At 57.3% G+C, this 55550-nt stretch carries 61 protein-coding genes and 1 tRNA gene (2 of these 62 cut by a window edge); 37 read left to right on the top strand and 25 right to left on the bottom strand.

Annotated elements, in window-relative coordinates; translation table 11 throughout:
- The 8 genes from mtnA to GOV38_RS05260 all read left to right on the top strand — a co-directional run.
- On the top strand, positions 1-27 hold the 3' end of the coding sequence (gene mtnA / locus GOV38_RS05295; RefSeq protein WP_171207871.1) for an S-methyl-5-thioribose-1-phosphate isomerase. Its footprint begins 1074 nt before the window's first position; 27 of the gene's 1101 nt are visible here — the last part of the coding sequence; its start codon lies off the left edge, out of view; its stop codon occupies positions 25-27.
- 155 nt (positions 28-182) lie between these two features.
- On the top strand, positions 183-695 hold the full coding sequence (napF, locus tag GOV38_RS05290) for a ferredoxin-type protein NapF (protein ID WP_171207870.1): 513 nt from the start codon (positions 183-185) through the stop codon (positions 693-695).
- Positions 692-952: a chaperone NapD gene (locus GOV38_RS05285; RefSeq protein WP_171102359.1), complete on the top strand. Its 261-nt coding sequence runs from the start codon at positions 692-694 to the stop codon at positions 950-952. Before napF ends, GOV38_RS05285 begins: the two co-directional genes overlap by 4 nt.
- A 28-nt stretch (positions 953-980) precedes the next feature.
- Positions 981-3473 (top strand): nitrate reductase catalytic subunit NapA, encoded by a 2493-nt coding sequence (gene napA, locus GOV38_RS05280; protein WP_171207869.1) that lies wholly within the window; start codon positions 981-983, stop codon positions 3471-3473.
- 46 nt (positions 3474-3519) lie between these two features.
- Entirely contained in the window at positions 3520-3948 is a 429-nt protein-coding gene (locus GOV38_RS05275; protein WP_171102357.1) for a nitrate reductase cytochrome c-type subunit, read from the top strand.
- A gap of 30 nt (positions 3949-3978) precedes the next feature.
- The gene (locus GOV38_RS05270) at positions 3979-4677 is read left to right on the top strand and encodes a NapC/NirT family cytochrome c (RefSeq protein WP_171207868.1); all 699 of its coding nucleotides are present in this window, start codon (positions 3979-3981) and stop codon (positions 4675-4677) included.
- Positions 4678-4689: 12 nt separating this feature from the next.
- The gene (locus GOV38_RS05265; protein ID WP_171102355.1) at positions 4690-4947 is read left to right on the top strand and encodes a hypothetical protein; all 258 of its coding nucleotides are present in this window, start codon (positions 4690-4692) and stop codon (positions 4945-4947) included.
- Between the two features lie 120 nt (positions 4948-5067).
- Positions 5068-5751, top strand: a complete 684-nt coding sequence (locus GOV38_RS05260) for a fumarylacetoacetate hydrolase family protein (RefSeq protein ID WP_171207867.1) — start codon at positions 5068-5070, stop codon at positions 5749-5751.
- A gap of 55 nt (positions 5752-5806) precedes the next feature.
- On the opposite strand, the gene GOV38_RS05255 is transcribed toward GOV38_RS05260, so the two are convergent.
- A complete protein-coding gene (locus GOV38_RS05255) occupies positions 5807-6076 on the bottom strand; it encodes a hypothetical protein (RefSeq protein WP_171102353.1) in 270 nt (89 codons plus the stop codon).
- Between GOV38_RS05255 and GOV38_RS05250 the strand changes: the two genes are divergently transcribed.
- The 11 genes from GOV38_RS05250 (at position 6075) to GOV38_RS05200 (ending at position 16511) form a co-directional block, all read left to right on the top strand.
- Positions 6075-6509 (top strand): hypothetical protein, encoded by a 435-nt coding sequence (locus GOV38_RS05250; RefSeq protein WP_171207866.1) that lies wholly within the window; start codon positions 6075-6077, stop codon positions 6507-6509. The genes GOV38_RS05255 and GOV38_RS05250 overlap by 2 nt on opposite strands.
- Positions 6506-7171, top strand: coding sequence for a MotA/TolQ/ExbB proton channel family protein (locus tag GOV38_RS05245; protein ID WP_171207865.1), 666 nt, complete (start codon positions 6506-6508; stop codon positions 7169-7171). The genes GOV38_RS05250 and GOV38_RS05245 overlap by 4 nt, the downstream gene beginning before the upstream one ends.
- Before the next feature lie 31 nt (positions 7172-7202).
- Complete coding sequence (locus GOV38_RS05240) at positions 7203-7529, top strand: biopolymer transporter ExbD (protein WP_171128615.1); 327 nt, start codon at positions 7203-7205, stop codon at positions 7527-7529.
- 4 nt (positions 7530-7533) lie between these two features.
- Complete coding sequence (locus GOV38_RS05235) at positions 7534-7911, top strand: biopolymer transporter ExbD (protein ID WP_171128617.1); 378 nt, start codon at positions 7534-7536, stop codon at positions 7909-7911.
- Complete coding sequence (locus GOV38_RS05230; protein ID WP_171207864.1) at positions 7908-9062, top strand: energy transducer TonB; 1155 nt, start codon at positions 7908-7910, stop codon at positions 9060-9062. The genes GOV38_RS05235 and GOV38_RS05230 overlap by 4 nt, the downstream gene beginning before the upstream one ends.
- Before the next feature lie 200 nt (positions 9063-9262).
- Positions 9263-10282 (top strand): radical SAM protein, encoded by a 1020-nt coding sequence (locus tag GOV38_RS05225; protein ID WP_171207863.1) that lies wholly within the window; start codon positions 9263-9265, stop codon positions 10280-10282.
- A 255-nt stretch (positions 10283-10537) separates the two neighbouring features.
- On the top strand, positions 10538-12544 hold the full coding sequence (locus GOV38_RS05220; RefSeq protein ID WP_171207862.1) for a hypothetical protein: 2007 nt from the start codon (positions 10538-10540) through the stop codon (positions 12542-12544).
- Between the two features lie 64 nt (positions 12545-12608).
- A complete protein-coding gene (locus tag GOV38_RS05215; RefSeq protein ID WP_171128625.1) occupies positions 12609-12932 on the top strand; it encodes a hypothetical protein in 324 nt (107 codons plus the stop codon).
- Positions 12933-12938: 6 nt separating this feature from the next.
- Positions 12939-14021, top strand: coding sequence for a glycosyltransferase (locus GOV38_RS05210; protein ID WP_171207861.1), 1083 nt, complete (start codon positions 12939-12941; stop codon positions 14019-14021).
- On the top strand, positions 14018-16084 hold the full coding sequence (locus GOV38_RS05205) for a glycosyltransferase (RefSeq protein WP_171207860.1): 2067 nt from the start codon (positions 14018-14020) through the stop codon (positions 16082-16084). The genes GOV38_RS05210 and GOV38_RS05205 overlap by 4 nt, the downstream gene beginning before the upstream one ends.
- Complete coding sequence (locus tag GOV38_RS05200; protein ID WP_171207859.1) at positions 16077-16511, top strand: hypothetical protein; 435 nt, start codon at positions 16077-16079, stop codon at positions 16509-16511. Before GOV38_RS05205 ends, GOV38_RS05200 begins: the two co-directional genes overlap by 8 nt.
- Before the next feature lie 31 nt (positions 16512-16542).
- Here the strand turns inward: GOV38_RS05200 and GOV38_RS05195 are convergent, their stop codons facing one another.
- Genes GOV38_RS05195 through GOV38_RS05160 form a run of 8 tightly spaced genes read right to left on the bottom strand, consistent with a single transcriptional unit; the run spans position 16543 to position 25091 of the window.
- Positions 16543-17895 (bottom strand): aminotransferase class III-fold pyridoxal phosphate-dependent enzyme, encoded by a 1353-nt coding sequence (locus GOV38_RS05195; RefSeq protein WP_171207858.1) that lies wholly within the window; start codon positions 17893-17895, stop codon positions 16543-16545.
- A complete protein-coding gene (locus GOV38_RS05190) occupies positions 17895-18707 on the bottom strand; it encodes an IclR family transcriptional regulator (protein ID WP_171207857.1) in 813 nt (270 codons plus the stop codon). Before GOV38_RS05190 ends, GOV38_RS05195 begins: the two co-directional genes overlap by 1 nt.
- Positions 18708-19436, bottom strand: a complete 729-nt coding sequence (locus GOV38_RS05185) for a type 1 glutamine amidotransferase (RefSeq protein WP_171207856.1) — start codon at positions 19434-19436, stop codon at positions 18708-18710.
- A complete protein-coding gene (locus tag GOV38_RS05180; protein WP_171207855.1) occupies positions 19420-20712 on the bottom strand; it encodes a glutamine synthetase family protein in 1293 nt (430 codons plus the stop codon). The genes GOV38_RS05185 and GOV38_RS05180 overlap by 17 nt, the downstream gene beginning before the upstream one ends.
- Before the next feature lie 7 nt (positions 20713-20719).
- On the bottom strand, positions 20720-21976 hold the full coding sequence (locus tag GOV38_RS05175) for a cytochrome P450 (protein WP_171207854.1): 1257 nt from the start codon (positions 21974-21976) through the stop codon (positions 20720-20722).
- Positions 21957-23561 (bottom strand): tripartite tricarboxylate transporter permease, encoded by a 1605-nt coding sequence (locus GOV38_RS05170; RefSeq protein ID WP_171102336.1) that lies wholly within the window; start codon positions 23559-23561, stop codon positions 21957-21959. The genes GOV38_RS05175 and GOV38_RS05170 overlap by 20 nt, the downstream gene beginning before the upstream one ends.
- A complete protein-coding gene (locus tag GOV38_RS05165) occupies positions 23561-24094 on the bottom strand; it encodes a tripartite tricarboxylate transporter TctB family protein (protein WP_171207853.1) in 534 nt (177 codons plus the stop codon). Before GOV38_RS05165 ends, GOV38_RS05170 begins: the two co-directional genes overlap by 1 nt.
- A 58-nt stretch (positions 24095-24152) precedes the next feature.
- Positions 24153-25091, bottom strand: a complete 939-nt coding sequence (locus GOV38_RS05160; protein ID WP_171207852.1) for a tripartite tricarboxylate transporter substrate-binding protein — start codon at positions 25089-25091, stop codon at positions 24153-24155.
- A gap of 176 nt (positions 25092-25267) precedes the next feature.
- Between GOV38_RS05160 and GOV38_RS05155 the strand changes: the two genes are divergently transcribed.
- Together GOV38_RS05155 and GOV38_RS05150 are read left to right on the top strand one after the other, a co-directional pair.
- Positions 25268-26752 carry an aldehyde dehydrogenase family protein gene (locus tag GOV38_RS05155; RefSeq protein ID WP_171207851.1) on the top strand — a complete coding sequence of 495 codons (1485 nt, stop codon included), beginning with the start codon at positions 25268-25270 and terminating at the stop codon, positions 26750-26752.
- Positions 26753-26764: 12 nt separating this feature from the next.
- Complete coding sequence (locus tag GOV38_RS05150; protein ID WP_171207850.1) at positions 26765-28000, top strand: Tm-1-like ATP-binding domain-containing protein; 1236 nt, start codon at positions 26765-26767, stop codon at positions 27998-28000.
- Here the strand turns inward: GOV38_RS05150 and GOV38_RS05145 are convergent.
- Positions 27997-28722 carry an aspartate/glutamate racemase family protein gene (locus tag GOV38_RS05145; RefSeq protein ID WP_171207849.1) on the bottom strand — a complete coding sequence of 242 codons (726 nt, stop codon included), beginning with the start codon at positions 28720-28722 and terminating at the stop codon, positions 27997-27999. The genes GOV38_RS05150 and GOV38_RS05145 overlap by 4 nt on opposite strands.
- 3 nt (positions 28723-28725) lie before the next feature.
- A complete protein-coding gene (locus GOV38_RS05140) occupies positions 28726-29424 on the bottom strand; it encodes a GntR family transcriptional regulator (protein WP_171207848.1) in 699 nt (232 codons plus the stop codon).
- A gap of 111 nt (positions 29425-29535) precedes the next feature.
- Here GOV38_RS05140 and GOV38_RS05135 point away from each other — a divergent pair, with 111 nt between their 5' ends.
- Entirely contained in the window at positions 29536-31230 is a 1695-nt protein-coding gene (locus GOV38_RS05135) for a thiamine pyrophosphate-binding protein (RefSeq protein WP_371808494.1), read from the top strand.
- Here GOV38_RS05135 and GOV38_RS05130 read toward each other — a convergent pair.
- Positions 31191-32111, bottom strand: a complete 921-nt coding sequence (locus GOV38_RS05130) for a LysR family transcriptional regulator (protein WP_171102329.1) — start codon at positions 32109-32111, stop codon at positions 31191-31193. The two genes, GOV38_RS05135 and GOV38_RS05130, sit on opposite strands and share 40 nt — an antisense overlap.
- Positions 32112-32209: 98 nt before the next feature.
- Between GOV38_RS05130 and GOV38_RS05125 the strand changes: the two genes are divergently transcribed.
- From GOV38_RS05125 to GOV38_RS05095, 7 genes are all read left to right on the top strand, one after another.
- On the top strand, positions 32210-33343 hold the full coding sequence (locus tag GOV38_RS05125; protein ID WP_171207847.1) for an enolase C-terminal domain-like protein: 1134 nt from the start codon (positions 32210-32212) through the stop codon (positions 33341-33343).
- Positions 33340-34590 carry an FAD-binding oxidoreductase gene (locus GOV38_RS05120; protein WP_171207846.1) on the top strand — a complete coding sequence of 417 codons (1251 nt, stop codon included), beginning with the start codon at positions 33340-33342 and terminating at the stop codon, positions 34588-34590. The genes GOV38_RS05125 and GOV38_RS05120 overlap by 4 nt, the downstream gene beginning before the upstream one ends.
- A 50-nt stretch (positions 34591-34640) precedes the next feature.
- Positions 34641-35618 (top strand): TRAP transporter substrate-binding protein, encoded by a 978-nt coding sequence (locus tag GOV38_RS05115; protein ID WP_171207845.1) that lies wholly within the window; start codon positions 34641-34643, stop codon positions 35616-35618.
- A 70-nt stretch (positions 35619-35688) separates the two neighbouring features.
- On the top strand, positions 35689-36222 hold the full coding sequence (locus tag GOV38_RS05110; RefSeq protein WP_171207844.1) for a TRAP transporter small permease: 534 nt from the start codon (positions 35689-35691) through the stop codon (positions 36220-36222).
- Between the two features lie 4 nt (positions 36223-36226).
- Complete coding sequence (locus GOV38_RS05105) at positions 36227-37540, top strand: TRAP transporter large permease (RefSeq protein WP_171102324.1); 1314 nt, start codon at positions 36227-36229, stop codon at positions 37538-37540.
- A gap of 6 nt (positions 37541-37546) precedes the next feature.
- Positions 37547-38473, top strand: coding sequence for a hypothetical protein (locus GOV38_RS05100; RefSeq protein WP_171207843.1), 927 nt, complete (start codon positions 37547-37549; stop codon positions 38471-38473).
- Positions 38474-38574: 101 nt separating this feature from the next.
- Positions 38575-38660: transfer RNA gene (locus GOV38_RS05095), tRNA-Leu, on the top strand.
- Positions 38661-38971: 311 nt separating this feature from the next.
- On the opposite strand, the gene GOV38_RS05090 is transcribed toward GOV38_RS05095, so the two are convergent.
- The 8 genes from GOV38_RS05090 to GOV38_RS05060 all read right to left on the bottom strand — a co-directional run bounded on the left by GOV38_RS05090 (position 38972) and on the right by GOV38_RS05060 (position 44469).
- Positions 38972-40054 carry a hypothetical protein gene (locus tag GOV38_RS05090; protein WP_171207842.1) on the bottom strand — a complete coding sequence of 361 codons (1083 nt, stop codon included), beginning with the start codon at positions 40052-40054 and terminating at the stop codon, positions 38972-38974.
- Between the two features lie 260 nt (positions 40055-40314).
- Positions 40315-40917 carry a hypothetical protein gene (locus tag GOV38_RS05085; RefSeq protein ID WP_171207841.1) on the bottom strand — a complete coding sequence of 201 codons (603 nt, stop codon included), beginning with the start codon at positions 40915-40917 and terminating at the stop codon, positions 40315-40317.
- A 237-nt stretch (positions 40918-41154) separates the two neighbouring features.
- Positions 41155-41643, bottom strand: coding sequence for a hypothetical protein (locus GOV38_RS05080; RefSeq protein ID WP_171207840.1), 489 nt, complete (start codon positions 41641-41643; stop codon positions 41155-41157).
- A complete protein-coding gene (locus GOV38_RS22455) occupies positions 41643-41771 on the bottom strand; it encodes a hypothetical protein (protein ID WP_256368633.1) in 129 nt (42 codons plus the stop codon). Before GOV38_RS22455 ends, GOV38_RS05080 begins: the two co-directional genes overlap by 1 nt.
- On the bottom strand, positions 41768-42076 hold the full coding sequence (locus GOV38_RS05075; protein ID WP_171207839.1) for a hypothetical protein: 309 nt from the start codon (positions 42074-42076) through the stop codon (positions 41768-41770). Before GOV38_RS05075 ends, GOV38_RS22455 begins: the two co-directional genes overlap by 4 nt.
- A gap of 112 nt (positions 42077-42188) precedes the next feature.
- On the bottom strand, positions 42189-42359 hold the full coding sequence (locus GOV38_RS05070) for an AlpA family transcriptional regulator (RefSeq protein WP_171207838.1): 171 nt from the start codon (positions 42357-42359) through the stop codon (positions 42189-42191).
- Between the two features lie 83 nt (positions 42360-42442).
- Positions 42443-43282: a hypothetical protein gene (locus tag GOV38_RS05065; protein WP_171207837.1), complete on the bottom strand. Its 840-nt coding sequence runs from the start codon at positions 43280-43282 to the stop codon at positions 42443-42445.
- Positions 43279-44469, bottom strand: coding sequence for a site-specific integrase (locus tag GOV38_RS05060; RefSeq protein ID WP_171207836.1), 1191 nt, complete (start codon positions 44467-44469; stop codon positions 43279-43281). Before GOV38_RS05060 ends, GOV38_RS05065 begins: the two co-directional genes overlap by 4 nt.
- Positions 44470-44747: 278 nt before the next feature.
- Here GOV38_RS05060 and GOV38_RS05055 point away from each other — a divergent pair, with 278 nt between their 5' ends.
- Together GOV38_RS05055 and GOV38_RS05050 are read left to right on the top strand one after the other, a co-directional pair.
- Complete coding sequence (locus GOV38_RS05055; protein WP_171207835.1) at positions 44748-45128, top strand: rhodanese-like domain-containing protein; 381 nt, start codon at positions 44748-44750, stop codon at positions 45126-45128.
- Between the two features lie 82 nt (positions 45129-45210).
- On the top strand, positions 45211-45399 hold the full coding sequence (locus GOV38_RS05050) for a hypothetical protein (protein WP_171128669.1): 189 nt from the start codon (positions 45211-45213) through the stop codon (positions 45397-45399).
- Here GOV38_RS05050 and GOV38_RS05045 read toward each other — a convergent pair whose 3' ends face one another.
- Positions 45400-46158 carry an alpha/beta fold hydrolase gene (locus GOV38_RS05045; protein WP_171102321.1) on the bottom strand — a complete coding sequence of 253 codons (759 nt, stop codon included), beginning with the start codon at positions 46156-46158 and terminating at the stop codon, positions 45400-45402.
- Positions 46159-46247: 89 nt separating this feature from the next.
- Here GOV38_RS05045 and GOV38_RS05040 point away from each other — a divergent pair, with 89 nt between their 5' ends.
- The 4 genes from GOV38_RS05040 to GOV38_RS05025 all read left to right on the top strand — a co-directional run bounded on the left by GOV38_RS05040 (position 46248) and on the right by GOV38_RS05025 (position 48364).
- Positions 46248-46622, top strand: a complete 375-nt coding sequence (locus GOV38_RS05040; protein WP_171207834.1) for a hypothetical protein — start codon at positions 46248-46250, stop codon at positions 46620-46622.
- A gap of 58 nt (positions 46623-46680) precedes the next feature.
- Positions 46681-47271 (top strand): TetR/AcrR family transcriptional regulator, encoded by a 591-nt coding sequence (locus GOV38_RS05035; protein WP_171102319.1) that lies wholly within the window; start codon positions 46681-46683, stop codon positions 47269-47271.
- An 88-nt stretch (positions 47272-47359) separates the two neighbouring features.
- Positions 47360-48043 (top strand): PspA/IM30 family protein, encoded by a 684-nt coding sequence (locus GOV38_RS05030; RefSeq protein ID WP_171207833.1) that lies wholly within the window; start codon positions 47360-47362, stop codon positions 48041-48043.
- A gap of 36 nt (positions 48044-48079) precedes the next feature.
- Positions 48080-48364 carry a hypothetical protein gene (locus GOV38_RS05025; protein ID WP_171207832.1) on the top strand — a complete coding sequence of 95 codons (285 nt, stop codon included), beginning with the start codon at positions 48080-48082 and terminating at the stop codon, positions 48362-48364.
- Positions 48365-48491: 127 nt separating this feature from the next.
- On the opposite strand, the gene glyA is transcribed toward GOV38_RS05025, so the two are convergent.
- Positions 48492-49787 carry a serine hydroxymethyltransferase gene (gene glyA / locus GOV38_RS05020; RefSeq protein ID WP_171102316.1) on the bottom strand — a complete coding sequence of 432 codons (1296 nt, stop codon included), beginning with the start codon at positions 49785-49787 and terminating at the stop codon, positions 48492-48494.
- A gap of 170 nt (positions 49788-49957) precedes the next feature.
- On the opposite strand from glyA, the gene GOV38_RS05015 reads away from it, so the two are divergent.
- On the top strand, positions 49958-50719 hold the full coding sequence (locus GOV38_RS05015; protein ID WP_171128681.1) for an NAD kinase: 762 nt from the start codon (positions 49958-49960) through the stop codon (positions 50717-50719).
- A gap of 171 nt (positions 50720-50890) precedes the next feature.
- Here the strand turns inward: GOV38_RS05015 and GOV38_RS05010 are convergent, their stop codons facing one another.
- Positions 50891-51394 (bottom strand): DUF2306 domain-containing protein, encoded by a 504-nt coding sequence (locus GOV38_RS05010; protein ID WP_171207831.1) that lies wholly within the window; start codon positions 51392-51394, stop codon positions 50891-50893.
- Positions 51395-51588: 194 nt separating this feature from the next.
- On the opposite strand from GOV38_RS05010, the gene GOV38_RS05005 reads away from it, so the two are divergent.
- Positions 51589-52176 (top strand): TetR/AcrR family transcriptional regulator, encoded by a 588-nt coding sequence (locus GOV38_RS05005; protein WP_171207830.1) that lies wholly within the window; start codon positions 51589-51591, stop codon positions 52174-52176.
- A 403-nt stretch (positions 52177-52579) separates the two neighbouring features.
- Here GOV38_RS05005 and GOV38_RS05000 read toward each other — a convergent pair whose 3' ends face one another.
- Both GOV38_RS05000 and prpE read right to left on the bottom strand, forming a co-directional pair.
- Positions 52580-54016, bottom strand: coding sequence for an amidase family protein (locus GOV38_RS05000; protein ID WP_171207829.1), 1437 nt, complete (start codon positions 54014-54016; stop codon positions 52580-52582).
- A gap of 83 nt (positions 54017-54099) precedes the next feature.
- Positions 54100-55550 carry the 3' portion of a propionate-CoA ligase PrpE gene (gene prpE, locus GOV38_RS04995; protein ID WP_171207828.1) on the bottom strand. Its footprint extends 439 nt past the window's final position, so 1451 of the gene's 1890 nt are visible here — the last part of the coding sequence; the start codon falls outside the window, past its right edge; its stop codon occupies positions 54100-54102.

Raw genomic sequence — 55550 nt, 5'->3', positions numbered from 1 at the left:
TTCCCCGATAAGGCTGGGACCAAGTAAACCAGCGCGCTTGCGTTCGGCCTCAAGGCTCTTCGCATCTTAGATCTCAACGCGGCACAATCGCTTGCTCTGAAAAGAGTATCAATTCGAGATAAAAAGATGTTTTAAATTGTAAAATTCGTTATAGTGAATTTGTGAATCTGAGGTCGCAGCGAATGAGCCAACAGACCACAAGACGCGCATTGCTAAGTGCAAGAGCGCTGAGAAGGGACGAAGATGCGATTCGTCCACCGGGTTGGGTTGAGGCCCGATTTGACGATCTGTGCAGCCAATGCGGAGATTGTGTTTCAGTCTGCCCGGAAGGCATTTTGAAAGCTGGCGCTGATGGTTTTCCGAAAGTCGACTTTGATCTTGGCGCTTGCACCTTTTGTGGCCGCTGTGCCGAAAGCTGCCAAACCGGTGCCCTTTCAGCCGAGCATGTTTCGCTATGGCCCTGGCGTGCACTCATCCATGACCATTGCCTCTCAATGACGGGCATCAGCTGCAGGTCGTGTCAGGACAGCTGTGACCAAAGCGCCATTCGTTTCAAACTGCAACTGGGGGGTCGCGCACAGCCAGAGATTGATTTGGACCGCTGCACCGGTTGCGGCGCGTGCGCGTCCGTATGCCCAGTAGGTGCTGTATCTTTCGAACAACAATCTGCTGTCGCGCCAGAGGCTTTGTCATGAATATCTGTGGCTGCCTGGTCCATGTCGCACCTGAACGCAGCAGCGTTGCGCGCCAGGCCATGGACACCACACCGGGTGTAGAAGTGCATGCCGAGGCTGAGGATGGTCGTTTTGTCGTTGTCGTCGAAGACACCGAGGATCGGCTGGCCTCGGAAACCATCATGGATTTGCACCATATCCCGGGCGTCGTCGCGCTGGCCCTCACGTATCACCATTTCGAAGACCCCGAAGCATCGCCTCTGAATTCAACCGAATAGCCCACCCCAATCGCCGGAGACCCATGCCATGACCCTCTCTGACTCGCGCCGGACCTTTCTGAAAGCCACTGCAGCGGCGGCAACGGCGTCAACCGCAGGCCTATCTCTTGGTGCCGGGCCTGCTGACGCTCAGTTCGGCGTTCCTGATATCAAATGGGATAAGGCGCCCTGTCGGTTTTGCGGCACCGGCTGTACGGTTTTGGTTGGCACCAAAGAAGGGCGAGTGGTGGCCACGCAAGGGGACCCGCAGGCCGAGGTCAATCGCGGGCTTAACTGCGTCAAGGGCTATTTCCTGTCGAAGATCATGTATGGCAAAGACCGCCTGACTCAGCCTTTGCTGCGCATGAGAGACGGCGAATACGCCAAAGACGGTGATTTCCAACCGATCTCATGGGATCAGGCTTTCGACATCATGGCCGAAAAATGGAAAGAAACCCTCCGAACCAAAGGTCCCGAAGGTGTTGGCATGTTCGGGTCCGGGCAATGGACCGTATGGGAAGGCTATGCAGCGTCTAAGCTGATGAAAGCGGGGTTCAGGTCGAACAATATTGATCCAAACGCGCGACACTGCATGGCTTCGGCCGTAATGGGGTTCATGCGCTCCTTTGGCGTGGACGAGCCGATGGGCTGCTATGATGATCTTGAGGCTGCAGACACCTTTGTTCTGTGGGGCTCAAACATGGCCGAAATGCACCCCATCCTCTGGTCCCGCCTGACGGACACGCGACTGACCAAGGAAGGTTGCGAAGTTCATGTGCTGTCCACATTCGAGCACCGTTCGTTCGAATTGGCAGACAATGGCATGGTCTTCACCCCGCAGACTGATCTGGCCATCCTCAACTACATCGCCAATCACATTATCCAGACCGGGGCTGTGAACGAGGAGTTCCTCTCAAAACATGTCAACATAACCAAAACCGCCACGGATATCGGTTATGGGCTGCGGGATGAGGACCCCTTGCAATTGGCGGCTGCAAACCCGAATTCGGGCGAGCTGACGCCCATCAGCTTCACCGAGTACGCTGAATCTGTTAAGCCATACACGCTTGAATACACAGCGGAAATATCAGGTGTGCCTGCGGACAAGCTTGAGCGATTGGCCCAGCAATACGCTGATCCGGATCGCAAGGTCATGAGCCTGTGGACCATGGGCTTTAACCAGCACACGCGTGGTTCCTGGGTGAACTCGCTCATGTATAATGTGCATCTTCTGACCGGCAAGATCTCCGAGCCGGGCAACTCGCCATTTTCCCTGACCGGGCAGCCCTCGGCCTGCGGGACAGCACGCGAGGTCGGCACTTTCGCCCATCGTCTGCCAGCAGATTATGTCGTCACCAACCCCGAGCATCGCGCCAAAGCGGAAAAGATCTGGAAGCTGCCTGAAGGGACTATTCCGGACAAGGTTGGTTTTCATGCCGTGCTGCAGAACCGAATGCTGAAAGATGGCGTCTTGAACGCCTATTGGGTGCAGTGCAACAACAATATGCAAGCCGCCCCGAACATGAACGAAGAAGGCTGGCCAGGCTATCGAAACCCGGACAATTTCGTCACCGTTTCCGATCCGTACCCCACTGTCACAGCCATGTCGGCTGATCTGATCCTGCCCACGGCCATGTGGGTTGAGAAAGAGGGGTGCTATGGCAATGCCGAGCGCCGCACCCAGATGTGGCGCCAGCAAGTTCACGCGCCCGGCGACGCCAAATCAGACCTTTGGCAGTTGATGGAGTTTTCCAAACGCTTCACCGTGGAAGAAGCCTGGGGAGATGAGTTTGTCGCCACGGCGCCCGAGATGGCGGGCAAGACGCTGTACCAGGTTCTTTTCGAAAACGGCAATGTCGACAAGTTCCCCCTTAGCGAAATTCAGCATGGCCACCCGAATGATGATGCCAACCATTTCGGCTTCTACGTTCAAAAAGGCCTGTTCGAAGAATACGCCGCCTTCGGGCGCGGGCATGGCCACGATCTTGCGCCGTTTGAACGCTATCACGAAGAGCGTGGTCTGCGATGGCCGGTGGTCGATGGCAAGGAAACATTATGGCGCTATCGCGAAGGGCATGATCCTTACGTGGAAGAGGGCTCGGAACTGCAATTTTATGGGTTCCCGGACAAAAAGGCCAAAATCATCTTCGCCCCGTATGAAGCTCCGCCCGAAATGCCCGATGATGAGTACAATCTGTGGTTCTGCACCGGTCGTGTATTGGAACACTGGCACTCGGGTTCGATGACCCGCCGTGTACCCGAACTGCATCGGTCTTTTCCGCTGGCCGTGGTCTATATGCACCCGGACGATGCTGCAGATCGGGATTTGCGTCACGGGCAAGAGGTCAAGGTCACGACCCGGCGCGGCGAGGTCACCAGCCGGATTTCGACCAAAGGTCGAAACAAGATGCCGAAAGGCCTCGTATTTATGCCGTGGTTTGACGAAGGGCAACTAACCAACAAGCTGACGCTGGATGCGACCTGCCCGCTGTCCAAACAGACCGATTTCAAGAAATGCGCCTGCAAAGTCGAGCGTGCCTAAACGAGGTGACGGTCCAGCCGTTCCGCACACAAAAGGATCATGCAAGATGAACAAGATTGCCGTTTTTGCCTCCGCCCTTCTGATCGCGTTCGGCAGCATCGCGCTGGGCCAAGAAATCAAGGACTTGCGCGGGACGCCCCCGGACGCACCGAGCGTTGTCAACATGAGCCTGCAATGGGAAGGGCGCGAAGGGCGGATGGTCAGGAACTATCGTCAGCAGCCTCCGCTCATTCCGCATTCGATCACCCAGTATCAGATCGATCTGCGAACCAACCAGTGTCTGTCCTGCCATGACTGGACCAAGGCGGGTGAACGCAACGCACCAACGCTTTCGATGACCCACTACCTGGATCGCGACGGGACCGAGTTGGATCACATCGCAGGCACACGGTATTTCTGCAACCAATGCCACGTGCCCCAGGCCGATACAGACGTATTGGTCGAAAACACTTTTGTGCCGTCCCACGGCGAATAACCGACGCGGATCAAACAAGGAGCACGCAACATGGCAGACTCCCAAGACACACGAGGTCGCATACGCCGCCTGTGGGACTGGTTCTGGAGCCCGATCCCGGTTCTAAGCGTCGGTTTTACCCTGATTGCCGGGTTTCTGGCAGGCATCTTGTTCTGGGGTGGGTTTCACTGGACGCTTGAACTGACCAATACGGAAGAATTCTGCACGTCCTGCCATTCAATGGAGACCAATCTGGGCGAGTATCGGGAAACCATTCACTACAACAATCACTCAGGTGTGCGGGCCATTTGCTCGGACTGTCATGTTCCACATGAATGGAACCACAAGATCAAGGCCAAGGTTATGGCGGTCAAGGACGTCTATCACGAACTTGTCGGAACCATTTCGACAACCGAGAAATACGAAGCGCACCGTCTCAGCATGGCCGCAGCGGTCTGGAAAAAGATGAAAGCATCGGACAGCCGTGAATGCCGGAACTGTCACAACTTCGACTATATGGACTTCACCATTCAGGAAGCTCGCGCCGCCTCGGAACATCAGCGCGCGATTGACAACGGCATGACCTGTATCGACTGCCATCAGGGTATCGCACACAACCTTCCGCCAGGCTACCTGGAGGAATATCAGAAAGTGACCGAAGCCCTGAGCGCGCAATCTGTGATGCCACCAGAGAAACATGCAGCGGCAGGCGATGATATTCGGGCCTTTCTGGACAACACAAGCGACTGAAGCGGGGCGAGTATGCTGGATATTCTAGGAACAATTGGCGGAAACGTCCTCAGCCTGCCGGGCATTCTGGGGTTGGCGTTGGGTATGATGACGCGCAGGCTGTGGTTGGGGGCGTTGATGGGCGGTGTCATAGGCGTAATCGAGACATTGATTTTCGCGGGCTGGCGTTTCAGCAATGTTGAAGCGACGGAGCTTGTAATCGCCATCATCGTTGGAGTTTGTGCCGGATCACTGGGTACAGCGATCCGCCTGAAAGGTGCGACGGTGTGATTTGAGCCCTGACGTGCCGATCCGGACTTGCAAATCAACTTAATTTTTGTTGCGGATTGTCAGATACCTGTGCTGCAATTTTAAAGTAAGCACATAATTTTGATAGCCCAAGGAAGAACTATGCGGGATCCTGTCATTCCCCTCCCGAAACCGACGGTAATTCCTACTGCGGATGGCGACGTGTTTCCGGTTCGCCGTGTTTATTGCATCGGCCGAAACTACGCTGCGCACGCAATCGAAATGGGCCATGACCCAAACCGTGAGCCACCTTTTTTCTTTCAGAAGAACCCCGACAATCTGGACCCGTCGGGGCAGTTTCCCTATCCGGCCCGTTCCGCCGATGTACATCACGAGGTCGAACTGCTGGTGGCTCTTAAATCGGGGGGCACCAACGTCCCGCTGGATCAGGCCTTGGACCACGTGTGGGGGTATGGCGTAGCGCTGGATATGACGCGCCGCGACTTGCAGGGAGAAGCAAAGAAAGCCGGACGCCCGTGGGAGATCGGCAAAGCCTTTGAGCGCTCGGCCCCGGTGGGAGTATTGCGACCCGTTGCGGAAATCGGGCATCCCGATCAAGGGCGCATCGCCTTGTCTGTCAACGGCGAGCTGCGGCAAGAGGGCGATCTGAACCAAATGATCTGGAAAGTGCCCGAGATGATTTCGTACCTGTCAGACTATTTTGAGCTTGGCGCTGGTGACGTCATCCTGTCTGGCACGCCTGCCGGAGTCGGGCCAGTCGCAAAGGGCGACAAGATGGATGCGTTGGTCGAAGGTATCGGTAGTATGGCCGTACAGGTCATTTGATCAGACCTAATCGATCTGTCCGTAAAGCTTTGCCTTGGCGGTATGCAAATCTAGCTCAACGCAAAGCGTGTGATTGATACAGACCGGTTTTGATATCACCAAAGGTTTCGGGTGTCTTCCGGCAGAGCCGAGGGCAGACTATTGAAAACCAGCCCCTGCACCATAATTCCAAATGCGTGATGCTGCAGTTGGGATCAAAACAGGCGACGAACTGCAATGTGATGCGAACCGGCGCTTTTGCGTGATAGAAGGCAAAAAGACTATCATCATTGTGGCCCAAGCCATACATCCAAATACCTGACGCAGCAGTTCGGAGTTCGTCCATGTCCTTTCGCCATCTCATTTGTGCCGCACTTTTTGCTGGCGCTATGCCGTCCTTTGCGATGGCGCAATCCGCATCCGAGCCGGGCAAGGATTTGTCGATTGAATTGAATGCGATACAGGACGTTTCTGGTAGCTGTAGACTGATCTTTCTGGTCACAAACGAAACCGGTTCTGAAGTCGACAGCGCGGTTTTGGAGACTGTGATCTTCGACCCTGAAGGTGGCTTTGTTCGGCTGTCGCTTTTGAATTTCGGTGATTTGCCCTCGGGCCGCCCGCGTGTTCGGCAATTTGTCGTGCCGGACCGCACTTGCGCGATGGTTGGCCAGGTCTTGATCAACGGTGTCAGTTCTTGCGTCATCGATGGAGCTGAAAGCCAGCTCTGTGGCGATGCGCTGGCACTGAGCAGCCGCATAGATATGGAGCTTTTGGGATGAACCCTTTCATGGCACTTCGCGAAATCCTTGCGCTGGGCGGGCCAGTGGTGGCGATCCTGATCGTCATGTCCGTCCTGACCTTGGCGGTAACGCTCTATAAGCTTTGGCAATTCGCGGCGTGCGGGGTTGGACGGCACAAGGTATTGTCTCAGGCGCTGGCCGCGTGGGATGCCGGAGACACGCGGGCGGCACGCAGCCGGTTAGAAGCCAGCAGCAGCTACCTTGCCCCGATTGTCAGCGCAGCGATGGAGGCGCCGGAAACCCCCGGTCTGGATGCGCGTCTCGACGCTGAGGCCGGTTTGGCGCTGGCCGGGTTAGAACGCGGTTTCCGATTGCTGGATACGGTTGCGCAGATTGCGCCGTTGTTGGGTCTGTTTGGCACCGTTCTTGGCATGATCAGCGCGTTTCAGAACTTGCAAACTGCTGGCGCTTCGGTCGACCCCTCCTTGCTGGCGGGTGGGATCTGGGTGGCGCTGATCACCACGGCGGCGGGGTTGGCGGTGGCTATGCCAACCTCGATGATCCTGTCCTGGCTTGAAAGCCGCACTGCGCGCGAACGCGTGTTTGCCGACAAAGTCTTGCGCACGGTTTTAGTGCCCGGCAACACTGTTCTGCCCACGACCGAAACCGGCGCTGTCTCGGCGACGCCTGAACATGCGTAACCCGGCACCCTTTGTGAGGCGGCCGATGTCGATGACACCGCTCATCGACGTGATCTTTTTATTGTTGCTGTTCTTTATGCTCACCTCGACCTTTTCCAAATTCGGTGAGATCGAGCTGAGCAATGCGACAACAGGGGCAGGGGCTTCGGGCGAACAGGTTGAACGCGTGTTTCTTCAGCTTGGCGCGGAGCGGTTGGATCTGAACGGTCAGCCCGTGCTGCTTGACGTGCTGGCCGAGCAGCTTGAACCGGGTCAGGTTCTTGTCAGTCTGGATGACGATGTCACGGCTCAGCGGTTGGTCGACCTTCTCGTGCGCCTGCGTGGGCGCGAAGGTCTGACCGTCACGGTGTTGGAGTAGCGCGATGATCCGCCCCCCTCGCCAGACACGACGACGCGATTCAACCATTCCGCTGATCAACGTTGTCTTCCTCATGCTGATCTTCTTCCTGATCGCGGGCACGATCTCGGTGCCGTTGGATCCTGATCTGGATTTGGTGGACACGGCTGATCTGCAAGGGCGCGAACCGCCTGATGCGCTGGTTTTGCATGCCGATGGCACGCTCAGTTATCGCGGGCAGGGGCTTGCTCTGGAACAGTTCATGGCAGGGCAGGAACCCGGCGCTGTGCGGATCGTGCCGGATCGGAACGCACCGGGCCCGCGACTGATCGAAGTTACCGGGGAATTGCGTCGCCTTGGGGCGACCTCGGTCTTTGTGGTCACTGAAAAGGCGCTGGAATGATCCGTCGCTCGCTTTTTGTTGCGGCGCTTGCAGTTGCCCTGTCATTGCTGGCCCATCTGATTGGCCTCAGCATGACGGTGTCGACCGAGCCAAACGCACCGTCAGGGCAGAGCCGGACGGAAGCGGTTGAACTCAGCAACGCCTTCGAAGATCTTGCAGAACCTCTGTCCGAGCCGGAGGAGCCCGAGCCCGAGCAGCCAGAACAGCCCGAAGACGAGCCTGAACCACCTGTCGAGCCACCGCTCGAGCCCGAAGTCCCGATCTCCGAGGCCCTTGTAGCCTCGCAGGATCCGCAAGCGGATTCCTTTGCACCGGATACCGGCAGTGAAGATCTTGTGCAGCCCGAAGCACCCGAAGAGGTGGTCGAAGACCCGGTGGAAGAGGTGGGCGGCGATGACAGCGAAGAAACGGCGGTGACCGATGTTGAGCCGATTTTCGAATCTCCGGTCGGTGTTCCTGAAGGGGTTGAAATTCAGGCCGAAACGCCCGAAGCCGAAGCGTTGGAGGCCGATGCTCCGCAAGAACTTGCCGCTTTGCCGCCCGAGCTGATCGAAACCGCTCCTGCTGCCCCGCTGGAAGGTGAAGCAATTGACCCGGACATATCCGTTTCACCCTCTGAGGCGCCATCAGAACAGATTGAGCCGCAAGAGACCGAGGCTGAAGACAGCGTCCCGGATCAGGGTCTGGTAACGTCGTTGCGGCCACGCCTGCCGGATCGCAACGCCCGGCCCGCAGCGCGCGGAACCCTGCAGGGGGCACGGAACTTTGACAGCTTGCGGTTCCCGCAGCAAACCATCGACTCACCTCTGACCTCGTACCGGCGCGAGGGGCGGGATGTGTTCCGCCAAGGCCAGCAAGGCAATCGTTCAGGCGGGCGTGGGCCAGGCAACTCCGACACCACAAACTATGCCGGTCAGGTTTTGGTACATCTCAACCGATCACCCCTGGTTGCAGTGTCGACCAGAGGATTCGCGCAGGTGTTTTTCGAGATCAATCCTGACGGCAGTCTGGCGTGGGTTGACGTGATCGATAGTTCGGGCGCGCCGGATGTGATCCGGGCCGCCAAAGAACAAGTGCGCATCGCGGCACCCTTCCCGCCACCGCCCAGTGGGCGCAGCCGCAAGTTGTCGTTCTTCTATCAGATCAGATGAGCATTGGGAGCAGCGAAACGGGCCCAACTCACCCCATCATTGCTCGGTCGGGACAACTGGACTAACCTGACAGCACGGGTGCCCGTCGCGCCTTATGTTTGGCGGTCCGGGGTTCGGGAGGAATGGAGACAGGCAAACTTGCGTGATGCTTGAGATGGGTTTTGCGTATTTTGCCTGACCTTGGAGGCTGGTGCGCGGCAATGCAATCTACCAAGACCGTAGAAACGGATGATCAGTCATTGGACGCTGAACCGCGGCCATTGGAGTGGATCGAACACACAGACGACATACACAAAAAGGTCGTGCTGGTGGACTGGATGCTTGGCAATCGCTGCAACTATTCCTGCAGCTATTGCCCACCGGCGTTGCATGATGGCTCCAAGGGTTGGCAAAGCTATGACGATGTCCTTGGCATGATCGAGGCCCTTCAAGAGCATTATCACAACCGGTTGGGCCGTCGGGTTTGGCTGCAGTTGACGGGGGGCGAACCCACGCTGCATCCAAAAATCAAAGAGATCCTGAGCGCCGCGCGCGCCCATGACATGAAGGTCAGCATGATCTCGAACGGGTCGCGAACGGAACGGTTTTGGTTGGCCATTCGCGACAAGCTGGATTCGCTGATCTTGACGCTTCATCTGGAAGAGGCCGAGTTTGACCACGTGCATCGCGTTATCGCGATCCTGTCCGAGGTTATCCATGTGCAGGTCAATCTGACCATGCTGCCAGACCGGTTTGACGAAAGCTATGAGATGGCCCGCAGGCTGGGGGCTGATTTTCCCAACATTGCGATTGTTATGAAGCCTTTGCGTCTTGAGTTTGGCGATGCGCTTTATCCGTATAGTGATGAACAGATTGCTAAGATGAAGCAGCATGTTTGGAACCCAGCCGCACCCAGAGGCTGGCTACGCCACGCTCGTGGAACGATGACCCACCACAAAGCCGACGGAACACATGAGGAGATACGTGCAGACTTGTTTACTCTGAACCGAGAAAACCGCTGGCAGGGCTGGCTATGTGAAGCCGGTCTTGAGTCTTTGCGCATCACAGGGAACGGGCATGTCAAACGTGCGGTTTGCAACGTAGGTGGACATGTTGGTGAAATTGGACGTGACATCAAATTGCCGATGGATCCGATCGTCTGCGATCGAGAGAGTTGTTCTTGTGTCGCCGATATTCTGATCTCGCGCGCCCGTTGGCACGAGCTCCCAAAATCAGAGTAACCGGTAAAAATGGCGCGCGTTGCGCTGTCATGTTGCTCAATACAATTCGCACCAGTCGATAGCACTGTCGCCCTAAGAACTTAGATATTGCCGGATTCCGCCTAAGAAAACGGGTTAGCTTGTCTTCAATTCGTCAATTTTCTATAGTTTCAGGCGGGTTTGTTTCTAAATTTCAGCGATCAAATGTGTAACGGTTTCACCTGCTGAGATTATAAGAAACGTTATGTGTGCTTAGGGTGCCAGTTGGGGGATATGATGTCGAAGGATAGCGAGACAAGAGCGCTACCTGAAGTTGACGGCGACGACCTCCAAGGGGTGTCGGAAGTTCGCAACTTTCTGAAATCCTCGGACTGGCAGCAGATGCTTGAAAACGCTCGGATTGAGCGGGCAAAAAACTTGGCTGCGCGGGCGCAGGGTGAAGCGGTCCCAGCTTCATCACCGAACCGGCCTGTTACACAAGAGGTTTCAACCACAGCGGAGCATCGCCCAACACCCAAGACTTGGCTGGACCGGATCGAAGAAGCTCGACTCCAACGCGAGGCGGTTATGGCTCAGCGCGATGGTGAGTCGTCTGAATCTCTTCTGAAACCTCTTGATGCCATCCCGTCGGACGGTCTCAGCAACCGCGTGACTGGCAAAAGCCGCAAACATTCGGAGGCAGCGCAGACCGAGCCAAAGGCTGCTGAAATCTCGGAAGAGGACCCGTCGCATCAGCCTGCGTCCATCGAGGCAGAACAGGTCGAAGGCCTGCCAAAATTGCCAGGTGTCACGCGACCTTATGATGATGTCGATGACGGCCAATTGTTGCAGCCAAATCCCGAGCCGGTCGAAATGCGGCCAAGCGCGGGTCGCGACAAGACGCTTCTCCGAAAGCTTCAGCGCAGTTTGAGCAAAAAAGAGAGCAGCAGGAAATACCGATTTGGTGCCATAGCTTTGGGGTGCGTCATTGGAGTGGCAGCCAGTTCGGCTGTTTTCTTCGTGGTGTCTGACTCGTCACTGCCCAGCTTGTCCGAGCGCGATAGCGTCGCAAGTTCCAGCCCGGACCTGACTATCACGCCAACGCCACAAAGCACGGTAATCGAAGCGCCCGAGCCACTGCTTTCGGGGGCACCCAGCCTGACGGATCGCAGTCCGGGCCAGCCGACCGGTTTGCCTGAAGTTTCCGTTCAGTCTGATCTGCCGGCGACAACCGTGACCGAGACAGATCGTTTGGCGTCGCTTCAGCCGTCAGCGCCTGAGCTAAAGCAGCCATCGAACGTCGTTGAGGTGTTTGTTCTGCCGGGGGTGCCCAGGCTTCAAGCGTCGGTTTCTTCTCTCAAACCACCACCGGAGCCAACAATCACAGGTGATCTGAGCCCGGGGCAGGTCGCTGATGCGCGCTTCGCACAGTATGAGACCGGGCCACTGGTCAGGGGCAATGCGCCGGTGCATGCCTTTGTCTCTGCGCGTGAAATGCAAGGCAATTGGGATGGCTTGGCGGTTTCTCCACCTGCGGCACCCCTGGCAGTGACGCAGCTTGGCGGGTTCGCAGCTGACAACCCGTTCGTGTCAGGGGCCGAGCGGACCTCATTGCCGACAGAAGCTCTTTCTTATGGTGTCGAGGTAAGTGGCACAGGTGTGGCCACTGCGTTTTCTGATCTTTACACCGACACGACAGTGGCCGCGCTGGACTTTTATGAACTGCCGGATTTGAGTTATTCCACAAGCCCGGTGCAGCGCCCCAGCACAGCAAGTCTGGCCGAACCGGATGAGGCGGTTAAAGAACAGTTGGAAGACGCCATCGCAAGCGCATTGACACCCAGACCTTTGGTTCGGCCCGAGCCCGTTGAAAACAGCGATGTGCCTGATGAAGCCGCAACACCCGCTCTCGAGAATCGGGCTGATTTCAGACTGTTCGCGCCAAATCGTTTGTCGGAAGGAACCGTGCAGGCGGTGGTGTCAGAGTTGGAAGCCACGGGACATCAACTCAGCGGGACCGCGCGGGTCGGTTTTGGGATTACACAGACGAATGTAAGGTTCTATCATCCCGAAGACGCCGAAAAGGCAAAAGCACTGGCCGAAGATGCTGGCGCTTTGTTGCGGAATTTTACTGGGTCCAGAGCTAAGACACCCAACGGTGTGGTCGAGCTGTGGTTGGCAGGCGAAAGCTCGGGCCGCGCCCGGTCAAGCACAACACGCAGCAGTCGCAATACATCGCCGGCAGCTCAGACCCAACAATTGCGAAACCAGGTTCTGAACAAGCTTAGGTCTGCGACGAATTAATGAATTGCTTAAATGTAAAAAAAACCGTGTATACTGGACATTGTGACAACCCGGGCGTCGAAGAATGACAGATCGCAGACTCTCTGGAATAGTGACAGCGCTGCTTTTGCTCAGCGCTGCTAGTGGCGTGCGGGCTGAGATCACCATTGACCAGCTTTTGATTATAGATCAGTACCTGTCCAGCAACGATACCCAGTCGCTTTACGCTTATCTTCAGCGAAACCCGCAAATCATGGCTGGCAACGACGAATTGTCGATAGAGTTGCGCAATTTTTATCAGGCAGCCTCGGCGGGCAGCCTCGATTTTGACTATTCGGAAGATCAAGCAGCGGCTTCCGATACAACATCGACTGAAAGTGCGACGCAGTCTAGCGCTCTGCAGCATTAGGATCCGATGTCATTGTCACTCTCGGTTGCCGACTTGACCCTGCCGAAAATCGCTTATGTGGTCGAACCCCGGTTTTCGGGTGGGACATCGTCAGCCGTAGCGCAGGAATTGCGGGTTGCAGCACAGTTCGGGCAGCTTTCGGTCCATGCCGTAACCTCCAAGACGTTTGGTAAAAAGCAGCTTGTCGCACCATCGTTGCGGCGTGTTCTGGACGAATTGCACATACCGTTAATCTGGGATGCACCCCGTATCAGCGCCGACTTCGTAGTCTTGCACAATCCCTCGTTTCTGAAGTTCCAGGATGAGTTGCCTACTAAGATTTTTGCCCGTGAACTGATCGTTGTGACACACGAGAACTTTTTGCGTCCGGGCGGCGAAGAGGGGTTCGATGTCGCGAATTGTCTGAACCAGATCGAGGCCGCAAGTTTGGCTTTGAAAAAAACGCTGGCACCGATCTCAGGTCACAATAGAAAGACCGTTACGGATTGGTTGGACCGAAGCTGTGCCGCAAAGCATTGGCAAGTTCTAAAGGCGGATTGGTTCAATATTTGCGAGTTTGAACTTACCGTGCCTTCCAACCAACCCAGCGATCGGCGTGGTAGACACTCTCGTCCCGGGTTTGAGAAATTTCCAACCTTGATCGATCTGGATCATTGCTTTTCCCCTCAAGCGCAGGAAAACGTCATTCTTGGTGCGGATAGTTTGCTTGAGGCGGGATTTCAGCGCCCGCATTGGACCCTGCTTCCATTTGATGCGATTTCGGTGAGTGATTTCTTTGAAATGATTGACTTTTACGTCTATTTTACCGCGCCAACATGGCAGGAAAGTTTCGGGCGGGTCGTTGCCGAGGCAATTGCCGCTGGCAAGGTTGTTCTGACCGATGCCAATACCGCGCAGGCTTTCGGTGACGCGGTCGTGAAATGCAAACCCGGTGAAGTGGATGAAATCGTTGCGCGTTTTGTTGCTCAGCCTGACAGCTACCAAAACCAGGTTCGCAAAGCGCAGCAGATGATGGCGGAATATTCTTCACAGAAGTTCGAGGCCATGATTTCAGGCGTTCTGTCCAGTCGCAGCGAGGTACAGCCATGATCTTTGTCGAAGCGGGGCAACGATCATTGCGGTCTTTCGACTCGCAGTTGATCTTCGCAGAACAGCTGAATGCGCGCGGTTTCAACGCGTGTATAGGATCCGAGTACCTGCCGGAAAACGCCGGGCGTGGGCGTATCTATGAGGCCGCAAAGTTTTTGGTGGATCAAGAAGAGTATCAGGCTTCAACCGTTTTCATTCTTGGTGCCGAGGAGATCGACGATCTTTTGCTTTCCTCGCTCAGACAAAAGAAGCTTGCTCTGGAAACTCCGGTCATCGCGACTGGCCGTTTCAAATCGCAGCAAAGCTATGTCGGGGCAAAAGCGCGCCTGGCCTATGGGCTTGGTCGTGAGGCAAGTGTTATCGACCTGACAGAAATGCAGCCTCGCTCGATCCTGCCCACGGCGGCCAGTCCGCTTGTGGCCGAACTTGGCCAGGGTCCGCGCCCCATCCGCCAGAAGACTGCTGTCACGGTTGTGCTGGGGTCGATCGAGCTGGACACGACCGATACGTTGTCCTGTCTGGCCCGCATGAGCAACCAGAGCGCCTATACACTCAGGATCATCGTGAGCGGCGCGCAGAACGAAGCGATAAAAGCGTCTCCCTTCAGTGACTTGCCAACGCTTCTTTACACTGATCTGTCACCACACAGCTTGGCTGGCAGCACTGATATTTTGGCCATGTTCGGCACGGGCGTGGCCGGCGTTCGCATGGCGACTCTGGCGGTTGAGCTGATTGCCGCTGGTGGTGTCGCAATTGACTGCACCGAAGATGAAGCGCTTATGTCAGAGGGCGCACCTGCTTTGCTGGGGCCCAAGTCCCTGTTTGCCTTTGATGGTTATCTGACCGGAAAGGTTCTGGGCCACAGGGCGATGATCGCGCAACAGGCGTCGAAATCTCCTTGGTTGCAGACGGTCGATATTGCGCGGTTGGAGGCTGCGGCGGCGCTGTCCGCACCCGCCCACAAGACCGCGCCATCCGGGCGCCAAACCCTTTTTCTTCCGACAAATGGAGTTGGGCTGGGACACGCGCAGCGCTGTACGATTATCGCCAAGGCTTTGCCGCAACGCAGCAAGCCGATCTTTGCCGCCTTTCCCAGCTGCGTGCCCTTGGTGCGCCGTGAGGGCATCGATTGTATCCCTTTGGTGGCCAGGGCCAGCGCTGAGGATCACATCAACGCCAACGATATTCTGACCTATCGACGCCTGAGCGCCGCTTTGAACACCGCCGATACATTTGTGTTTGACGGGGGCTATGTCTTTGATTCTGTTTATCGGGTTATTCAGGAACGCAGGCTCTCCGCCGTGTGGCTCAGGCGTGGGCTCTGGCCAAAAGGGCGTTCAAGACCGGCGATGCTGCGCCGCGAGGGCATCTTTGACCGGGTCATCGTTCCCTCTGAGGCTTTCGACGAGTTGAACGACGCCTATAGCTATGGCGATCACGTCCATTATGTGGGCCCCATCGTGCGCCAGGTGGATCAATCCAAATCCGAGCGCGTGGCGCTCAGGGAAAGATTGGCGGACCGTTTTGGCCGCGACTTCAAGCATCTGGTGGTCAGCATGTTGGGCGGGGGTGTTGCCTCGGACAGGTCGGCGCAGTTGCAAGCCCTGTCGGGCATGTTCGAAAAGCGGACCGATTGTCTGCATCTGGTGGTCACATGGCCCGGAAGCGTTGTGCACCCGTCGGCCTTTGGCTGGACCAATACACGGGTGGTGCATACGCTTGAGGCCACGTCACTTGGCCTGGCAGCTGATCTGGTGGTGTCGGCGGCCGGGTATAACTCGGTGCTTGAAATCCTTTACCATCAGCTACCCGCGATCCTCATCCCGCAATCCGCGCCCTATCTGGACGACCAGGAACGGCGCGCGCGGGCGCTCGCGGATCGTGACCTATGCGCAATCGTGACCGAGCGCGAGTTGATGAAGCTTGAACGCACAGTTTCCGACTGCCTGGACCACGGCGAGACCGAAGTCTATCAAGCGGCTCTTCAAACGATCGAGCTCCCCAAAACCGGGGCAGAGCAGGCCGCGAGGCTGATTGCAGAGGTGGGAGGCAACCATGGCTGAGACTTCCTGGTTTGAAATACTCAGCCGTATCTCGCCGAAGAAACCGGTCAGGCTGGATGATCTGATCACAGACGGACCCAAAATGGCACCGCTTGGAAAGGTGCTGTTCCCTGAAACCGGCCTGGCGCCTGCGGTCGATCTGTGGGACCGTGATGGAGCCGGGTCCACCCATATCGGTATCCGTATCGTTGAAGCGCCCGAAGACGTCCATGATATTGCAAGACTGTTGGCCGCCGCAGCGTTGGAGCGGTCAGTAGAGCCCGTGATCCTCAGCCGTGTGGATTTCTGCGGGTTTGAGCAGTTTGGCTTTCGCATAGAACGTCTGCCGGACGATCCAAAGGCCGCATTGGCCGCCGAAGAAGAACTGCGCAAGTTCTGGGATCTTGCGATCATAATCGATGGCCAGGATATCGGGCTGTTGGGGTAGTCGGCGCGTCTGCGACCACCCCAGCTTGGCGTCAGATCGATTTGAACCCCGCATCCAAGGCCGAGACAATCGTGTCCACATCCGCGCTGCTTAGGATCAGGGGCGGGGACAGGATGATGTTGTTGCCTGATACGCGCACCATTGCACCGGCGGCATATGCCGTCTTTTGGACCTTGCCGATGGTGGCCTTGTCTATTGGCGTTTTGGCTGCGCGGTCAGAGACCAGCTCGAGCGCGCACATCAAGCCATAGCCACCGCGCACATCGCCGATGGTGTCATAGGTTTTGGCCAGGTCTTGCAGCCCTTCGAACAATTGCTGGCCGCGCGCGGCTGCGTTGTCCTTGACGTTCAGCCGTTCGGTTTCCTGCAAACAGGCAATCGCCGCCGCAGCCCCCACAGGATGGCCGGAATAGGTATAACCTGATCCAATCGCTGCTTTGCCGGATGTGTCCTTTTCGAACGTTTCCGAGATCTCATCGCTGATCATCACAGCGCCAAACGGAAAATAGCCGTTGGTGATCGCTTTGGCCGTCACGGCCATATCGGGCTTTACACCAAATCGCCGCGACCCGCTCCAGGCGCCGGTGCGGCCATAGGCTGTGATCACCTCATCCGCGACCAAAAGGATCCCGTGTTTCGAACAGATCTCGCGCACGCCGGGCATAAAGCTTTCATGCGGCGGGATCACGCCACCTGCACCCAGAACAGGCTCCATGATCATCGCGGCAATGGTCGAGGGGTCTTGGAACTTGATCTCGTCTTCAAGCGCGGCCAGACACAGCTGTGCCAGCTTTTCGGGATCACTTTCGTTGAACGGATTGCGATAGGGGTACGGTGCCGGAATGTGGTGGCAGCCGGGCATAAGCGGTTCATATTGTGTGCGGAAATTGGGATTTCCGTTCACTGATGCCCCCAGCGTGTGGGTCCCGTGATAGCCTTTCTTGAGGCTCAGGAACTTGACCCGTCCCGCGTCCCCTCGGATTTTGTGATATTGGCGTGCCAGACGCAGCGCGATTTCCACCCCATCGGATCCGCCCGAGGTGAAAAAGGCGCGAGACAAGCCATCGGGTGCGAAAAACTCTTGCAGCATCCAGCTGAGTTCGATGACCAGATCATTGGTGGTACCGCGAAAGATCGAGTAATAGGGCAGGCGGTCCAACTGCGCGGTGATGGCATCCTTCACCGGTTGGCAGGAATAGCCCAGGTTCACGTTCCAGAGCCCACCAACCCCGTCAACAACACTGTGCCCGTCCACATCCGTGATCGTCACCCCTTCGCCCCCGACGATGATGTCAGGCGGGTTATTCAGGCTGTCAGCCGGATGTGCCATCGGGTGCCACAGGTGGCGCGCGTTGTTTTCTTTCAGAAAGTTGCTGTCCTTCATCAGATCACCTGTTGTGCCAGAGTTTTGTCGCCCCAATCGGGCGGCAGAGTGTCGAAGCTGCGCGGAAAAACGCCGCCCAGCGCGGTTGAGGCATGCGAGGCCTCGACCAGAAGTCTTTGTGCGATGTCGCTCAGCTTTTCGGGATTGGCGCGCACGGTGGGTACCGCGACTGCCAAAGAGCCCAAAACCCGTTCGCCTTCGCCAAACACCGGCGCGCCAACCGAGGTGACGCCTTCGTCAAACGTGCCGCTCACGGACACAACGCCAAATCTCTGCACCTGCTCGATCTTGGCCTTCAGTGCAGCAGGATCCGAGATGGTCTGGTCTGTGAATTTCGACAAAGGTCGCGTCAGCACTTTCGCCCGCGTGTCTTCGGCGCAAAAGGCAAGTGCGGCGATGCCCGACGAGGTTGCGTGCAAGGGCAACATCTCGGCAATATCGAAATGGACCAGAACACCGTGCAGGCTGGGGTCGGCATGGATAACCGGTGACAGCACCTCGCCCTGCAAGAGGCTGGCATGGGCCAGCTCTCCCACCGCTTCCGACAGATCAAATACGATGGGTTGCAACAGCTTTCGCACCGGAAACAGTGTCTCGCGCAGCGCGGAAAGGCGCAGCAGGGCCGGACCCAGGCGATAGGCGCGGGTTTCGGGATGCTGTTCCAGAAACCCGTTCTCGGCCAGTTCGGTCAGATGACGATGCACCGTCGCCTTGTCCCGACCGGTCAGGCGCACAAATTCTCCCAGGCCGATCTCGGCCCGGTCGCGGGCAAAAAAGCCCAGCAAATCCAGCGCTTTGGTGATCGTGCCCATTCAGCGTCCCTCCATCTCGAAGAAAGCAGCGATTTCTTCCGCAAACAGCGCGCGGTCGGCAGGTCCGGCCTGCACCGAGGCGCGCGCGGTCTGTGTGACGGTTTCACCGACATAGTCGGCGTATTCGTCAACCAGATCGGAGATGAAGCCATGTGTCATTTCCGGGTGATGCTGCACCGTGAACACGGTGTGGCCTATGGCATACCCTGCGATCGGACAACCGGGGCTTTCAAACAGGCGCTGCGCGCCGTCGGGCAACGCGCCCACCTGTTCGATATGCGAGCCATAAAGCTGCAAGACATCGCCATTCCCCGACCACGGTGCCCGCGCCACGCGGCGGGTCTCGATCCGCCCATGCGCCCAGCCCTCGGGATTGCGCACAATCGGCGCACCCAAAGCCTTCGCAATACTCTGATGCCCAAAACAGGCGCCAAAAAGCGGTATGCCGCGTGTGATAATGTCCGTGATCAATTCCGAAAGCTTCTGCATCCAAGGCAGGTCTTCGGTGACGGAGGCCGGACTGCCTGTGATAACCACGCCATCGAACTGGTTTATGTCTTCCGGAAACTCATTCCGGCAGACCCAGAACGCGGTCACCTGCCAGTTGGGCCTAACCTCGTGGATCAGGTCCGCGAATTTCGCGTCATCCAAGGGGCGCGCTTTGGCAAAGGCGCTGTCATCGGTGTTGGTGACAAGGCAGGCTAATCGCATCTCAGACAAACCAAACATAGAAATCCAGCAGAGCGTCAGGCTCCAGCTCGCGCGTCTTACGGAATTCGCGCTCTTTCATGAAGGCATGATTTTCAACCAATGCGCGCCCGACCGCATCGACCAGAGCGGTGTCGGCTGTCAGGTCCTGTATGGCCTTGCGCAGGTTCGGCGCGGTGCCGGTGCGGGCATCCACCGTGTCGAACCCGTCGCCGGTCTCGATCGGGGGCAGGGTCATCTTAGCCTCAAACCCCAGCCGCGCGGCCTGAAGAACGGCAGCGGCGGCGGTATAGGGGTTGGCGCTGGCATCCGCCATGCGGTGTTCCAGGCGCGCCTTGGCCCCGCCTTCGCCCGAGACGCGCGTGGTCACGCCCCGATGATCGCCGCCCCAGTTCTTCCAGTAGCCCGACAGCGATGATGGCTGTAGGCGACGGTAGGATCCAGCCGTCGGGGCCAGAAGACCCGCCAGACCTTCGTGGTGATGCACAAGCCCGGCCAGACAGCCGCGCGACAGATCGCTAAGGTGATCGGGGCCGCCAAGCTCGCCAGTCGCCAATGCGTTCTGCCCGTCTGCATCCTTAAACGAGAAGTTGATATGCATGCCCGATCCGCCCATCTCGGACAGAGGTTTGGGCAGGAAGGTCAGAATGATCCCGTGGTCCAAAGCCACTTCGCGCGCCATCTGGCGGAACAAGACGATATCATCCACTGCTTTCAGAGCGTCGTCAAAGGTCAGTGTGTATTCGAACTGGGGACTGTCGTATTCTGCGGTGATCAGGTCCAGCTTGAACCCCATCTCAAGCGCCTTGTTCCAGATCACGTCGTTGATCCGCATCGGATCGGTAAAGGGGCCGGTGCCATAGACCACGCCCCCCGGTGTGTCATAGGGCCGTAACCGTCCATCTTCGCCCCCTTGCAGGGCATAGGCCTCCAACTCGATCCCCAGCATCGGTTTGAGCCCGTGCTTTTCCCAATCAGCGATCGCGCGTTTCAGCGCCCCGCGAGGACACAGCGGCAGGGGGCTGCCATCCGCATCATAGAGATCGCCCAAAACAATCGACGTATTGGGCTCCCACCCTTGGCGGACGTCCTCGCCACGCCAGCGCAGTTCCATATCCGGCGCGCCTTCGCGCACCATCGCGTGCGGCGCGTCCAGCAAGAGATCGCGGTCGTAATGCACGCCAAACGTTGCGCGGGCAAACCGGGTCGAGCCATCGCCGATCTTGCTGGCGGGCAGGTATTTGCCACGCGGGATAGATAGGTGGTCAATGAAAAGGGCGCGTAAACGGTTCGACATTGGCTTCCTATTGCAAAGTGACGCGAACGGGCATCCGCTTGATGCCGTTTACGAAGTTCGAGCGGACAAAGGCCTCGGGCCCCTCCGGCTCGATGGTTTTGATGCGCTTGACCAATTCCTGAAACAGCACCCGCACCTCAAGCCGCGCCAGATGCATGCCCAGGCAAACATGCGGGCCACCTTGACCCCACCCCAGCTGACGGTTGGGTTTGCGAGACAGGGTCAGGCGATAGGGGTCTTCAAACATTGTCTCATCCCGGTTGGCGGAAATGAACCAATAGAGAACCTTGTCACCTTCCTTGATCTGCTGGCCATGCACCTCGACATCCTTCATCGTGGTGCGGCGGAAATAGGTGGCGGGTGAAGCCCAGCGGACGATTTCATCCGCTGCGGTGCCCCAAACCTCGCCAGCTTGCAATTCCTCCAGCAAGCCGTCCTGCCGGGCCAGCGCCTGAATGCCTGCCGCGATGGAGTAGCGCGTTGTGTCGTTGCCCGCAGCCACCAGAAGGCAAAAGAAATTGCGGAACTCTGTGTCCGAGATCGTCTCACCATTTTCATCGGGTTGCAGGATCAGATGCAGGATGCCGCTGGTGTCCCCTGTGGCGTTCTTCTTGTCCATCAAGGCGCGCGAATAGTCGTAAAGCTCAGCCCCCGCTGGTGAGTTGAAGGGCATCAGCCGGAACGCATCCGTATCCATCTTGTCGACCACATGCTGGGTGAAATCGGGATCGGAATTGGCCATCAACGCGTCGCCCTTGTCGACCAGCCAGGGCAGGTCTTCATCCGGGACGCCCAAGATCTGCCCCAGCATCCGCATAGGCAATTCCCGTGCGATGTCGCGGGTGGCGTCAAAGCTGCCTTTTTCAAGCGCGGTGTCCAGAATGGGCCCGCACAGATCGCGGATCTGTTCCTCGAACCCAGCGACCACCTTGGGCGAGAACGCTTTGGCTACTTTCATACGCACTTTGCGATGCTCGGTCCCGTCGGTCTCCTGAAAGGTGCGGCGGGCCATGTATTCCTCGTGGGTCTGATCCTCCATCCGAATGCCGCGCGCCGAAGAAAATGTCTCGGTATCGCGGATCATCTTGTCGATATCCGCGTGGCGCGTGATCGACCAGTAGCCCTTGCCGCCGTCAAACTCAGACCAGTGACAGGGGGCCTCTTGCCGCAACCGCGCGAAGGTATTGTAGGGCGCACCGTCCGCAAAGCTGTCATGCGAGCCGAGATCGGCAAACCCGTCATCGTCAGGAACCCACATGGTCATAGAAACGTCTCCGTCTTTGTTGTTTTGTGCGGTTTTCGAAATGGCGGTGCGACCGGCCAGCGATGCGTTTCGCAAAGGCGTTCGAGGCCTTTTTCTGCGGCGTGCGACGGTCAACCGGTTTCCATTCGCGCCAAACGCGCCAGATGGTCGAGCCGATGATGATCAAGATCACGCAAAACAGCAGGAAGGCGATGGGGCGGTCGATGAAATCCATCGGCGTTTTGACCCGCGCCAAAGAGGCCCGCAGTTTGACCTCCATGATCCCGCCCAGCACCATGCCCAGAATGATCGGCACGATGGGCATGTTCAGGCGTTTCAGGACAAAGCCGATCAATCCGAAGACCGCCGCGATGACACAGTCCATGGTCGAGTTGCGAATGGAATAGACGCCAACAAAGCTGAGAAGCAGGATGCACATGCCTAAAAACCGGTTCGGGATACGCGTGAGGTGTACCAGCCAACCGGTTGAGACCAGCAGGAAACCCACAACAATGACATTCAGAACCAAAAGCGCGATGTAAAGCGCGACGACAAAGTCCATATCGTTCTGGAACAGCCCAGGTCCGGGCACCACGTTGTGGACATAGAACACCGAAAGCATCATCGCCGTCAGCGCCTCGCCCGGGATGCCAAGGGCCAGCAACGGGATCATCGCGGCTGCGGGTACCGCGTTGTTGGCGGTCTCGGATGAAATCAGGCCTTCGGAGGAGCCATGCCCAAAAGCTTTGGGGTTCTTCGACAGTTTGCGGGCCGAGGTGTAGGACATGAACTGCGCGGTGAATTCGCCGACACCGGGGATCATCCCCATCACCACGCCAAAACTGGCCGAGATGGCCGCAACGCGTGGATGTCGCGCCAATTCGCGAAAGCCCTGAAACAGCGAACCGCGTGAACGCGGCAGGCGGATCTTTTCGTCATCCATGGTCAGCAGCAAAAACGCCTGAGACAGCGCAAAAAGACCCAGCACCACCACGATCAGGTCAAATCCTCCGGCCAGCCAGCTTTGACCGAAAGTGAAACGGCGGGTATAGGCCGCAGGTTCCAGCCCGACTGTGCCAATCAGGATGCCAAAACCTGCAAGGGCTGCGGCGATAGCCATTTGTCCCTTGTGCGCGACGACGACCAGAACAAGGCCCAGAAGCGCAGCCAGAAAGATCTCGCGCGAGCCGAACATCGGGGCGATCTTGGCCAGAACAGGGGACAGAAAAATGAGACAGACAACCGAGAAGACACCGCCCAGAAAACTGGCTGAATAGGCCAGCGACAAGGCGCGTCGGCCTTCCCCTCGCAGTGTCATCGGGAACCCGTCATAGGTAGTCAGCGCGTTGACGGCCGTGCCCGGTGTATTGATCAAAATGGCAGGGATCGATCCGCCATACATCGATGACCCGTAGATCCCCAACAGCAGCGTCAACCCGACAATCGGGTCCATCGAGAAGGTTGCGGGCAAAAGAATGGCGATGGCCACTGCGGGCCCAACACCCGGAATGGCGCCAATGGCCACACCGCCCACCGCCCCGACCAGCAGCGCAAGCATCACGTCCCAGCGGGCCAGAACGTCAATGGCGGACAGGATCAGATCCATCAGAGATACACCAGAAAGAAGGTTCGCACCGAAACGGGAAGAAACTCATAGATCTGCGCGCCGGGTATGTTGACCCCAAGCAGACCCTTGAACAAAACCACCATCGCAACCGCAAAGAGCGCGGCGATCATCAACCCCATACGTGAGCGATATCCCAACCGGTAGGTCAGCGCGCAGGCGAAGAGGATGCTCATGGGTAGAAAGCCCAGCCTTGGGACAGCTGCAACATAGACGAGAAACCATAGGAGGTATTCCAAAGGCTCGGCCCAGCGCCGCGCCTCGACCCAATCCAACGCGTTGGGCTTGCGTCGCCGCATCAACCGGAAATGGATCGCAAAGCCACCCAGCATTGTGATCAGGGCAATCGCTGGCCACAGGCGGGGTTGGCTGCCGATATTGCGTGCTTTTTCCGTCCATTCGGTCTGTGTGGTGATCTGCGACAGCAAGATCAGCGTCAGAACCAGACCGGCGACAACAAAGACAACCTGCCCGGACGTCTTGGTCTTGACCTGCAAAAGCTCGGAATCGTCCATCAGGGAGGTCCTTGTCGAGTGAGAGAGGGCGGGTCGCCGCCCCCTCGGGCCGTTGGTCTTACTGACCCAGCGCTTCCGAGATTGTACCCAGTGTCGCTTTGTCCTCGGCGATCACTGCTGCGCTTTCGTCGGCGTTCAGCCAATAGACCAAGGCACCGGTTTCAGCGGCCAATTGCTGCGCGCGGTCGCTTTTGACGGTCTTCTCGGCAACCGCGGCAATTTTTTCCCGTACATCGGCTGGCGTATCTTTGGTGACAAAGAGACCGTTCCACAGCGAGATGTCGAGCGACGGTTCAACCTCGCCGATTGCAGGCGTGTCCGGCACCTTGCTGATCCGCTCGCCTGTGATCGACACCAGAACCTTCACGCTGTCCAGACAAGGCAGGATGAGTTGCAGCGTTGTGTTGATCACATCCGCATCGCCCGAAGCCAGCGTGTTGCAGTCCAGCGCGTCAAAGGCGGCGTCACCACCCCACTCGAACCCCATAGTTGCCGACAGGGCCTTGGTTACCTGTGTCGGCGTCAGGACATCGCCGAAATGGCCAAGGAATACATCGTTTTCTTTCGCGTAATCCGCCAGTTCCTGCATATTGGAATAGGGTGCATTGCCGGATGTGGCGACAACAAACGGATAGGTCAGGAAGATACCAACCGGATCAAACTTTTCGGGTGTCAGCTCGGGGATGTCGATCTCATGCCCGATTAGCGACACGGCGGGTACAAACGAGCCGATGGTGTAGCCATCTGCAGGCGCTGTGGCCACTTCGACCGCGCCCGGGAAGGGGCCGCCACCGCCGCCGGGCTTGTTCACCACGGCAGCGGGCACGCCATATTCCGCTTGAAAGTCTTCGGCGATCATCCGGGTCAGCACGTCTTCCAGATCGCCCGGAGGCCACGGGACGATAAAGCTGACGGGTTTTTCGGGATACTCAGCCAGCGCCGGTCCGGCCAGGCCAAGGGCAAGTGCGGCCAGAACCGCCTTCGTCATTTTGGTCATGTCATCTCCCTGCGAGATCAGATTTGGTTGGTTTATTATATGAACCTTAGGTATCAATAATCTTGTTTTTGGAATCCTTGCCTGTCAACAAAAAAATCCCTGTTGACAAAAGCGGCCCAAAACTAGGAAAGTTTTTTGACACCTAAGGTTCATTATTTAAACCTAACGAGACTGACTTGGACAAACCCAGAATCGACACCCTTCGCCATCAGCCGGTTCCTGACGCGAAACATGTGATCAACGGTGCGCGCGTTGACGCATCAGATGGCCGTACGATGCCGGTGATTTCTCCGATAGATGGCAGTACATTGACGACCTTGCCGAAAGGTACGCGCGAGGATGCAGACCGCGCGGTTGCGGCGGCCCGGTTGGCGTTTGACGACGGGCGCTGGTCCGGACTTGCCCCTGCTGCTCGTAAGAAAATCCTTTTGAAATGGGCCGATCTGATTGAGGCGCAGGCTGAAGAACTTGCCGTATTGGGGGTGCGCGACAACGGCACCGAGATCGGCATGGCCTATAAGGCCGAACCGCTCAGCGCAGCGGGAACGATCCGGTATTTCGCTGAGGCCACGGACAAGATCTTTGGTGAGATTGCGCCCACAGCCCCCGGGGCGCTGGGGCTGGTGCACAAGCACCCGGTTGGCGTTGTAGGGGCAATCGTGCCGTGGAATTTCCCGATGATGATCGGCAGTTGGAAGCTGGGCCCGGCCTTGGCCGCCGGATGCACGGTGGTTCTGAAACCCGCCGAGACGGCTTCGCTCACCTTGCTGCGTTTAGCCGAACTTGCGTTGGAGGCTGGCCTACCGCCGGGGGTTCTGAATGTGGTCACCGGCGAAGGCGCTGTGATCGGAGCGGCAATTGCAGAGTCCAACGAGGTTGATGTGCTTGTCTTTACCGGATCCGGGGCCACGGGGCGACGGTTGCTGGAGGCGTCGGCGCGTTCGAACCTCAAGCGGGTCTATCTTGAACTGGGCGGCAAGTCGCCGAACATTGTCTTCGCCGATGCGCCCGATCTGGATGAGGCCGCTAAGATCTCGGCGGCAGGTATCTTCCGCAACTCGGGGCAGGTCTGCATCGCTGGGTCGCGCCTGCTGGTGCAGCGTGAGATCCATGATGTCTTTGTCGATAAGCTTGTGGCGCAGGCCAATGCGATGCAGATCGGCGATCCGCTGGACCCTATGACGAATGCAGGTGCTGTGAATTCCGAGCGTCAATTGGCGCAGAACCTTGCTTTCATAGACGAGGCGCGCGCCGCGGGGCGCACCATCGCCACGGGCGGCAACCGTATCCTGCAAGAAACCGGCGGCACCTATATGGCACCGACCATCGTGACGGAGTTGCAACCTGATGACCGGATCGTGCGCGAAGAGGTCTTTGGCCCGGTTCTTACAGTGCAGGTCTTTGACACCGAGGAAGAAGCCATCGCGCTGGCCAACGACACAGAGACAGGGCTGGCCGCAGGGGTTTGGACCTCAAACCTGTCGCGGGCACATCGGATGATCGCGGTGATTGAGGCCGGGGTAGTGCATGTGAACACCTATGGCGGGGCGGATGTCACCGTGCCGCTGGGCGGCGTCAAACAATCGGGCAATGGGCATGACAAGTCTTTGCATGCGTTCGACAAATACCTGAACCTGAAAACCGCATGGATCAAGCTTTGAGGGTCTCTTGAGATGATGGACAAAACCATCCTTCTGGTTGGAACCTATGACACCAAAGATGATGAACTGAATTACCTTGCCGAGACCATTCGGGGGCAGGGCGGTCAGGTCATGACAATGGATGTGAGCGTTCTGGGCGATCCGTCAAAACCGACCGATATCTCAAAGCACGACGTGGCCAAAGCCGGGGGCCACAGCATCCAAGAGGCGATCGACAGCGGGGATGAGAACACGGCCATGCAGATCATGGCCAAGGGCGGGGCGATACTGGCGGCCCGGCTGCAGGCTGATGGAAAGGTCGACGGTGCGCTTGTTCTGGGCGGCACTATGGGCACCGATCTGGCGCTGGATATCTGTTCGGCCCTGCCGGTTGGTGTGCCGAAATATATCGTGTCGACGGTGTCCTTCTCACCGCTGATCCCGCCCGAGCGTTTGCCCGCGGATGTTCAGATGATCCTTTGGGCGGGCGGGCTTTATGGGCTGAATTCGGTCTGCAAAGCCTCTCTCAGTCAGGCCGCTGGCGCGGTGCTTGGCGCGGCGCGCGCGGTTGAGCGGCCCGACGCGGCCAAGCCGCTGATCGGCATGACGTCTTTTGGGAAAACAGTGCTGAAATACATGGTGGCGCTGAAACCCGCACTGGAACAGCGCGGGTTCGAGGTTGCGGTGTTTCATGCAACCGGCATGGGCGGGCGGGCGTTTGAAAGCCTGGCATCCGAGGGGCGCTTTGCCGCGGTGATGGATTTCGCGCCGCAAGAGGTGGGCAACCATTTGATGGGGTCTTCAATCTCGGCCGGGGCGGATCGGATGACGGCGGCAGGTCTGTCCGGCACACCTCAGATCGTGTCCATCGGTTGCTATGATCTGGTGGATTTCGTCGGCTGGCAAGACACGCCCGCGAAACTGCGCGGGCAAGAGACACATGCCCATAACCGCCTGCTGTCTTCGGTCATGATGACAGCAGATCAGCGCCGCGAGTTGGCGCGCGAAATCTGCGCGAAACTGTTGCAGGCCAAGGGTCCGACGACTCTAATCCTGCCAAACCAGGGCGGCAACGAATGGGACCGGCCCGGCGGACCCCTGAGTGACCCCGCAGGTTTAGCCGCGTTCATAGAGGAGGTTCGCGCAAACTGTCCGCCGAATGTGACCCCGATCGAGTTGGATGCACATATTAATGACCCGGAATTTGCCGAGGCCGCGTTGAAACAGTTCGACGCGTGGCTTGCGCAGGGAGCGGTCGCGCAGCCCTAAGCGTGGCTTAGATCAAAGCGCGGCGGGGTCAGACCGGCCTGAAACCAGTTGACCAATGTGACGATCGAATAGACCGGCAGCCCGGTGGCGCGTTGAATATCAGCGGCATAGGGGCACATATTTGTGCACTCCAGTACCAGCGCGCCAATCTCAGGGTGGTCCGCCGTCAGCGCCAGCGCCGCCTCGAGATTGTCTGCCCGCGCTTTTTCGACATCCAGTGTGAGTTCATTGTCCAGTATGGCCCGCGTAAACTCCATCCCATGTTCCGTTGACCCAATGGGCGTGCCTTCAGGGACCTGTGCGCCTGCCAGATGGGCGGGTGTCAGTGTCGAGGCCGAGATGGTCAGGATACCGGCCCGTTTGCCTGCGGGCAGGGTCCGGTTCACCATGTCCACCTGCATCAGCGATGAGGTCACAACCGGCACCGGCAGTGCCGCGGCGAGTTCCGCCTGAAACAGCGAAAGAAACCCGCAATTGGTGGTGATCCCGTACGCGCCGTCTTTTACCAGATCACGGGCCGCATCGATAAACGCGCCCAGCATGCCATCGGCATTCTTTCGCACGACGTGATTAGGGGTGGCATCCCGCACAACACGGTAGAGTACCGGAAACGGCCAGGTCAACGCGTTGCCCATATCACCTGGAATACGGGGGAATTGCGCGTCCAGCATCAAGATACCAACCGACGCGCCATAGATGGATTTGCCGCCTTTTGCGATCATGGTCTATGCGTCCTCGATGATCCGGGACGAGATCCCCTCGGGCCCATCCATATAAATGCTGGAAATACCGTGCCGCACAGCTTCTTGCACCTGATCCATACGTTTGGCGATATGCGCGCCCATCACCTGAGCAGCGCTGTCCGCGTCGCGCGCGATCAACGCTTGCATCACGCGTTTATGTTCGCTTTTTGAGCGTTGCAGACGATCCATACTCATCGATACCCAACGGATATAGCGGATGCGCTCGTTGATCCGGTCAAGCGTTTCGACCAATTCTGCATTGCCGGTCAGTTGGGCAATGCCAAGGTGAAACGCCTCATCGCGCGCGACCGCCTCGGCAATCGTCAGGCCGGTGATGTCGATGCCGGTTGCGTAAAGCTCGGTTTTCAACGCATCCAGATCTGAATCCAAGGCTCTTTCGCAGGCGCTGCGCACAGCGGCGGTTTCGATGATACGACGCAGTTCGAACAGGTCGTACACGGTTTGCGCATCCAGTGGGCGACAAAAGAAACCCTGGCCGGGGCGGAAATCGAACAAGCGTTCTGCCACAAGGCGGTTCAGCGCCTCTCGTAACGGAGTACGGCTGACGCCAAGCTCTTTGGACAGTGAAACCTCGTTCAGCCGGTCACCCGGGCGCAGGCGAAAGGAAACGGCCATCGCCTTGACCTGCTCATAAATGTCATCGACCCGTGGACCTGCCATCAAACCCGCCTGAAATCTGCTGTTCAACAGGTGGCATAGAGCGCAGTTGAAATCAATATACAAAACTGTATACAGATCTGTGTTCAGATTCTGATCAGGGAGAGCTTTGCTGTGACTGGAACCAACCATTTGACCGGTGCAGAAGCGATGGTGCGGATGCTGCAAGCCCATGATGTAAGCCATATGTTTGGCCTGTGCGGCGACACGACCTTGCCGTTCTATGACGCTTTGGCACGCATGGATCATGGCATTCAGCACATCCTGACTAGGGACGAGCGCCATGCGGCCTATATGGCGGATGGCTATGCGCGGGTCACTGGAAAGCCGGGGGTTTGCGAAGGCCCCTCGGGCGGAGGAGCGACCTATATTCTCCCCGGCGTGGTCGAGGCCAATGAAAGCTCGGTGCCGATACTGGCGATCACGTCAGATGTGGCCACGACAAGCCGGGGGAAATACCCGCTGACCGAGTTGGATCAGCCAGCGCTCTTCAAGCCGTTGACCAAGTGGAACGCATCGCTCGATGACCCATCGCGGCTGCCGGCTATGGTGCGGGCAGCGTTCCGGGCCATGACCACGGGCACGCCCGGTGCCACCCATCTGGCGCTGCCCTTTGACACGCAGAAAGGGCCGGTGGACGAAGCCGAGATTTGGGCGGATGACCGCCATCAGTCCTTCCCGGCGGAACGCGTAGGTCCCGACCCGGATGCCATCGAAGCAGCGGCAAAGGTTCTGGCGCAGGCGAACTCTGCCGTTTTTGTCTGCGGGGGCGGGCCGGTTTTGTCGGGTGCGACAGCGGCCCTGTCGCGGGTGGCCAAACTGTTGGATGCGCCTGTCGCAACAACGGTGTCCGGGCAGGGGGCAATCGCCGAAACCGATCCTTTGGCGCTGGGCGTTGTCGGCTCGAACGGCGGGGTTGCGGCGACCCGAGCGGTTGTCGATCAGGCCGATGTTGTTGTCTTTGTCGGATGTCGCGCCGGATCGGTGACCACCGAACGCTGGCGAAGCCCGGCGCGCGGTGCAACGATCCTTCACATCGACAGCGATCCCCTGGTGATCGGAGCCAATTACCAGACCGAAGTCGCCATTTGCGCAGATGCCAGATTGGCGCTTGAAGCGCTGGCCGAGGCGCTTGAGCAGCAACAAGACTTACCGTCCATGGGCGGCGCAGCCAAGGCAAGCGCTGCCTGGGCCGCAAAGCTTGCGGGCTTTAATCCGCTTGCGGCAAGCCAGGACACCCCGATCCGACCCGAGGCGGTGATGGCCGCGCTGATGGACCTTTTGGACGATGACGCGATTGTTGTGGCCGACCCCGGCACGCCTTGCCCCTATTTCAGTGCCCATTACCGCTGGCCCAGAGTGGGGCGGCATTTCATCACCAACCGGGCGCATGGGGCCTTGGGCTATTCGCTGGGCGCTGCGATGGGGGCACATGTCGGGCGACCCTCGGTCAAGACGCTGGCCGTGATGGGCGACGGCTCATTCGGCTTTGCCTGCGGCGAGTTTGAAACTATGGTCCGGCACAGGATGCCGATCACTTCTATCGTTTTCTCAAACGCGGTGTTTGGATGGATCAAGGCAGGGCAGAATGCGGGGTTTGGTCAGCGGTTCTATAACGTCGATTTCAACCGGACCGATCACGCAGCCGTCGCAACTGCCTTTGGCGTCAAATCCTGGACGGTTCGGGATCCGGCAGAGCTGAACGGCGTTTTGAAACAGGCGCTCGATCACGACGGGCCAACCTTGGTCGACATACACTCCCAACCGCTTCACGAGGCCGCCGCACCGGTTTCGGAATGGGTGGCATAAGACGCGATTGACGCGGTCAACTGCGCCAGAAACGCTTGTGCAATTGCGGACAAAGGGCGAGTTTTGGCGGTGATCACGGCCAGATCCAGCGTCACTGCCGGTTTGAACGGGCGGGTGAGATAGCCGCTCTCATGGTCAAACGCGACTGTGAAAGGGTCGATCATGGCGACGCCCATGCCTTGTTTGACAAAGCTCAGCAGGTTTTCGGACAAATGGGTATGGATCTGCGTGCGCCACGTGCATCCGGCGGCCTGAAAAATATCGCGGGTTCGCCGGTGTGTCTGATGCTCGGGGCCCATCACGATAAACGGTTCATTGTCTAGTATCTGTGGCGTTAAAACCTCATATGCTGCAAGCGGGCTGTCGGCGGGAAACGTCGCCAAGGTCTCAAAGTTGAACACTTGGTATTCCAGCGTGTCATGCAAGATCGGCAACTCGACCACGCCAATCTCGAACAGGCCAGAGATGACCCATTCCTGAATTTTCGAGGAATATTGCGACTGGAAGCTAACGGACAGGTTGGGGCGGGATTTGGCGAATCGCGCTATTTCCTGCGGCATGAAGCCGAAGGACAGCATGTGTGGGGCGGCGACCTGTAATTGACCAGGGTGCTTGTTTTGAAGGTCAGTTACCGCCTGGGCCACATGATCCAGACCGCGCACCACTGTGTCGACCTCTCGATACAAAAGCTCTGCCTCAGGCGTCGGCAACAAGCGGCCTTTGGTACGCTCGAACAAGGGCAGTCGGGCTTCGCGTTCAAGCTGAGCCAGCAGATTGCTGATCCCGGGCTGAGAAATCCCCAAGACGGACGCGGCCCCGGTGACCGTTCCGGTTTCCATGATGGCGTGAAAGGCCTGAAGTTGGCGAAAGCGCAGGGACATCGCTTACCTTATCATTTCTTCTGATGGAGTTGCCAAGAATTAGTATTTGAAATGATATGTAGGTCAAGGCAGGCTTTCAGGGTGGAACCGGGGGCTGCATGGGCGACTTAGATCAGAAAATCGTGGGGTACGACCTGTGGCACCTTGAACTGCCGGTTACATCGCGCCGCGATCACGGGATTGGCTCGGTCGAAGGCACTTGCGAGATCGTGGTGCTGCGGCTGACGTCAGAAGATGGCTCGCAGGGTTTTGGCGAGGCGTCGCCCTGGTCGGTCTTTACCGGCTCGCCCGAGGCCAGCTTTGCGGCGCTGAACCGGTATCTACGCCCACTCGTCGTGGGTCAGCCGGTTGCGGATCGGGCCAGGATTATGGCGCAGGCCGAAAAAGCGGTGGCCCATTGCACCGAGGCCAAGGCGGCGCTTGAGACAGCGCTTCTGGACCTTACGGGTCGCCTCAGCGGTGTCCCCGTCTGGGCGCTGCTGGGTGGACGATGCCGCAGCACGATCCCGCTCAGCTGTTCCATCGCCAACCCAGATTTTGCACAGGATATCGATCTGCTGGCCCGACTGAAGGATGATGGCGTGCGGATCGTCAAGTTAAAGACCGGGTTCAAAGATCATGCGTTCGATATCATGAGGTTGGAATACCTGGCGCAGAATGCCCCCGAATTCTCGGTGCGGGTGGACTATAATCAGGGCTTGTCGGTCGAGGATGCCCCGAGCCAAGTGCGCGATGTGGCGCAGTTTCGTCCCGATTTCATCGAGCAGCCTGTGCGGGCGCATCATTTTGGTATGATGGCGCAGTTGCGGAAGATGGTTGACGTGCCGCTATTGGCAGATGAAAGCGTGTTTGGGCCCGAAGATATGGAGCGCGCCGCCCGCGAAGGAATTTGCGACGGCGTATCGGTCAAGATCATGAAATCTGGTGGCCTTTCGCGTGGCCAAAGCGTTGCGCGCATTGCTGCGGCGCATGGGCTGAGCGCTTATGGTGGCGACATGTTCGAGACCGGATTGGCCCATCTGGCGGGTACACATATGATCGCCGCCACGCCCGAAATCACACTTGGATGCGAGTTCTATCAGGCCTCCTACTTTCTGGCTGACGATATCCTGCAAGAGCGCTTCGCGGTCAGCGACGGCAAGGTTGTCGTTCCCGATGGTCCGGGTTTGGGTGGCATGCCGGATATTGGCAAGTTGGAACATTACGCAACCGCTCGGGCGCAGGCAGCATGAGCGAACAAAAGACCATAGCCATCATCGGAGCCGGGATCGTTGGTGTCTCGACCGCGATCTGGCTGCAAAGAGATGGTCACAAGGTTATTCTGATCGACAAGGCTGGACCGGGTGAGGGCACGTCTTACGGGAATGGTGGTGTGCTGGCCTCATGCTCGGTGGTGCCGGTGACAGTGCCGGGATTGCTGAAGAAAGCGCCCGGAATGCTGTTTGATCCGATGCAGCCATTGTTCTTGAAATGGGGTTACCTGCCCAAGCTGTTGCCCTGGCTGACGCGGTATCTGAAGCACGCCAACGCAGAAGATGCAGATCGGATTGCGGCAGCCCTTACACCCATTGTCGGAGACAGTCTGAACGATCACACCGCACTGGCGCAGGGCACGGGTGCGGAAAAGTGGATCGCGCCATCGGACTATATGTATGTCTATGACGACCGAGAGCATTTTGAAAGCGATGCCTTCGGATGGCGCATCAGGCGCAAGAACGGGGTCAAATGGCAGGAGCTCGAAGGGCAAGAGTTTCATGACTTCGATCCGATATATGGCCCGCAGATCGGATTTGCGGCGAAGATGGCCGAACATGGTCACATCAAGGATCCCGGAAGATATATCAAAGACTTGGCCGGTCATGTTAAAGCGCAAGGCGGTCAAATCATCCGCGCCGAAGTGCAAGCCATCCTGCATGAAAGCGGTCGCGTTACAGCCGTAAAGGCCGGGGGGCAACAGATTGAGTGTGACGCGGCTGTGCTGACAGCTGGCGTTTGGTCTGGCCCTTTGGCAAAATCCCTGGGCATATCGGTGCCGCTGGAAACCGAGCGCGGGTATCATCTGGAATTGATCGAACCCTCGGCAATGCCGCGTTGCCCGGCCATGATCGCCTCGGGCAAGTTTGTGGCTACCCCGATGGAGGGGCGCATCCGTTTGGCTGGCATTGTTGAATTCGGAGGGCTCGAGGCTGAACCCTCGCCCGCTGCGTTCGATCTATTGCGCAAGAACGCCAAAGCGGCGTTTCCGGGTTTGACATGGCGCGAAGAAAGCGAATGGATGGGACATAGGCCAGCGCCTGCCGACTCGATCCCTGTCATTGGGGATGTGCCGGGGACTGACGGAGCTTTCATGGGCTTTGGTCACCATCACATCGGCCTGACGGGTGGCCCCAAGACGGGGCGGCTTTTGGCGCAGATGATCGCGGGCAGAAACCCGAACATGGATGTAAGTGCCTATGCACCTGCACGTTTCGCAACCTAGACAGATCGGTGGACAACACTGACACAACGAATTTCAACCGGGAGAACATGATGAAAAAACTGACACATCTTTTGGCAGCAACTGCTTTGACTGCCGCCGCAGCTGCACCCGCTTTTGCCGAGAAATGGGACATGCCGATGGCCTATTCGGCGTCAAACTTCCATTCGGCCACCGGGGCGGAGTTCGCTAAATGCGTGACCACTGGCACTGGGGGCGAGATTGAAATTGTCACGCACCCGTCGGGATCGCTGTTCAAGGGTGCTGACATCAAACGCGCAATCCAGACCGGGCAGGCCCCAATCGGTGAGCGTCTTCTGTCCGGCCACCAGAACGAAAACGCACTGTTTGGGTTCGACTCGATCCCTTTCCTGGCCACGTCCTTTGACGATAGCGCTAAGCTCTGGGAAGCGGCGAAGCCTACAATCGAAGAACTGCTGGCCGAGCAGAACCTGACGCTGCTTTATGCCGTGCCCTGGCCACCGCAGGGGCTGTACTTCAAGAACGAGGTGAACTCGGTTGCCGATATGGAGGGCATCAAGTTCCGCTCGTACAACAACGCCACATCGCGGCTGGCCGAGCTGACAGGAATGTTGCCCGTAACCATCGAAGCGGCCGAAATCAGTCAGGCTTTTGCCACAGGTGTTGCCGATGCGATGGTGTCATCGGGATCCACGGGGTATGACCGTAAGGTTTGGGAAAGCCTGAACTATTTCTACGAAGTGGATGCATGGCTGCCGCGCAATTACGTGATGGTGAACTCCGACGTTTGGTCGGGTGTTTCTGACACCAACAAAAACGTCATCAAGGCCTGTGCCGAACTGGCCGAATATGCGGGCAACTGGCGAGCCAAGGAATACACGGGCTTTACCCTGCAAGGCCTGCGCGATGGCGGCATGACCGTTGGTCCGGCTTCTGAGCAGATGGTCAATGAACTGAAAGAAATCGGCGTCACTATGACAAATGAGTGGTTGGAAGCCGCCGGAGATCAGGGCAAGGCGATTGTCGACGCTTTCAACGCGTCTCAATAACTGATTGTCGTCGGGCGGCGGAGCGTTTCGCCGCCCGAACACCAACCAAGAAAACAAACACGGGGACAGCATGGGTGCTTTGCGAGGGCTTCGGTCCGTACTGGATTTCATTTATCTGGCAGCAGGGGTTCTGGCAGCGCTGAGCCTGATCGCCATCCTGCTGTTGATCATGGTGCAAATGCTGGCCCGCTGGACCGGTGAGGTCTTTCCAGGCGCGCCCGATTATGCTGGGTACGCCATGGCCGCCGCCTCGTTCCTGGCCTTTGCAAATGCATTGAACCGAGGCAGCCACATCCGGGTCTCGATCCTGCTGAACGCCGTACCCGAAAGCGTGCGCCGTATTCTTGAGGTCTGGTGCTTTGCTATCGGCACTGCGGTGATGTGGTACTTCTGCTGGTACGCCTACCGGTTTGTCTATTGGAGCTGGAAGTTCAACGATATCAGCCAGGGGCAAGACAAAACCGCTTTGTGGATCCCGCAATCTGCGATGCTGATCGGCGCGGTGATCCTTGCGATTGCGCTGACCGACCATCTTATCCACGTGCTCATAAAGGGCGATCACCGGATCACCCGTGATCTGGCCGATCAAAGCCAGGGAGAATAAGCGCATGGAAAACCTCTCTGTCATCATCCTCTTTCTGTTTGTTTTGTTCACCTTGCTGGGTACGGGTGTCTGGGTGGGCCTGGCCCTGATGGGCGTCGCCTGGGTCGGGATGGAGCTGTTCACCACGCGGCCCGTGGGCGATGTGATGATCACAACCATCTGGTCGGCCTCTTCTTCCTGGACGCTGACCGCGCTACCGATGTTCATCTGGATGGGCGAGATCCTCTATCGCACGCGATTATCTGAAGACATGTTCAAGGGGCTGTCCCCCTGGATGGCGCCTTTGCCAGGTGGGCTCGTGCATACCAATATCGTCGGCTGCACCGTGTTTGCCGCCGTGTCAGGCTCGTCTGCGGCCACCCTGACCACGGTGGGCAAGATGTCGATCCCAGAATTGCGCAAACGGAATTATCCCGAGCGGATGATCATCGGCACACTGACCGGGGCTGCAACGCTAGGTCTGATGATCCCACCCTCGCTAACGCTGATTGTCTACGGGGTGACGATCAACGAATCTATCACCAAGCTGTTCTTTGCGGGTATCCTGCCCGGCCTGGTGCTGGCGGCGATGTTCATGGGCTATGTCGCGATCTATTCCAAGATCGGCAAAGACTGGAATCCCAATATCGAGGGCAAGTTGACCTTCCGCGAAAAGCTCAGAAACTCACGGTTTCTGCTGCCGGTGATCCTTCTGATCACGGTTGTGATCGGCTCGATGTATCTGGGCTATGCCACCGCAACCGAGGCCGCCGCCTTTGGCGTGATCGGGGGTCTGCTGTTGGCAGCGGGGCAGGGCTCGCTGACGTGGAAAACCTTTACCGAAAGCCTGATGGGGGCCACGCGCACCAGCGCCATGATCGCGCTGATCCTTGCAGGCGCGGCCTTTCTGTCGCTGTCGATGGGCTTCACCGGCCTGCCGCGCGGGCTGGCCGATCTGATCGCAGGTTGGGAGCTGACCCGGTTCGAGCTGCTGATGGTTCTGCTGGTGTTCTACATCATTCTGGGGTGTTTCCTTGACGGGATCTCATCGGTTGTTCTGACCATGGCCGTGGTCGAGCCGATGATCCGTGATGCTGGGATTGACTTGATCTGGTTTGGTATCTTCATCGTGGTCGTTGTCGAAATGGCGCAGATCACACCGCCTATCGGCTTTAACCTCTTTGTGATGCAAGGCATGACCAATCACGAGATGGGCTATATTGCGCGTGCAGCGATCCCGATGTTCCTGATCATGGTGCTGATGGTCTTTGTCCTGATCTGGTTCCCCGAGCTGGCCACATGGTTGCCTGAAAACCTGCGGCAATCGCCCGGAGGGTAACCTGATTTGAACCCGCTCCATCTGGCGGCCCGCCATGGTCCCTATGTGTTGATCGCAGGGCTGGTGGCGGGTCTTTTGCTGCCCGGGCTGGCACAACCGATGCGCCCCTTGTTGCCGCCGCTCGTCGTGATGTTGCTTTTCATCACTGTGCTGCGGATGGACCCAGCAACACTTGTGGGAAGCCTCAGGGATCTGGGGCAGGGGATCGGCGTTGTCATCCTGTTCCAGGTGCTGCTGCCCATGGTCGTACTAGCCGTCGGATTCGCCGCGGGCTGGATCGGTGCACCGTTGCTGTTGTCGGTATTGATCATGATGTCGGCACCATCCATTTCCGGCAGCCCCAACATGTGCCTGATGATGGGCTATCCGCCTGAATACGCGATGCGTTTGATGATTCTGGGTACCGCGCTTCTGCCGCTGACGGCGCTGCCGGTGTTTCTTTTGATGCCTGAGCTGGGCGATTTTTCCACCGTTCTGACCGCCACGACCCGACTCTTCCTGACCATCGCCGCCGCTGCAGGGGCGGCGCTTGTGTTGCGCATGACCCTGCTGCGGCGCTTGTCCAGCGAGATGTCTCTTTCAATTGAAGGGCTTGCCAATATTACCCTGGCCGTCTTTGTCATCGGCCTGATGCCGTCGGTGAGCGCCACAGCACTCACAAACCCGGAGACGGCGGCGTTCTGGATCGCGTTTGCCTGCCTGATCAACTTCGGCGCGCAGCTTTTGGCGTTCAAATTGACCCGCAAGACTCTGCCCGGTGAGAAATCCACAGCAATTTCTGTGATCGCAGGAAACCGCAATATCGCGATTTTCTTTGTCGCCCTGCCGCCCGAGGTCACGGCCCCAATCATGGCGTTCATCGGCGCCTACCAGATACCGATGTATCTGACGCCTTTGGTGATGGGGCGGCTTTATCGCAACGGGCAAGCTTAGGGGTAGACATCCCGGGTTTTCCAACTGTGGACCCAAGGAATGGATTGTCTTCACCTGCTCAGAGGGTTAGGGAGTCCGAACCGGCCCTTTTTCGGCGCTGTGCGGGCGTGATGGAATGGTAGACATATCAGACTTAAAATCTGAAGGGCGTATGCCCGTGTGGGTTCGAGTCCCACCGCCCGCACCACTTTTTTAAACTAACAGTTTGTTATTAAATAAATTAATCTAGTATTGTCCAATTTCATCCACCCAGATGTCCACCCATCGGCCGTTGTGATCTAAGAAATAGTTTTACTATTCGGTTTCGTCCCATGGGGTGTTAACGCGCTGCATATTTATCGGCCGGAGGCACTAGGCGTCTAAACCAACGCCAAATTGCTTCTCAGGTCATATAACGTTGGGATAGCCTGCCGTTGAGCTCTTCGTGTTTTTGTTCAGCCCTCAAGCTTGTTGGTATTCCAAGCTAATACTTTGCCGGCGCTAGTTTCCCACTTAGAGTTATTTGATTAGGCCATACACTCGAGCCTGAGAGGTCGTCAGCCAACGGATTTCCTCAGTCGGAGTATCGAGTGAATCGATAACAATCTTAGAGTCCACACCACTCGCTTCGAAGTGCTTTACACGCAATGACAACAAGTTCTGGGTCGTCGATAGACTCATTTCGTCTCCATCAACAGACATTGCATGAACGCCAAAACGTGCATTCTCAGAATAATAGCGTTTTACACCACCGGCATACAACTCGACGCAAGCAGATGCACATGCTCCATCAAGAGACGTCGCCACAAAATTTTGGCGCAGGTATGCGCCTGCCTCGATGGCTTCGCCTAACAAGCCTCCATTCGATTCTTCGATAACAAAGTAGTCAAAATCGCCATATGATTTAACATCTTCAGCAAAGCCTTCTGAGATAGTTCCAGTAAAGTACATTACCGTGCCAACTGAGGTTTCCTCCTTGCGTAGTTCATATTGCGTATTGGACAGTCCGGGAACCGGGTTGTCCATTCCGGGGACCGGAGCTTTCTTTGGTTCTGGTTCTGGTTCTGGTTCGGGTTCTGCAAGAGTGTACGGCCTCAGGTTGTCTAAGCAATTCTCAACAATTGCATTGGCCGCCGCTTTTGATCCGTGCAAGGAAAACCAGTAGAACTCTTCCTTTTCGCCGTACTCATAGATTGACAGCCTCAAACCCTGACGGATTTCATAAAGAAGCCTATCGACGTCGTCTTTGTCAGCTACGTAGTCGAGATCAACAAACAGTGAGTTGCCGTAACCATCGGCTTGCATGTCCCAACGCCCGTAGTTGTCGATTTCTAGCTGGAATTTGCTGCCATCGGTCCAACTGCTGTAGTCTGCCTTTTCGTCATAAAGATGTAGAGAAGCATTTTCGTTTCCGTCCACAATTAAACTGAGCGATAGCCCATCGCCTTTGACCTGCATCGCGCAATTATTCCAGCCATCATTTTCATCGAAATTATATACGACCGTCCAATGTTTGTATGAATGTAGAGTAATCGTCTGGATTTCTGCGTGTGCTGCGCCAGCCAAGGCCAAAAGTGCGGTTGTTGTGAGAAATTTTTTCATCACTATTGCTCCAAAAGCAAATTACCTGAATTGACCGAGATACTTTAGAATCTACGTCATTTGGTTGAAATCCCAAAATTCATATTCGCAAACACGCTCAAGTGGGATGTGCTCTGAGGGAAACTTAAGTCAATCCGGCAGAAAGAGGTTTGGGCGTTTTGCCAAAAACTTCTGAACGACAGCCAATCTTCGATCCTTCCGTTCCATTCAGATGCCTGCATGCAAAAACACAATGAGCGCAGTTATGGGCTATGCAGGCTTCAAAACCTCTGGGAGATAAAGTTAGCCCAGCCAATGTTGCTGCGGTATTCCGCATCGTCCATTTCTTCCACTAGCCGGTGATAAGTCCGCCAATGCATACCCTTGGGCTTGATGCCTTCCATCTGGTCCAGGTCATCCGCCCAGCCTAGGCGCTCTCGAATTTTGTCTGCCCGCCGTTGGACGCGCTGAAAATCGGCCTCACGCTGAGATGAATAGGCAAGCTGATGGCAATGCCTGCATGCGAATATCCGTCCACCATAGAGCTTTGCCACCCGTCGCCCACATCCGCGCGCCGGGCAGGCGAACCACTCTCGGTAGCCGCCGTAGTGACATCGCTGAGAAAGCAAGCGGACAGGATAGTCGTGGCTTTCCCATTCGTCGCCATAGTCTCGGCTACGATAGATGAGCCTGACTTGTCCGTGCGATGTCTGCACCTGGATACTGGCAACCTTTTCGCCGTCGATAGACCATTGCCACCCAAAGCGATTGCCGGGCGTTATTAGGCCCGCGCGCGCCCAACGCCGTACATCAATGCTGCGATAATCCTCAACGGTGCTCTTAACGCTCCATTGCCAGAGTCTTCCGCTTCCAATGCCGCCCATTTTCGCCCCCAGATTTTGTCGAAATCATAAGCGAATTTTGATTGATTGCGAAGCATGAGTTCACTCATTGTTCTCCTCATGGCTTGGCCCAACTCAGTACCTCCAGACCTTTCAAAGTCCACGATATTTTTGTGGTATTGATCTACTCCAACTACTAGCGCGGATTTTCTACCGCCTATGGCTAGATGTATATGTGTCATGGTTTTTGTGCATCGGAGACACTGGGAGATTTCGCCCTCACGTCCCAAAATTTAGGACAGTCACGCATGTGGCGTTGTCCCGTTGTGCATCGGTGTCACAGTCATTGGGATGGGCAAGCACGGTTTTTGTGCGGGGGTTTTCATTTTCCCTCCACTTTAGAAAGCCCCTTTGGGCTGGCTTGCCATCGGCAGTGGGCATCTCTTGCAACGCCCATAGACTCGCCTGTCCCACCCCTGCCGGGCCGAGAAAGGGGGCGCGGGTCATCGCTATCAGGCCACGCGCTTGAAGCTCGTCAAAGTATGCACCGACCGTGTTGCGGCTCACGTTGATGGCTTTTGCCGCGTCCCGATGGCTGAGAATGATATTGCCGTTGTTCGATCCGTTGAACCGCCGTTTCAGTTCGATATAGAGGGCGCGGGGGCCGGGTTTGAGGCTGGCCCAAGCTTGAGACGCTTGCAGGTACTCGGGAAGCTGGACGTGACGCCCAGCCCCCTTTTTTCCTTTCCTGTATCGGGCACCAGCCATCAGGACTTACCCGGATAGCGCAATTCGCTGATGCTGCGCAGAACCGCGCCGCTCAGGCCGAATTGGTGGTGGATTTTGCGCTCGAACAAGTCGCGCGGAGTTGAGGTTTTGTTTTCCCTTGCTTTCATGCCGCACGCCCCTCTGAACGCGTCACTGAGGCCCGCAGGACGTATCGGGCATGAGTGCCTGCGAACGGACCGTCATGTGGCTCTGTGAGGGTCTCTATGGGCACTCCCAGATTTCGTAGATTGTGGACGTATCCGCTCCAACGTGGGCCGGGAGTGTCGATAGGGGTGCATCCCTTGGGACCGGCCGCGATAAGCGCTTCAAGCGCCCATCGGTCGCGGCCTAACACTGCGATTTCTCGCGTCCCATCGATTTGATTGTGTATGGTGAATAGGGCAGTGCCCCAGTTTTCTTCTTTGTCAGCCATGATGGCCTCCGGAGTTGAACTGCGAAGGCGCTGGGCGTATGAGAGAGGTATACTTTCCACGGTATATTCCCGCTCAACTTGCCCTGCGTCCGCGCAGAGGGTTGAGCGGGTCTTATCCCACATGTGCCGCGATTGCGGCGTCGATATCAGCTTCTGCCCAATACAGGCGTCCGCCGATTTTCAAGGGCTTGGGCAAGCGGCCCGACTCCACGTCACGGTAAATTGTCGTGCGGCCTCTACCGCCAAGTTTTGCCTGTAGGTCGCTAAATGTAAGATAGCGCATTTGCTTCGCCTTATTGTGCAGCGGCGTATTTGCCGGTGCTCCATGAAGCAAACTTAAGGTAATGTACGCTTCCCATCGACACGCTATTGCGACGTGTAAAAAGTGGGTAACGCTATACCCAAGTGTTCTGCTGCTTTCTCAAATTGCTCGCCATAAACTTTGTATGGATCGGCGCGATACTCATCTGGCGGAGTTGGCGCAAGTGCGTTCAGTCTGATTGGCGATTCAATCAAGTCGTATGTTCGGAGTGCATAATTTTCTGAAATAGTTTCAACAGGTAAGGAAGCGTTTCTGCAAATCCTATCCGCATTCACATAGTTCACTATTAGCCCATGTCCGAACATTGCAGCAGCGGCTACAACAGCTCCGCATTCCGGAGGAGGTTCTTGCTGTAGTCGAGATTTCGTAGCGCCGAGGTGCATACCGAAAGCTGCGGATACCTTCTTTGCTACTCCAGAAAGTAGGGTATCGCGATGGGTCAGCGTTTTCTTTTTTCTTTCGCGTTTGGGGTCTTCGAGTCCGTTGGCAAGCTCGGCAGCAAATGACCGAGCGGCTTTGGGCATCGCGTAACCCAACTGCAAGTTTATTCCTAACATATAGCGGATTTGTTTGGCGGCCTGTGGGCTTGCCGAAAAAAGCCGTCGCCAATCCTCGACAGAAATATCTGCGGTGAAATAGCCAACTAGTTCTGCGTCCCTCTCAGCATATCCCACGTATTGATAGACGGGTTTGATGTGCTTGTATGTTTCCATCACAGGCGCATCTAGGAACGGGATGTAAACCTCCCCTTTGTGAACCCATCTACCGATAACGTTGACCGCGAAGGCCAGTGCCATCGGCAAGCGCGTTTCTTCTGAAAAGTACAATGACGGCTTCGTTTCCTGCCATTCGGCGGCGAAAGGCATCAACCACGTTTGCTTCATAAATTAATAACCTTAAACTGCCGGCCTGATTTACTGATAAAACTGGCCCACCGCTCCATCAACGCTCGACGTTTTTCCAGAAAATCCGTACGTCGATAGCTGCGCTCCACCTTGCCGCCAACCGTGTGTCCTAGCGCCGTTTCTGCTACGTCATGAGGCGTGTTTGTCGTCTCTGCCACCCAATCGCGGAAACTGGATCGAAAACCGTGTGGGCGCTCGACCATACCGCGCCGCTTCATGAAGTTGCTCATTGTCATGTCGGAAATCACGCCTTTGCGCATGCCGGGAAAAAGAAAGCCGTCACGGGCGAACGGTGTGGCCTCAGCAATAACCGCTTGAGCTTCTTTCGACAAAGGCACCCGGAACTCGCTGGTGGCCCCCACGCGACCTTTCATCGCCTCTGCCGGGATGGTCCAGATATCGTCGTCGATCTGGTCAAGGCGCAAGTTGCGCAGGGGATAGCTGCGAACCACCGTTAGGATAAGAAGCCGCAGCGCCAGTTCGGTTGTGCTGCCGCCCTCAAGCGATTGATAAAATGCTGGCACGTCGCGCCAATTGAGCGCCGGGATGTTTTTGACCGTATGCCGTTGCTTGCCCAATAGCGCTTTGGCTTTGTCAGTGGCCTGTAGATCCACATCCAATCCAAGTGCCGCTGCATGGCGCATGACAATGCGCAGTCGATCCATCGCTTTTTGTGCGGTTGAAGCTTTGCTGTGCCATAGAGGGGCGAGGGTGTCGCGAATATCGCGTTGGTCGATCTGAGAAACGGGCATCTTGCCCAATTTGGGCAGGACGTGCAGTTCCAATGGGCTGAACCATCGCCCGGCCTTGCCATATCCTTTCAGTTCCGCCTTGCGGCTTTCGAACGCGTCTAGCGCAACATCGCGCAAAACGTGCATGTTGCTTTCGGCTTCGCGGCGCTGGCGTTCACGTTCCTTAATGGCGTCTTTTCCGTCGCGCACGACAGCGCGCCATTTTTCGGCTTCGTTGCGCGCAGCTTTCAGCGTCACATCAGGGAAGCTGCCCAAACCCATTTCATGCCGACGACCGAATATCGTGTAGCGTAGGAACCATTGCGCACCGCCATCGTTGCGTTTGTGAAACCAAAGGCCTCCGCCATCGGAATACTTGCCGGGGGCCTTCGCTTTGAGTTCTGCGCTTGTCAGCTTGTGTTTGGGTTGTGCCAATATCTATCCACCTTATTGTCCACCCCTATATGTGGGGTATAGTGGGGCAGAATGGAATAGAATGGGGTACAAAAAGTAAAAAATTTAGGGAGTTTTAGGAAGTTTGGGCTATCCACGGTATACCTCGATATAGGAATTGTATGCGCACCGCCCGCACCAGAAACTTTCCTCTGCCAATTGGAAAACGGCAGGAAAGCTAGGAATTCGCACAACAAGCGGGTTATCATACATTCTGCATTCCCTATATAAGGTTCGGAACACTCAGGCCGGAGGATGAGATGCCGTTGACAGTCAAAGACATGATGGAAGCCGCAAACGCGGTTGTAGAGCGTATTGATACCGCGCGCGCGCAGGCGTTGATGGGGCAAGGGGCTCTGCTTTTGGATGTGCGCGACGGGACCGAACTGGAACGCACCGGCCGCGCTAAGGGGGCACATCATATTCCACGCGGGATGCTTGAGTTTCGCGCTGATGACGCGGTTCCATCGCATGACCCGGAGCTGCGCAAAGATCGCGCCATCGTGCTGCATTGCGCCTCGGGCGGTCGTGCAGCTTTGGCCGGGAAGCTGCTGAAAGATATGGGGTATCCCGAGGTCTATAATCTGGGCGGCCTGTCTGACTGGATCAATGCTGGTGGCGCTGTGGTGGGCCCGGAATAGGCCTGATCTTGACGCAGATCAGGGAAGTCTTTGCACAAGAGCGATATGGGAATTGGGACTCCAAGTGGAAGGTTCGCAGCCCATGTTTCGACTCGCCTCTGTGCTTTATTCTTTGATCGCAACCGCTTTCGCCGGAAGCGCCGTGATCGCTGTGCTGTCGGCGGGCTTTGTCACCACGGTCGCTATCATATCCGCTGCTCTGGTCGGGGGTCTGTTGGCGCTGCCCGCAGCTTGGTTCGTGGCCAGGCGGCTTTATACGTCGCAAGCCTGATCAGGCGTTCAGAAAAGCCCGGACTGCGGCCTCGAACTCTCGTGGTTTTTCGGCGTGCAACCAATGCCCGGCACCGGGGATCTTGGCAAATTTTGCACCGGGGAACAGAGTGCGGATCGTGTCACGATGTTGCGGCAGAACATAGTCCGATGCGCCACCCGACAAGAACAGGGCCGGACCCGGCCAGTTGGATGTGTAGGTTGGAAATCCCATGATGTCAGGCATCGCGTCGGCGAGCCCGTCGAGGTTCAGCAGCCACCGTTTCTCTTTCACATCCAGTGATTGCGTGAAAAAGCTCTGTAAAGCTTTCTCGACCCCCAGATCGGCCAGTTGCTGTTCCGCGTCCGAGCGCCGCTCGACCCGGGACAGGTCAACCGCACGCATGGCCTCGATAAACTGGATCTGGCTGTGCGTGTACCGCACCGGGGCGATATCCGCGACCACCAATTTGCGCAGTAGATTCCCGTATTCCAGCGCCACAGCCATCGCCGCTTTCCCGCCCATCGAATGCCCCAGCAGGTCAACTGGCGCGCCCAGGTCGTTGATGACCTCGGCCAGATCACGCGCCAGATCTGGATAGCCGTGATGGGGATCCCATTTGCTGTGTGCGTGGTTGCGCATATCAACAGCCACAACTTGGCGTTCATCCGACAACCGGCGGGCAATGACGCCCCAGTTCCGCGCCGACCCGTACAGGCCATGGGCAATCACAAGGGTGGGGCGGTCGGTGGGGGTACCGTGGACAATGGTGTTCAGCATATCCCGGGTGATACCTTTCGCCGCCGGAAACAGCCACCCCCATTGTCGCCAGCAAACGCACCGGTTAGGGTGCCGCCGCAGGAGGGGCCATGCAGCAGAATACCGATTTTCAGAGCCAGATCGCCGAGACAATTGAACTGTTGCGCGGCAAGTTGGGCGTGCGCGACAAAACCCTTGCCGCTTCGGTCAAACGCGCCAAACGTCGGCTGCCGCGCAGGGTCTATAAAGAGGCGATGGTACTGGCCCGGGCCGAACCTCTGGCGGATCACCCCAAGCTGCGACTGGTGCTGGATACAAAGCGGCTGGCACGCGCCGCGGATGAGGTACAATCCCATCTGCGCGCCATAGATTTGGCCGATCGCCGATGGGGGTGGTTTCTTGGGCTCTTGGGCTCGTTGTCCTTCAACCTGATCGCCCTGACTGTTCTGGCCCTGATCGTTCTGTACTGGCGCGGCTTGATCTGAATAGGTCTTTTGGCTTATCCGCAAGGGGATGAACACAGTTCACCTTTTTGGGGATACGATGACCACAAAAACTCAGATCCGGCGCCAACAATTGCGCGAAAAGCTGGTTGAAGCGGCCGAGATTCGGATCGCCCGGGATGGTTTGTCGGAACTGCGCGCGCGTGATCTAGCCAAGGATGCAGGCTGCGCTGTGGGCGCAATCTACAATGCTTATGAAGACCTGACGGCGATTGCCATGGCGGTCAATGGGCGCACATTCCTGCGTCTGGAACAGGCGGTAGGCGCATCCTTCGACGGCACGGAATCCCCGGTTGAGCGGTTGATCGTCATGAGCACGGCTTATCTGCATTTCGCCAATGCGCACACAAACCTGTGGCGGGCCTTGTTTGACCTGCAAATGGCCGATGATAGCAATGTTCCCGATTGGTATCGCGAAGCACTCAAAGGCCTCTTTGCCTATATCGCTGAACCGGCGCGTGAACTGTTTCCCGATCTCGACCGGGCCGAGATGGATCTGATGACCCGCGCGCTGTTCTCGTCGGTCCATGGCATCGTCACGCTGGGTCTCGAAAACCGCATATCCGGTGTGCCTCCGGAACAGATCGAGCGCATGATCGCTCAGGTTCTCTCACGAATTGGAAACAAATAGTTTTCCGAACGTCGTTCAAAAAATTATTGAACGACGTTCACGATCTTACTATATCCGTTTTGTGAACAACGTTCATGCGGAGGATCACATGTTTGGAACGTTAAAGAGCTTGATCGGTGGCGCCAATGCGCGGGCCGAAGAGCAATTGCGCGATGCCTACTCGATCGAGTTGATTGACCAGAAAATTCGCGAAGCAGAGCAAAATCTGAAAGCAGCCAAATTGACCTTGGCCAGCCTGATTCAGCGTCAGCGCGGCGAGACCCGCCAGATCGAAACGCTGCAAACCCGGATTGACGAGTTGATGGAACGGGCAGGGGCTGCCCTGGCCGATGGTCGTCAGGACATGGCGAAGACGGCGGCGCAAGCGGTGGCGGATCTTGAAAACGAATTGGTGCTGCGGCGTCAGACAGTTGATCGGCTGGACGGGCGCATTCTGCAATTGCGCCAATCTATACAAGCCGCAAACCGTCGGATTCTGGATCTGAAGCAAGGCGCTATTTCCGCCCGGGCGGTGCGTCGTGAACAGAGTTTGCAAAAGCGCCTGAATCGGCATCTGGGTGGCGACAGCCCGATTGACGAAGCCGAGGCGTTGATCACTCGCGTGATGAACAAGGATGACCCGTTCGAGCAGTCCGAAATCCTGCAAGACATCGACCGGGGGCTGGATCACCGTGACATCGGGCAACGGATGGAAGAGGCGGGCTATGGCCCCAAAACCCGCAGCACCGCCGCGGATGTGCTCAGCCGTCTCAAAGCATCGCCAAAACCCTGACCCAAAGACGATAGATATTGAACAAGGAGACTTGAAATGACCAATCGTAACGAAAACAACCTGATCCTGATGCTGAACGGTGCCGGCGTGGCCTTGGCCTATCTGTTGCTTGCAATCTCGCTGTATCTGTCAACCGACGTGCCGCTTTCGACCAAAGGCTATTGGGGCATGGGCGTCGTGCTGCTGACCCTCAGCCTGATCAACGTGGTGAAATACCGCTTCGACAGCCGCTCTGCCGAAGATCGCATCAACCGGATCGAAGAGGTGCGCAACGAAAAGTTGCTTGAGGATGCTCTGAAGGAAACAGACGCCGAGATCTGATCGCAGCCGCGCCACGCCGCAGGGCGTGGCGCTTGGCCCAACGCTTTCAGCGCATCTTTGATGCGCGCAAAAGGGGCGGGAGCCTTGTGGACAAGAACGGCGCCGAATTCGCGCCGTTCTTTACCGTTTACAGGTTTGGGTAGATCGGGAAGCGGGCGCAAAGCTCTGCAACTTTGGCCTTCACTTCCGCTTCGACCGCGCCGTTGCCTTCTTCACCGTTGGCAGCCAGCCCGTCGACCACTTCGATGATCCAGTCGGCGATCTGGCGGAACTCGATCTCGCCAAAGCCGCGGGTGGTGCCAGCGGGCGAGCCCAGACGAATGCCCGAAGTGACGGTTGGCTTTTCCGGGTCAAACGGCACACCGTTCTTGTTGCAGGTGATATGCGCCCGGCCCAGCGCCTTCTCGGTCGCGTTGCCCTTGACGCCTTTGGGGCGCAGATCAACCAGCACCACATGGGTATCGGTTCCGTGCGTCACGGTGTCCAGACCGCCTTTGATCAACTGATCCGACAGCGCTTGCGCGTTGGCGACAACCTGCTGGATATAGGTTTTGAACTCGGGCCGCAGCGCCTCACCAAAGGCAACGGCCTTGCCCGCAATCACATGCATCAGCGGCCCGCCCTGAATACCAGGGAAAATCGCCGAGTTCACTTTCTTGGCGATGTCGGCATCATTGGTCAGGATCATGCCGCCGCGCGGACCGCGCAGGGTTTTATGTGTGGTGGTGGTGGCCACATGGGCATGCGGGAAGGGGCTGGGATGCTCGCCCGCCGCGACTAGACCGGCGAAATGGGCCATGTCCACATGCAGATAGGCACCGACCATATCGGCGATCTCGCGCATACGGGCAAAGTCGATCTGACGCGGAATGGCCGAGCCGCCCGCGATGATCAGTTTGGGCTGATGCTCTTTCGCCAGCTCTTCGACCTGATCATAATCCAGCATGTTGTCCTGCTGGCGCACACCATATTGCACCGCGTTGAACCACTTGCCCGACTGGTTCGGGCGTGCGCCGTGGGTCAGGTGACCACCGGCGTCCAGGCTCATACCCAGAATGGTATCACCGGGCTGGATCAGTGCCTGAAACACACCCTGGTTGGCCTGTGAGCCCGAATTCGGCTGCACATTCGCAAATTCGCAGCCAAACAGCTGCTTGGCGCGATCAATGGCCAGGTTCTCGGCGACATCCACAAACTGGCACCCGCCATAATAGCGACGACCGGGATAGCCTTCGGCATATTTGTTAGTCATCACCGAGCCCTGTGCCTCCATCACGGCGGCAGAGACGATGTTTTCGGACGCAATCAGCTCGATCTCGTCGCGCTGGCGGCCAAGTTCGGATGTGATCGAGCCAAAGATCTCGGGGTCACGGTCGGCAAGAGACTGGGTAAAGAAACCGGTGTCACGAAGGTTGGCGTTCATAAGGGCTCCACATGGCTGAGGTGAGTCTTTGGCGGATTTCCTATAGGAAACAGTCCGGGGGAAAAAGCCTGTAAAGCGACTTATTGGCCTGTGAGGGCGTCAATGCTGGCCTAATGCGGAAAGGTGTGTTTGTTTCGGAACCAAATGTGCAGCACTGGAAACCACCCAAGATGACCAAACGAATCGCTTTTCTGGCCAGTGACATCGATGTCGCCCAATCCGCGCGCGAAGTGCTGGTCAAACGCCACGGGAACGCAGCGCCCCGCGATGCGGATGTGGTGGTCGCACTGGGTGGCGACGGTTTCATGCTCAGGACGCTGCACAGCACCCAGCATCTGGATGTACCTGTTTATGGGATGAACCGCGGCACAATCGGATTTCTGATGAACGAGTATGCGGAAACTGACCTGATGGCCCGGCTTGCCGAGGCCGAGGAAGAGGTCATCAACCCGTTGCATATGAAAGCGATGGACCAATCCGGCCAACTGCATGAGGCTTTGGCGATCAACGAGGTCTCGTTGCTGCGGGCAGGGCCGCAGGCCGCGCGGTTGAAGATCACGGTGGACGGGCGCGAGCGTCTGCCCGAGTTGGTTTGTGATGGTGCGCTGTTGTCAACGCCCGCAGGCTCGACCGCCTATAACTATTCCGCCCACGGGCCAATTCTGCCGATTGGCTCTGACGTATTGGCGCTGACAGCTATCGCGGCCTTCCGCCCGCGTCGGTGGCGCGGTGCTTTGCTGCCAAACACCGCCAAAGTACGGTTCGACGTCTTGGATGCCGCCAAGCGCCCGGTGATGGCAGATGCCGATTCGAACTCATGCCCCGATATCGATTGGGTCGAGATCCGGTCTGAGCCTTCGATCCGGCATCGAATCCTGTTTGATCCCGGCCATGGGCTCGAAGAGCGTCTAATCTCGGAACAATTCACCTGATTTTTCAGGAAGGCGGTGGCGCCAGGCGAGAAATCTGCGTGTAAGTCATTTTTTTAGATGAAAAGCCAAATAGACACCGTTTGTGCGCTTGGTATCGGGTTCTTCTTGAACAGTTTGGTGCTGCGCGTTTGAATAGCCCGTTTTGGAACCATGCGCTAAGGGTAAGCGATCTCAATGGCTGCTGTTTGCGCTTTTCAGCTTTCGCACAAAGTATTCTGCGATAATCAGGTTGGGCAGCCAGCAGAACCAGGCCACAACCTGATATGCCACGTCAAAAGGGACGCCAAATACCAGTTGTGCGGGAAGCCAAACCCGCAACGTCACAGCGGCGAAGGTCAGCGCGATTGATCGGATCATGTAGCGGCGGTGCCGGTCGATTTCCCTTTGCATTGCAAATCTGACTGCTTTGACTGTCACTAAGATCCAGACAATAGCCAGGGCGATAAAGCCGCTTTGGGCAATGATCCCATACGCAGCATTCAAGCCGATAACGATACCGCTTAATCCGGCTAGCAAGACAGCACCAACGTATATGCGGCCCAAAAGGCGATGGCGGCGCAGGGATTTGGTGCGGAAGGATTCTGAGAGTTGAAACGGTGCGAGCGCCAGCGCGAGAGGGGCGAAGATAACATGCAGGTAGAACGCGTAGTTGGGTGACACCAATTGGTGGTCCATATTCGGAAATCCGGCTTTCATACCAAGCAGGATAAATCGGTAGGACACGACAGCGACTGCGAGGGATAAGACCCAAAATAAACCCCTTTGAATACCTGTGCTCAGCGACATTTCAGCAATCTCCTTGACAGTGTCAAGTCGACGTTTAGCTGCATAAACTTGACAGTGTCAAGTGGCGAGCGTAACCTCTTTGAATGGGTAAGGATACAAACGGTCAACGTGAGGCAGGCCTGCGCGAAAGGCTGATCGATGCGGGAATAGAATTGCTACACAGCGGTGGCGCGAGCGCATTGACGCTCCGAAAATGTGCAGCGCGCGCCGGGGTTTCTCATGCGGCGCCTGCTCATCATTTCAACGGTGTTGAAGGACTGCTCACCGCCATTGCCGCACGCGGATATCAACGTTTCGCATCGACAATGCTTGAACACTTGAACTCTGCACCCGCTGCACATCGAGACCGCCTTTATTCGATCTGCGAAGGATACCAGTCGTTTTCTAAAGAGAACGAAGCGCTTTATGAGCTGATGTTCAATTCCGGCCAGATCGATTTCTGTGATCTAGATCTTGCGGATAAATCGCGGGCCGCGTTTGAAATTCTGGAACAATGCTGCGCGCCACTGCACGAGATCGACACCAGTCCCTTTACACTTGAAATCACCATTTGGTCGCTGCTGCACGGCTATTGCAGCTTAACCAGAAATGCCCGTGAAGGAGGAGGTGAACATCCTGCAACCAAGGTGTCTTTTCAGCAGCTCTTTGACCGGGTTGTTCGCGCTGACTAGGCAAATTTTGGGGGCGTTTTCCCCGATACCGATCTTCATGCTCGGCAGGGTGGTCAGATCGACGGGCTTGTTCACTCATATTGGCGTGACGGAGAAACCTTCGGTCCTTTGCAATGACCGCTGGCAACCAAGGAAGAACGTTCTCGCGCGGAACTGTCGGTGATTTATTTTGACTTATGTGAACCAGTTCACATTCAGCGATTTCACCTTTTGGTAGTGTGAACTTGCCCGGAGAAAACGCCAAGGTGGAAGTGAGTGGCCATCTAACGGTGTAAAGATCCTTAGCGCAGTTTTAGCGCGGGCTTGTGTGGGTGGTGCCACGCTTGTCTTTTGATCTCTGGGTTTATTTTAGAAAGCGGACCCCGGGCACAATAACCCGGGGTCAATTTCGTTTGGGGCGAACTCAGCTTGTCTCGAGCTTTTCCCAGAGTATCGGAGCCATTTGCCCAACACGGTCTTCGATGGCTTGTGCTGCATCCACCGCAAGGTCTTCGCGCCACCGCTGGGCGGCGATCTGAACATTGATCGGCTGTGGCCCCTTGGGCAGCATCGCGAGCCGCGACGGAACGCTGGCGGCGGGCAATCCCAGAAAGTTCATCGAGTAGGAATAGACCGCGCAGCCCAGAACCTCATGCACGCCTTCGGCACCTTCTGTGTCTCGGTCGGGGCCAAAGAAGGGTTGCGGCAGGAACGGGGACAGGACCAGCGGGTAGTCTTGAAGAAACAGGGACCATTCCCGCGCGTAGTGGGATCTTTTCGCCATCATCTGCAACAGCTCGGTCTCTACAATCGGCGAAAACTCCTGAAAATAGACGTCAAAGATATCGCGAATGGTTTGCGACCCAGCCGCCTGAATGTCGGATTTCAGCAGGGTCAGGACTTCACCCATCAAGGCGCGATACCCAGCACGCCCACATTCGAACACATCTGGCGGCTCAACCTCGTGAACGTCATATCCCGCGTCCACCAAGGCGTCGCGCGCAGTATCCAGCGCCTTGTCGACCTCATCATGCAGAGCATAGCCAAAGGTGTTCTTGGTGAACGCAACCTTGGTGGGGCCATCCATCGCCTCACCGCGCCAGGGCAGGGGTACGTGAAACGGGTCACGCGGGTCGGCTGCGATCAGGCTAGGCATGGACAGGTGCAAATCGGCGGCAGAGCGTGTCAGCAGGCCCTGGACGGACATGGACTGCGCCAGCATCCCGCGTTCTACCGTTTGACTGGGGTTCCAGGCGGGCACACGACCCAGGCCGGGCTTGACCGTCACCGCGCCGTTGGCCGCCGCCGGAAACCGCAGGCTGCCGCCTATGTCATTGCCGTGGGCCAGGGCACCGACCCCGGCCATGATCGCAGCTCCGGCACCACCCGAGGACCCGCCTGCTGAAATATGTTTGCCCCAGGGGTTATGCGTGCGCCCGTGCAGCGGGTTGTCGGTGTCGGCACGGAAAGAAAATTCAGGCGTATTGGTCCGCCCGATTACAATCGCGCCTGCCTTTTGCAAATTGCTGACGACCGGAGCGTCATCGGGTGCGATCACATCCTTCAGAGCAACAACCCCGTTCGAGGTGGCATGCCCTTTTTGGTCGACATTGATCTTTATGGTCACCGGCACACCATGCAGCGGACCAACCGGCGCGCCCGCGTCGCGGGCTCGGTCAAGGTCGCGGGCGCGTTGAAGGGCTTCGACGCCCAGGTCCTCGACCACGGCATTTAGCGTGGGATTGACCTGCTGCATCCGGTCCAGCGCGCTTTGAACGGCGTCCTCGGCGCGGATATCACCGCGCGTCGTTTGCGCTGCCAATTCGGTGGCGCTCAAACGCCAGAGTTCGGTTTTTGTCATGGGCCCTCGCTGTCTGTGCTCGACAGTAAGGGCCGCTTAAACACTTGCAAGCAAAACAGCGCGCGCCGTCGCCGACGCGGCGGTTATTTGGCGTAGCCGATGGTTTTCAATGCGTCCGTGATCTCGTCCAGGATGGCCGGATCGTCGATGGTCGCGGGCATCTTATAGTCCTGCCCATCCGCAATCGACACCATCGTTCCACGCAGGATCTTGCCTGAACGTGTCTTGGGCAATCGCGCCACAACCAGGGCCTTCTTAAAGGCCGCCACGGGCCCGATCTTGTCGCGCACCATGGTGACCACCTCTTGCACCACATCATCGTGACCGCGATCCGACCCGGCATTCAAACACAGGAAGCCAACCGGCATCTGGCCCTTCAACTGGTCCGACACCCCGATCACGGCGCATTCGGCCACGTCCGGGTGGGCGGCCAGAACTTCTTCCATGCCGCCCGTGGACAGGCGATGGCCTGCCACGTTGATCACGTCATCAGTACGCGCCATGATATAGAGGTACCCGTCCTCGTCGATCATGCCCGCGTCACCGGTTTCGTAATAGCCGGGGAAATGATCCAGGTATGAGGTCTTGAACCGCGCCTCGGCATTCCAAAGCGTCGGCAATGTACCGGGGGGCAGGGGCAGCTTGACAGCAATTGCGCCCAACTCTCCGGCTTTCATCGGGTGTCCGCCTTCGTCGAGGATTTGCACATCATAGCCCGGCATCGGTTTGGCGGGCGAGCCCAGTTTGATCGGCAATTCCTCGATCCCCAGCGGGTTGCCTGCAATGGCCCAGCCGGTTTCGGTTTGCCACCAATGGTCGATCACCGGCACCTTCAGCGCATCCTGCGCCCAGGTGATCGTGTCGGGATCTGCGCGTTCTCCGGCAAGAAACAGGGCGCGCAGGTTCGACAGGTCGTAATTGGCCATCAGCTCACCCTTGGGGTCTTCGCGTTTGACGGCGCGGATTGCGGTGGGTGCGGTGAAGAAGCTTTTGACCTTATGCTCTGAGATCACGCGCCAGAACGTGCCCGCATCCGGTGTGCCAACCGGTTTGCCTTCGAACACGATGGTGGTGTTGCCGTGGATAAGCGGTGCGTAGCAGATATAGGAATGTCCGACGACCCAGCCCACATCTGAGGCCGCCCAGAACACATCGCCTGGATCGACATCATACAGGTTTTTCATCGTCCAGTTCAGCGCCACCAGATGGCCTGCGGTTGGGCGTACAACGCCTTTCGGCGCGCCCGTCGTTCCAGAAGTATAGAGGATATAGGCCGGGTCATTGCCGTCGACCGGCACGCATTCGGCGGGTTCAACACCATATTGAAACCCGTGCCAATTGACATCGCGCCCCTCGATCAGTTCGGCCACTTCCTGTTCGCGTTGAAAGATGACGCAGAAATCGGGTTTGTGGTCGGCCAGCTCAATCGCGCCGTCCAGCAGGGGTTTGTAATGCACCACACGACCGGGTTCCAACCCGCAAGAGGCTGCGATGATTGCTTTGGGTTTGGCATCATCGATGCGCACTGCCAATT

Origin of the sequence: Ruegeria sp. HKCCA5839 (genome assembly GCF_013035585.1) — a bacterium.
Classification (GTDB): Bacteria; Pseudomonadota; Alphaproteobacteria; order Rhodobacterales; family Rhodobacteraceae; genus Ruegeria.
This window is presented reverse-complemented; position numbering and strand designations above follow the sequence as displayed.

Bases quoted from the DNA above. Each gene is read 5' to 3' on its own strand.
- GOV38_RS05240 (WP_171128615.1), top strand. From the start codon at position 7,203: ATGACACCGCTCATCGACGTGATCTTTTTATTGTTGCTGTTCTTTATG.
- napA (WP_171207869.1), top strand. From the start codon at position 981: ATGACCCTCTCTGACTCGCGCCGGACCTTTCTGAAAGCCACTGCAGCG.
- GOV38_RS05105 (WP_171102324.1), top strand. From the start codon at position 36,227: ATGGAAAACCTCTCTGTCATCATCCTCTTTCTGTTTGTTTTGTTCACC.
- GOV38_RS05025 (WP_171207832.1), top strand. From the start codon at position 48,080: ATGACCAATCGTAACGAAAACAACCTGATCCTGATGCTGAACGGTGCC.
- GOV38_RS05250 (WP_171207866.1), top strand. From the start codon at position 6,075: ATGTCCTTTCGCCATCTCATTTGTGCCGCACTTTTTGCTGGCGCTATG.
- GOV38_RS05165 (WP_171207853.1), bottom strand. From the start codon at position 24,094: ATGGACGATTCCGAGCTTTTGCAGGTCAAGACCAAGACGTCCGGGCAG.
- GOV38_RS05040 (WP_171207834.1), top strand. From the start codon at position 46,248: ATGCAGCAGAATACCGATTTTCAGAGCCAGATCGCCGAGACAATTGAA.
- GOV38_RS05285 (WP_171102359.1), top strand. From the start codon at position 692: ATGAATATCTGTGGCTGCCTGGTCCATGTCGCACCTGAACGCAGCAGC.
- GOV38_RS05070 (WP_171207838.1), bottom strand. From the start codon at position 42,359: ATGCGCTATCTTACATTTAGCGACCTACAGGCAAAACTTGGCGGTAGA.
- GOV38_RS05085 (WP_171207841.1), bottom strand. From the start codon at position 40,917: ATGGGCGGCATTGGAAGCGGAAGACTCTGGCAATGGAGCGTTAAGAGC.
- GOV38_RS05010 (WP_171207831.1), bottom strand. From the start codon at position 51,394: ATGGACCACCAATTGGTGTCACCCAACTACGCGTTCTACCTGCATGTT.
- GOV38_RS05045 (WP_171102321.1), bottom strand. From the start codon at position 46,158: ATGCTGAACACCATTGTCCACGGTACCCCCACCGACCGCCCCACCCTT.
- GOV38_RS05210 (WP_171207861.1), top strand. From the start codon at position 12,939: ATGTCATTGTCACTCTCGGTTGCCGACTTGACCCTGCCGAAAATCGCT.
- GOV38_RS05275 (WP_171102357.1), top strand. From the start codon at position 3,520: ATGAACAAGATTGCCGTTTTTGCCTCCGCCCTTCTGATCGCGTTCGGC.
- GOV38_RS05200 (WP_171207859.1), top strand. From the start codon at position 16,077: ATGGCTGAGACTTCCTGGTTTGAAATACTCAGCCGTATCTCGCCGAAG.
- GOV38_RS05185 (WP_171207856.1), bottom strand. From the start codon at position 19,436: ATGTTTGGTTTGTCTGAGATGCGATTAGCCTGCCTTGTCACCAACACC.
- GOV38_RS05015 (WP_171128681.1), top strand. From the start codon at position 49,958: ATGACCAAACGAATCGCTTTTCTGGCCAGTGACATCGATGTCGCCCAA.
- GOV38_RS05125 (WP_171207847.1), top strand. From the start codon at position 32,210: ATGGGCGACTTAGATCAGAAAATCGTGGGGTACGACCTGTGGCACCTT.
- GOV38_RS05115 (WP_171207845.1), top strand. From the start codon at position 34,641: ATGAAAAAACTGACACATCTTTTGGCAGCAACTGCTTTGACTGCCGCC.
- GOV38_RS05205 (WP_171207860.1), top strand. From the start codon at position 14,018: ATGATCTTTGTCGAAGCGGGGCAACGATCATTGCGGTCTTTCGACTCG.
- GOV38_RS05215 (WP_171128625.1), top strand. From the start codon at position 12,609: ATGACAGATCGCAGACTCTCTGGAATAGTGACAGCGCTGCTTTTGCTC.
- GOV38_RS05050 (WP_171128669.1), top strand. From the start codon at position 45,211: ATGTTTCGACTCGCCTCTGTGCTTTATTCTTTGATCGCAACCGCTTTC.
- GOV38_RS05150 (WP_171207850.1), top strand. From the start codon at position 26,765: ATGATGGACAAAACCATCCTTCTGGTTGGAACCTATGACACCAAAGAT.
- GOV38_RS05230 (WP_171207864.1), top strand. From the start codon at position 7,908: ATGATCCGTCGCTCGCTTTTTGTTGCGGCGCTTGCAGTTGCCCTGTCA.
- GOV38_RS05225 (WP_171207863.1), top strand. From the start codon at position 9,263: ATGCAATCTACCAAGACCGTAGAAACGGATGATCAGTCATTGGACGCT.
- GOV38_RS05265 (WP_171102355.1), top strand. From the start codon at position 4,690: ATGCTGGATATTCTAGGAACAATTGGCGGAAACGTCCTCAGCCTGCCG.
- GOV38_RS05175 (WP_171207854.1), bottom strand. From the start codon at position 21,976: ATGACCATGTGGGTTCCTGACGATGACGGGTTTGCCGATCTCGGCTCG.
- GOV38_RS05130 (WP_171102329.1), bottom strand. From the start codon at position 32,111: ATGTCCCTGCGCTTTCGCCAACTTCAGGCCTTTCACGCCATCATGGAA.
- GOV38_RS05180 (WP_171207855.1), bottom strand. From the start codon at position 20,712: ATGTCGAACCGTTTACGCGCCCTTTTCATTGACCACCTATCTATCCCG.
- GOV38_RS05255 (WP_171102353.1), bottom strand. From the start codon at position 6,076: ATGGACGAACTCCGAACTGCTGCGTCAGGTATTTGGATGTATGGCTTG.
- GOV38_RS05260 (WP_171207867.1), top strand. From the start codon at position 5,068: ATGCGGGATCCTGTCATTCCCCTCCCGAAACCGACGGTAATTCCTACT.
- GOV38_RS05000 (WP_171207829.1), bottom strand. From the start codon at position 54,016: ATGACAAAAACCGAACTCTGGCGTTTGAGCGCCACCGAATTGGCAGCG.
- GOV38_RS05120 (WP_171207846.1), top strand. From the start codon at position 33,340: ATGAGCGAACAAAAGACCATAGCCATCATCGGAGCCGGGATCGTTGGT.
- GOV38_RS05065 (WP_171207837.1), bottom strand. From the start codon at position 43,282: ATGAAGCAAACGTGGTTGATGCCTTTCGCCGCCGAATGGCAGGAAACG.
- GOV38_RS05035 (WP_171102319.1), top strand. From the start codon at position 46,681: ATGACCACAAAAACTCAGATCCGGCGCCAACAATTGCGCGAAAAGCTG.
- GOV38_RS05160 (WP_171207852.1), bottom strand. From the start codon at position 25,091: ATGACCAAAATGACGAAGGCGGTTCTGGCCGCACTTGCCCTTGGCCTG.
- GOV38_RS05245 (WP_171207865.1), top strand. From the start codon at position 6,506: ATGAACCCTTTCATGGCACTTCGCGAAATCCTTGCGCTGGGCGGGCCA.
- GOV38_RS05080 (WP_171207840.1), bottom strand. From the start codon at position 41,643: ATGGCTGGTGCCCGATACAGGAAAGGAAAAAAGGGGGCTGGGCGTCAC.
- GOV38_RS05220 (WP_171207862.1), top strand. From the start codon at position 10,538: ATGTCGAAGGATAGCGAGACAAGAGCGCTACCTGAAGTTGACGGCGAC.
- GOV38_RS05055 (WP_171207835.1), top strand. From the start codon at position 44,748: ATGCCGTTGACAGTCAAAGACATGATGGAAGCCGCAAACGCGGTTGTA.
- glyA (WP_171102316.1), bottom strand. From the start codon at position 49,787: ATGAACGCCAACCTTCGTGACACCGGTTTCTTTACCCAGTCTCTTGCC.
- GOV38_RS05005 (WP_171207830.1), top strand. From the start codon at position 51,589: ATGGGTAAGGATACAAACGGTCAACGTGAGGCAGGCCTGCGCGAAAGG.
- GOV38_RS05030 (WP_171207833.1), top strand. From the start codon at position 47,360: ATGTTTGGAACGTTAAAGAGCTTGATCGGTGGCGCCAATGCGCGGGCC.
- GOV38_RS05140 (WP_171207848.1), bottom strand. From the start codon at position 29,424: ATGGCAGGTCCACGGGTCGATGACATTTATGAGCAGGTCAAGGCGATG.
- napF (WP_171207870.1), top strand. From the start codon at position 183: ATGAGCCAACAGACCACAAGACGCGCATTGCTAAGTGCAAGAGCGCTG.
- GOV38_RS05270 (WP_171207868.1), top strand. From the start codon at position 3,979: ATGGCAGACTCCCAAGACACACGAGGTCGCATACGCCGCCTGTGGGAC.
- GOV38_RS05235 (WP_171128617.1), top strand. From the start codon at position 7,534: ATGATCCGCCCCCCTCGCCAGACACGACGACGCGATTCAACCATTCCG.
- GOV38_RS05190 (WP_171207857.1), bottom strand. From the start codon at position 18,707: ATGGGCACGATCACCAAAGCGCTGGATTTGCTGGGCTTTTTTGCCCGC.
- GOV38_RS05090 (WP_171207842.1), bottom strand. From the start codon at position 40,054: ATGAAAAAATTTCTCACAACAACCGCACTTTTGGCCTTGGCTGGCGCA.
- GOV38_RS05075 (WP_171207839.1), bottom strand. From the start codon at position 42,076: ATGGCTGACAAAGAAGAAAACTGGGGCACTGCCCTATTCACCATACAC.
- GOV38_RS05145 (WP_171207849.1), bottom strand. From the start codon at position 28,722: ATGATCGCAAAAGGCGGCAAATCCATCTATGGCGCGTCGGTTGGTATC.
- GOV38_RS05110 (WP_171207844.1), top strand. From the start codon at position 35,689: ATGGGTGCTTTGCGAGGGCTTCGGTCCGTACTGGATTTCATTTATCTG.
- GOV38_RS05195 (WP_171207858.1), bottom strand. From the start codon at position 17,895: ATGAAGGACAGCAACTTTCTGAAAGAAAACAACGCGCGCCACCTGTGG.
- GOV38_RS22455 (WP_256368633.1), bottom strand. From the start codon at position 41,771: ATGAAAGCAAGGGAAAACAAAACCTCAACTCCGCGCGACTTGTTCGAG.
- GOV38_RS05170 (WP_171102336.1), bottom strand. From the start codon at position 23,561: ATGGATCTGATCCTGTCCGCCATTGACGTTCTGGCCCGCTGGGACGTG.